The organism is Acinetobacter sp. AG3, from assembly GCF_022343575.1.
Taxonomy (GTDB): domain Bacteria; phylum Pseudomonadota; class Gammaproteobacteria; order Pseudomonadales; family Moraxellaceae; genus Acinetobacter; species Acinetobacter guillouiae.
In genome coordinates this window covers 2,824,778-2,882,448 of sequence record NZ_JAKQZD010000001.1, presented here as the reverse complement: position 1 = coordinate 2,882,448, position 57,671 = coordinate 2,824,778, and the positions used below count along the sequence as shown (strand labels likewise).

Genomic DNA, 57,671 nt, shown 5'->3' with positions numbered 1-57,671 from the left:
TGGTGAAGCTATCCGCAGCATTTAAAGACAGTGAAATTTTAAATCATTTATATTTACCTGAAGCTGATTTAGCGATTCAGCAGCAAAGTAAGCAACTGATATTAGATGAAAATAAAAACTTAAATAGCTTGACCAAGCAAATGATTGTGCAGGTGTTACAAGAAGAAAATGGCAATATCGCAAGGACAGCGAAACGCTTAAACATTTCAAGAACAACGATATATAAATATATTGGCAATTAATTGTAATTTTCTATTCAGCCCTTTAGTTCATTTTTTGTAAAATTAGCTGAAAGAGAGCTTGAAAAATTCAAGACGCTCTATCCTTTACTTGTCGATGTAGGTTTTTTCTATTAATTAATAGTCTTATAATTAATAGAATGAAAAGGACTAAAGTTATTAATAGGTATATATTTCCATGAAAGATATGAGCCCTATAACCTTCAAAAATGAATTTAAAAAGCAATTCTTGTTGAGTGTAACCAATAAATGCTTTTCCAAAAAAGTAGCTTAAAATTAAAGAATATAGACCAGTAAAGACAAAAAAAGAGAGTACTTTATTAATTTTATCTTTTATAAAAATATTAGAATTTAAGCTTAAAGATATAATTAATATTGAAAAAACAGCAGAATAAACGTTAATCCAGTATTCATAATTTTCCACGACTTCACCATACTAAAGCTTTTTTTATAAATTCAGTTGAAAGAGAGCCTGAAAAACTCAAGATGCTCTATCCTTTACTTGTCCATGCGTGGTTTTCTATTAGTTAGTAATCTTATAATTAAAATAATGAAAATTACTAAAGTAATTAATAAATATGTATTTCCTTGGAATATATGAGAATTATATCCTTTATAAATAAACGTTGGTAAAAGTTCTTGTTGTGTATAACCAATTGAAGATTTTTCAAAAAAGTAACTTAAAATTAAAGAATATAGACCTGTAAATACAAAAAAAGAGAGTACTTTATTAATTTTATCTTTTATAAAAAAAATAGAATTTAAGCTTAAAGATATAATTAATATTGAAAAAACAGCAGAATAAACGTTAACCCAGTATTCATAATTTTCCACGACTTCACCCCCCCTAAAGCTTTTTTTATAAATTCAGCTGAAAGACGACCTTCTCTGCGTGTTTTAGCAATGACTTTACCATTATTATAAATTATTCGTGTCTCATGTCGATAATCTTGTTTAGACATATCCTTTGTTCCACCTCTATTGGGGCTAGCAAAATCCGCATGCCCAATTACAACACTTCTTTTTTTACCAACTTTGGACAAAGCAATTGATATTAAAGAACTAAGAGTGTCTAGCTCTCCATCAAATGCACTATTACAACCATGTATTTCTATTTTTGATTCATTTGTAAAAACTTTAAAATTTATATCTGAGATATCAAATAAATTTTTCCAATTAGAGTTTCCAAACAACCGCCATTGCTCCCTTTTTGTAGTCCAATTTCGATATAAGTTTGAAGCAAGATTTTTTGAGTCAATTTCATCGATAGTTAGGGATTTTTGCAATGAAGCACCAATCACACTATAAAGACCTAGATCAGAACCATGGCTAAAAACATCTAAAGATTGAATGGAATTTTCAGGTTGAACATTTATTAGATCAATAAACTGCCTCATTCCATTTGAAATAAAATAAGATTTCACAGGTAGATCATTTTTATAATCAGCAATCACATTTTTAGAGGCATGAAAAAAAGCCCCATTATCTCCAAGAGATCGGGCACCACCGTATAGGACGAGGCGGGTAGGTGATTTTAATTTTACAATTTCTACTTTTGCAATTTTGGTTGTTGTAGTCTGATGCTGATCTACCATGAATCAGCCTCAAAAAGTTTAATTTCAATATCTTCTGCTTTTTCTGTAAATTCTAGTTTTTCTGTCATGCCATTTTCATCAGTGACACCTTCAATAGTACGACCATCAGCATAGGTAACAATGTATTTTACATTGCTATAGGGTTGATTATTTGAATTATTTACTAACTGATATTGACCTGAATATAGAGTTAAGCCTTGAGCTAAAAAGCTTGATGAGTTTGTATTCTTACTATAGTTTTCCCCTTGACTTGTTCCAACAACATGATCTTGTTTAGGTAAAATTTTAGCTCCACAAGTCAATAAGTCATCAACATAAGCAACAGCTTTGCCATCCATAATAATATGATCATGGCTTTTAACAATTTCAGACCAACATTTGCACTTAGGGCAAAAGTGACCATCTCCAGCACGTAGAAATAGGTTTCCCATTTGCGATGTTCGTTGTTGTGTTGCTTGAATGATTCCTCCATGATTTGTCATAGAGTTATGAATTGCAAAACCTTTAGCCATGATTAACACCTTCTTGGTACAAAAAGCCTTCAGGGGCCTTATTACCGATAAAGATATTTATAGCTACAGAGTTGTTAGGGCTATCGACAATCTCATCACCATTCTCTAAGTAGCTTCCTACCAATGCACTCGCTTTAACTAATCCACCTTTTTTGCTTTTAGCTCTATTTACCGCAAGGTAATAGATCTTTTTCGGCCTATGTCTAAAATAAAGCTGTTCTGCTTTTATTGTTTGCTTTATGTCTTGTTGAGACATTTGTCTTAACTGTTCAATTGGTAATTTATGTAAAAATTTAGGTTTCGTCATACTTAGTCCAATTATTGTTATTGAATGAAGAACATAGAGATTAAAACATAAAACCAAATATTAAGACAAATTTAATGGAATTGTTAATTATATTTAATAATTTAAATTTATTTACTCAAAGTAATGACAGTCTTTTTATAGCTTTCATGTTCTGATCGTACGATTTATTAAAATAGTAAATTTAAGAATTAGTCATATGTGTTTTTTAATAACTTATATTTTAATTTTTGTCTTACTAACATAATTTTGCTTTATCGTTCACGACCAGTTCAACAAGCGCCATATTTAATTGTTTAGAAGATATTTCATCTACTCGTCAACATCGCTAACCCTCATCCTTGTTTTAGGCTCTCAGTGATTGTCCATTGATTGGACAGTGTATTCTCAATGCTGTCCATTTATTGGACATTGGAAATGTAACCTTGTTTTAAGTCTATGATTATTAATTATAAAAATATTGGCACGCTAACTGCAAATATTCTATGGCTCATATTTGATTAAAACAAATCTATCAAACGATTTATCAAGTGTAGATGGTCAATTCGTCATGGATAAATCGATTGATTTTTGATTCAAAATTTAAACAAGTGCAATGAGTAGTGAAAAGGATGCTTGAAACTAAAGGGAATAGATGATGCGTTTTAGCAATAAAAATAGCCTGCTTCTTATGTTGAGTGGCATGTTTGTACAGTATAGCCATGCGATTGACGTAAACGTGGGGGATTATACAGCATTGCCAAAAGGGACCAATGCAGGTGTGTTCTATTATCAACATAGTCAAATGGAGGGTTATTACCAAAATGGTGAAAAAACCAGAGCTGAATCTAAATCGGATATCGCTATCGCGCGCTTAATTCATTACACCGACATCGCTGGTTTACGTGCAACACCTCAAATAATTTTACCATTTGGAACAATACGGCATACGCAAATTGGCGATACTGATTTGAACAATGCCTCAGGTTTTGCAGATCCAGTGATTGCTTCTGCTTTTTGGTTGATTAATCAACCTGAACAAGGTTCATCGGGTCGTTATCTGGCATTTACCCCATTTATTTATCTGCCACTTGGGCAATATGATCGAAATGATGCGGTGAATTTAGGCGAAAATCGATTTAAGTATGATCTTCAACTGGCATGGGTACAACCGCTATATGGCAAGCTTGCTTTTGAACTTTATCAAGATGTGATTTGGTATGGAGACAACGATGAAGCGGGAAAGGGCGATCAAACACTTTCACAAGCGACCAGCTATCAAACTCAATTTAACTTACGTTACGACTTGAATTCTAAACAGAGAATCGCCCTCGGTTATGCCGCAAATTATGGGGGTGAACAACAATTGGATGGAATCAAATTGGATCAGAACATGGAAAAGCAACAAGCGCGATTGGAGTTTCAGCAAATGCTGAATGCAAAAACTCAATTAAGTGCGCAGTTGCTTTCAGACACACGAACAGAAAGCGGATTTAAGAAGGATTACGGTTTGAATTTTCGTGTTTTTTACATTTTTTAATTTAAAGCAGGTGTAACACATTGATTGCGTCATTTTTTTACAAAGATGCAGTTGGAACAGTAAAGCAATTGTCTAAATAAATTTTGAAGAGGTCATCATGTCTATATTCACAAAAGAAGTTTTGGATAAAAAATTATTTAACGGTTCATGGCAGTCAGCCCAAGACACCTACAGTGTGATTGAGGTTGCAACAGGTCAAGTGCTTGGTGAAATCGGTTATGCCACTGCCACTGATGTGGTGAGTGCTGCACAACAAGCCAAAGCCGCTCAACAACAGTGGTGGGCTTTAAATTATCAAGAGCGTCAGGCAGTGTTTGAGCGAGCTGCTGCTTTACTGACAGAAAATCAAGCGGAAGTGATTGAGTGGCTGGTTAAGGAAAGTGGCTCGTTACAACTGAAAGCAGGCTTTGAAGTGAGTATTGCGATTCAAGTGCTTAAACATTGTATTGCTTCACCTGCAACTGAACAGGGCACATTATTACCTACGCAAAATGGCAAATTAAGTATGGCGAAACGCTTGCCCTTAGGTGTTGTTGGGGTCATTTCTCCATTTAACTTTCCACTGTACTTAGCTTTACGTGCTGTGGCACCTGCTTTGGCCTTTGGCAATGCGGTGGTGTTAAAACCTGATGAGCGTACAGCAGTGTGCAGTGGCTATGCGATTGCACGGATTTTTGAACTTGCAGGATTGCCAAAGGGGCTGCTGCATGTATTGCCAGGTGGGGCCGAAGTTGGTGAAGCACTGACTTTGGATAAAAATATTGCCAGTATCCAATTTACGGGATCAACTCAAGTTGGACGGATTGTGGGGGCGAATGCGGCAAAGACCTTAAAGAAAGTCTCTCTAGAACTGGGTGGGAAAAACTCACTGATTATTCTGGATGATGCGGATATTGAGTTGGCAGCAGAAAATATTGCATGGGGTGCATTTTTACATTCTGGGCAGATTTGTATGACCTCTGGTAAGATTTTGATTCACCAAAAAATTTATCAACAGGTCAAACAGCGTGTCATTGAAAAAGTGCAGAATTTTGTGGTGGGCAATCCTTGTGACAAGAATGTCACCATTGGGCCATTGATCAATGCCAAACAAGCGCAACGTGTAGAACAATTAGTCAGCGCTGCGGTTAATGAAGGCGCAACATTGGAAATCGGTGGACATGCTGATGGGGTGTTTTTTCAACCGACTGTACTGACCGATGTGACTGCAAACAATTCGATTTTTAGTGAGGAGATTTTTGGTCCTGTTGCGGTATTGATCCCGTTTAGCTCAGATGAACAGGCCATTGAACTAGCCAATGATGGCGATTATGGGCTTTCAGCAGGCATTATTACCTCCAATGTGGGACGTGGTATGCAACTCGGTGCGCAGCTTAAAGTGGGCTTGCTACATATCAACGATCAGACCGTAAATGATGAAACGGTCAATCCATTTGGTGGTTTTGGTTCATCAGGTAATGGTACGCGTATTGGCGGCCCTGCCAATGCCGATGAATTTACCCAATGGCAATGGATTACTGTACAGGCTCAAGCGCCACATTATCCTTTTTAAACAATTAAATAAATCATTACAGGACGTTATACCATGAGTGAATTAAAAGATATTATTGCCGCAGTGACCCCATGTAAAGGTGCTGACTTTGAGCTGCAAACTTTAAAAATACGTCAGCCGCAAGGTGATGAAGTATTGGTAAAAGTGGTTGCTACAGGAATGTGCCACACCGATTTGATTGTACGTGATCAATATTATCCGGTTCCGCTGCCTGCTGTTCTTGGACATGAAGGGTCAGGAATTATCGAGGCGATTGGTCCTAATGTAACTGAGCTTCAAGTGGGCGATCATGTGGTCTTAAGTTACGGGTATTGTGGAAAATGCACCCAATGCAATACTGGAAATCCTGCCTATTGTTCAGAGTTTTTTGGACGAAATTTTAGTGGGGCAGACTCAGAAGGACAACATGCACTTTGTACCCATGATCATGGCGTGGTTAATGATCATTTTTTTGCCCAATCCTCCTTTGCAACCTATGCTTTAAGTCGTGAAAATAACACGGTTAAAGTGACCAAAGACGTACCAATTGAACTATTAGGACCATTAGGTTGTGGTATTCAAACAGGTGCTGGTGCATGTATAAATGCTTTAAAAGTGACACCTGCCAGTAGTTTTGTGACTTGGGGTGCTGGCGCTGTTGGTCTGAGTGCTTTACTTGCGGCAAAAGTGTGTGGTGCTTCGATCATTATTGCTGTTGATATTGTTGAATCTCGTTTGGAGCTGGCAAAACAACTGGGTGCAACTCATGTGATCAATAGTCAAACTCAAGATCCTGTGGCAGTGATTAAAGAGATTACCGATGGTGGAGCCAACTTTGCATTGGAATCTACTGGGCGACCTGAGATATTAAAACAAGGTGTTGATGCACTGGGGATTTTAGGCAAAATCGCCGTGGTAGGTGCACCTCAATTAGGCACAACTGCACAATTTGATGTAAATGATCTGTTATTGGGTGGGAAAACTATTTTAGGTGTCGTTGAGGGGAGTGGTTCGCCCAAGAAATTTATCCCTGAGTTAGTCCGCTTATATCAACAAGGGAAATTTCCATTTGACCAACTTGTAAAATTCTATGCATTTGATGAAATCAATCAAGCTGCGATAGATAGTCACAAGGGTATTACACTCAAACCGATTATTAAAATTGCATAATCTTGCATGGCATGCTCATTGATGAGCATGCCATTTCTTTGATTTTAAGCGTTTTGGGGTTTAAATTTTTGGTTGAGTTTTTTAAGGTGACAGGATGAGTTTAGAGCTTTCTTCGCTTTTCCAGTAATTTTCCAAACAATAAACCCAGCTCAAACAATAACCACATTGGGATCGCAAGCATAATCATGGAAATTGCATCAGGTGGTGTTACAAACATAGCGATAAAAAAACAGCCCACTATAATAAAGCGGCGTTTTGCAATTAAACTCTCAGTGCTAACCACACCAATCAAAATCAATAAAAGTGTGATCATTGGAATTTCAAAAGTTACCCCAAACACCAAAAATAACTTTAAACAAAAGCTGAGATAACTATTGATATCGGTCATGGGTGCGACGGTTTCGGGAGAGACGCTAATGAAAAAGTGCAGAATAGCAGGCAGTACAATAAAGTAAGCAAAGGCAATCCCTGCGTAAAATAATAGGATGCTACCCAACAGTAAGGGAAGTGCCAGTGATCTTTCTTTTTCATAAAGTGCGGGTTTAATAAAACTCCAGAGCTGATAAATAATAAAAGGCATTGCCAGCAGAATCGCCACAAAAAAGTTAAGCTTAAAGGGTGCCATAAATGTTGCGGTGACATCTGTTGCGATCATGGATGAATTGGCAGGAAGCTGTGCTCTTAACGGTTCTGAGAGTAGTTGATACGTTCGATTGGCAAAAGGCAATAAACAAAAAAATAGTGCGAATAGAACCCCTACCGTTTTAAACAAATGTTGACGAAGCGCCACCAAATGTTCAATCAGTGGCATTTGCTGTAGTTCTTCAGACGGTAGGTCTTTTGCAATCACAGCGGGTGATGAAGATTGAGGGAGCTGTGTATTCATGCGATCACCTTTAATTTTACCGGAGATGAGGCTTTAGGCTCTGTCTGATGATCATCAGATGCTTGTTGATGCTGTAAATAGTTTTGTAAATAATAGGGTGTAAATACTGAGTAATACGCTTGATTACTCAACAAATCACAATAAATCAAACTGTTAAAATTTGCTTTTTTTTCATTAGCGCTACTCTGTAGCTGTTGTTTAGCGTCGCTTGCCTCTGTTTGCTGCCGAAGTTCAGCAAGTTGAGATTGCATTTTTTGTTCAAGCTCGGCCATACGCTGCATTTCTTGTTGGACTTGCGCACGCAGTTCGGATAACCCGAGTTCACGGTCAATATCTTGTTTGGCATTGTTCACAAAATGCATGAGTTTGGCATACCATTTCCCCGCGAAACGAGCGGCTTCTGGCAGTTTTTCTGGTCCAAGCACCAGAAGAGCGATAATGCCAAACACAAAAAGTTCAGACATTCCAACATTAAACATCTATATCATCCCTAAACTTAGCTGTTAATGGTTGAGTCGGATGGTTTCTTAGTCTCCTCATGTTCAAGCGTGTTAGTCTCTTTTAATACGATGTTTTCTTCCTCACGCATCGATTTTTTAAAGTCTTTGACTGCGCCGCCAACATCTTTACCAATATTTTTAAGCTTAGATGTCCCGAATAATAAAATAACCACAATTGCAAAAATGATCACATGCCAAATTGATAAACCAGCCATAGTCTTCTCCCTTGTTATTCCTGTCCATGAGAATTGATTTTTACTGTATTGAGATCAACATCCATTGATTCAATTCATTGTTTTAAATAACCTAATCATTTAGGGTCTTACATTTAAAAGCAGTGCATTTAATAGGTTTTGAGCGAGTAGGTTATAAGTTAAGTTTTTAAAAGAGAAAATTTCAATAAATTCACAAGAATTTTTTCTCTTTCAGCATCCTTTTCACTTTGTTTGTCCAGTCAATTAAATTCCGTTTAATCCTTGGGATATTCTTGTTTAAATCGTCTTTTAATATCGAAATAGCGTTGAAAATAATCATTGCTATGTTTCAGTGGTTGTTTTAGTCATCTCTCCTGTAATGGATAAATTAAGCAGATGAGGCTTGAGTTGCTTTGGGCTATTCGGCTTGATTAAACAACAAGCCGCTCAACTGGATTGCTGATCCACTATATCTGTACCATACCCCATAATCTGATTCTGTTCCAATGCTTGAATAAGATCATCTTCCTTTATTTTCGAGTTAGGCCCAAGCTTAATAGATCGGATTGAGCGTGTTGATTTTAAATACAGGTATAGCCAGCATCTGCTGTAATGATTGAACCTGTGATTAGACTTGAGGCATCTGAAGCCAGAAATTGCACAATAGACGCAATTTCATGCGCTTGCCCCATACGTTTAGCTGGTGTCATATCCAGCCATTGATTGACTAAGTGATCTTGGTTTTCAAGGTTTTTTAATAACGGTGTTTCAATATAGGTGGGGGCAACAGCATTCACTCGAATATGACGTTGAGCCCATTCAACTGCAAGAGATTTCGTTAAATGATGCACGCCTGCTTTTGAGGCATTGTAGTGACATTGCGGTTGTGGCACGTTGACAATCTGTCCTGACATTGAACCAATATTGATAATCGATCCTCGCCCAGCATCCAGCATTTGACGGGCAAAGCCACGACAAGTCTTAAAGATGCCAGTCAAGTTGATGTTGATGACATTATCCCACTCCTCATCTGTCATGTGCTCAGCTGGGGTGTTTGTCACAATGCCCGCATTACATACCAATATATCCAGCGCTGGTAATGCTTGAGCAAGCGCGTTAATCGCTGCACTATCCGTGACATCTAAGCTTTCCGCACGTGCAAGATAGCCCTTGGCCTTCAACGCTTGTGCAGTTGTTGTTGCACGATCCAGTAAGATGTCGGTACAAATAACTTCGGCGCCTGTCGCAGCAAGTGCTTCAGCAATTGCTGCACCTATGCCTTGACCTGCACCTGTGACCAGTGCCAGTTTATTGCTTAAGTCCATTTTCTTGCGATAATCCATATCTTTTCTCTTTGTCTTTTCCATTTTATGTGATGAGTGGGCATCGTAACGGTTCACCACGTAAACTGCGTAATGCTTCTTCAGCGGCTAAGCGCTGTAAGGTATCTACCGATGTATCAGAAAAAAACGCTGCATGTGGTGACATGATTAAATGAGGTGCTGTACGTAAAGGCGAGTCTGCTGGTAATGGCTCTTGTGCAAAGACATCGAGTCCTGCGCCTGAGATTTGTCCACTGAGCAAGGCTGTGGCTAATGCTGATTCATCAATCAGTCCACCTCTTGAGCAATTGATAATGATTGAACCTTGAGGCATTTTTGCCATCGCCTCAGCATCAATCAAATGACGTGTTGCTGGGGTCAGTGGAACATGTAGCGATAAAACATGGGCAGAAGAAATCACTTGATCCTGTGACATCAGGTGAACGCCTAGTGTTTTTGCTTGCGCTTCAGTGACATATGGGTCAAAGCCAATCATATGACAACCAAAGGCTGCGAGGCGTGAGGCATAAGCTTTCGCAATACGTCCCAGCCCGATTAAACCTACAGTGGTATTACGCAACGAACGAATACCTGTAACCATCTGGTCGATCTTCCATTCACCTGCGCGGATACCTTGGTCATACTGATTGAGTTTACGAGCCATCATCAAGGTCATGGCAGCCGCATGATCAGCGACTTCCTCAATACCATAATCTGGCACATTACATACCTGTATCCCAAGTTGTTTTGCGGCGACGAGATCAACATTATCGACACCAACGCCATAACGTACAATGGTTGCACCAGTTGCCATGGCCTGCATCACACGATGGGTCATTGGTGCAAAGTTGTTGAGTACTACATTTGCTCCTGCAACGGCTTGTACTGTTTCTGCTTCACTACGGCATTGAAATGCTGCAAAACTTGCCCCGGCAACTTGCGCAGCTGCTTGCTCATGTCGTGTATTGCCAAAGGCTTGATCAGTGACCACTAATTTCATTAGAGCACTCCTCGTTTTACTAAATTACGCATCAGTGCACGGGTTCCATAAGTCCATGGTTGTGCTTGATCAGCATAAACAACAGTGTTACGTAATGTGCCTAAAAGCGGAGTCGAGATTTCGACCACGTCACCTGGTTTATGGGTAAAGCCAGAACCTTGACCTTCTCGATCTTGTGTTGGCGCAAACATTGTGCCTAAAAATAACATAAAGCCATCTGGGTACTGATGCGAGTCATTGTAGGTTTGTGCGACCAGATGCGCGGGTTTACGACTGATTTCCGCCATATTGGAGTGTCCCGACATGCTGAAACCATCTTCTACACCAGTTACAGACATGTGAAGCGTGGCATTCTCAATATCGCTAAGGGTGAAATCTGAGTCAAATAGACGAATAAACGGGCCAATTGAACATGATGCGTTATTGTCTTTTGCCTTGCCGAGTAATAGCGCTGAACGACCTTCAACATCGCGTAGATTGACATCATTGCCCAGCGTCGCACCACGAATATTGCCTTGGCTATCCACCGCCAACACTATTTCTGGCTCAGGGTTGTTCCATGCTGAAATCCGATTAATTCCCACTTGTGCACCATAACCTACAGCAGACATGGGTTGTGACTTGGTGAATACTTCGGCATCTGGCCCAATCCCGACTTCGAGATATTGTGACCATAAACCTTCGGCGATCAAGGTCGCTTTAACTTCGGCTGCTTGCTCAGAACCCGCTTGAATATTCGATAAACTGCCGCCGATTAGTGTACCTATACGTTGACGTAATGCTTCGGCACGAGCAGGATCACCCGAGGTTCGTTCATCGATGACACGTTCAACCATACTTTTGGCAAAAGTAACCCCACATGCTTTTAAGGATTGAAAGTCACAGGGTGCAAGTAAGCAAGGACGATCTGCGTGGTAACCCATTTCGGTAGGATCAAGCACCAAATCTTCAACTCTTCCAAGTACTTCACCTGTGAGTTGGTCAAAACGACCAGCAGGATCATGGTCAAGAAAATCAGCCATTGAGATGACCGACTCGGTGACATCAATCATTATGTTGTCACGTAAGATGACAACCGATGGCCCTTTGTGAGGAAGCCAAACACGTCCAACCAATTTGGCGCTGTTGAGTGATGTGGGTAACATGGAGAATCCTTCCTTTGTTTATCATTTGCTCTATCTAGTAATACTACTTTTTAATTTTAGCTTTGGTCAAGTAGTGTATTGAGTATATGCAGAGATTATTCGCTTATATTAATAAATTATGTATTTACATAATTGTTTTTTAATTATAAATTATTTTATTTTTATTGTTGATTTTGATGTTTTTCCAAAGGGTTTTTAGATAATTTATAAATTATTCTTGCATAAAAATAGTATTACTATATATTTTAACAATGAATAACAAGATTACTCGCATAGGAAGGCGTGAAGTAAATGATGAAAAATAATGCTTTAGCTGAATCAATCGCTGTACTCGACAGTACTTTATATATCGACGGAAAATTTTCTAAAGGCAAAGGGTCTCGCTTGCCTGTGCTAAACCCTGCAACGGGTGAGGTGATTGGTCATATTGCTGCAGCAACAACGGATGAGATTGATGCGGCTGTTTCTGCTGCACGTCATGCATTTGCTTCATGGTCTAAGCTTGTGCCAAAAACGCGTGCGATCGCTTTGCATCGTTTAGGTGACCTTATTGCTGCGGATGCCTTAAATATGGCAATGATCATGACAGCGGAGCAAGGCAAACCTGTTAATGAAGCAAAAGGTGAAATTCTAAAACTCGCTGAAGCATGTCATTTTTATGCTGAAGAAGCCACGCGAGTGCATGGTGAAATTATTCCCAATGATCAACAAGGATTTCAAAGTTTAGTGGTACGTGAACCGATTGGAGTGGTTGCTGCAATTACACCGTGGAACTATCCCGCTGAGTTGGTGGGATGGAAATTATGTGCCAGCCTTGCTGCTGGATGTAGCATCGTTATTAAACCTGCTGAATTGACGCCATTTACTGCTTTGGCAATTGCACAAAAATGTCATGCAGCAGGTATTCCTGCAGGTGTAGTCAATGTATTGACAGGTAAAGGCTCACAAGTGGGGCAGGCACTGGTCGAGCATCCGCAAGTGGATAAAATTGCATTTACGGGCTCAAGTGCAGTGGGTTTACATATTCAACAAAGCTGCCCACAAGTGAAACGTCTGTCTTTAGAGTTGGGTGGCAATTGCCCAATGATTGTCACTGCGAGTGCCGATCTTGATGCAGCGGTCAAAGGTGCAGCACGTCGTAGCTTCCGTAATTGTGGACAAATCTGTATTGCGATTAATCGCATCTATGTGCATCGCGCAGTATATGAGGAGTTTGTTACTCAACTTGCAGCGGCAGCTGATGCATTGAGTGTCGATAATGGCTTGGAAAATCCAGCTGCTGATCTCGGCGCAATGGCATCTGCTGAACCTTTGGATAAAACGCGTATCCATCTCCAAGATGCTTTGGCTAAAGGCGCACGGTTAGTGGCTGGTGGTAAAGCACCAGAGGGGACTCAATATGCCAAAGGACATTTTTTTCGTCCAACTGTGATCGCGGATTGTAAGCATAGTATGCAAGTCATGAGCGAAGAAACGTTTGGTCCTTTGGTTGGGGTTGCGCCTTTTGATGATTTGGATGAGGCAATCAGCTATGCCAATGATACGCCTTATGGTTTAGCGGCTTATTGTTATGCTCAAAATTTGACAGAAATTCATCGGGTTTCAGCGGGTCTTGACTATGGCAATGTTGCGATCAATAACGTTGATGCTGGAATAATGAATGCTGCTTATGGTGGTCGTAAGCAGAGTGGTGTTGGCTACGAACATGGTCGTGAAGGATTGCTTGAATATTTTAATTTCAAACATATTCGTTTACACCACGGCGTGGAGAATTGATTTATGCAAGTACTTCTAGGGATAGATATAGGAACTTCAGGATGTAAGGCTTTATTGATCGATATTGAAGGAAAAGTTGTTTCAGCCGATATCGCAACTTATCCATTGTCTAGACATCGACCAGGTTGGACAGAGCAAGATCCTGAATTGTGGGTGGAGGGTGCACGTCAGGCTGTCGTAGGGGCATTGGCCAAAGCGCCTCCAGTGCAAATATTGTGTATTGGCTTGTCTGGGCAGATGCATGGTTTGGTTCCACTTGATGCTTCACAGCAAGTTTTACGCCCAGCCATTTTATGGAATGATCAACGTAATCAAGCTGAATGTGATGATATTGTCGTGGCTGCTGGTGGCTTAGATGGATTGCTTGCAGCAACCAATAACAGAATGTTGGTGGGCTATACCGGTGGCAAAATTCTTTGGATGCAACGCCATGAGCCTGAACTGTTTGCGCGTATGCGTAGCATGCTGAACCCGAAAGATTATTTGCGTTTACGTCTGACTGGGGTGATTGCCACTGAAGTTTCTGATGCTTCTGGCACAGGCTTGTTTGATGTGCGTGCACGACAATGGGCGATGGGCTTGATTGAAAAGATAGGAATTAACCCTGCAATACTCCCACCGGTATTTGAATCACAGGTGATTTCAGGACGCGTCTCAGCAGCAGGCGCAGCACTCTTCGGTCTTCCAGAAGGATTGCCTGTTGCGGGTGGGGGTGGAGATTCGGTAATTCAGACTTTTGGTTCTGGGGTGATTGAGCCGGGTGAATTGCAAACCACACTTGGTACAGGTGGGATCCTCGCTGCTGCCTTAGATACAGCACAAGAAAACCCGAAAGGTCGTTTGCAGGTTTTCTGCAATGTGGCTGCTGATAAATGGCATTGTATGGGTGTCTCCCTCAATGCTGGCAGTGCAATGAATTGGTTTCGTGAGAATTTTTGTCATATTGCTGACGGGCAACATCTTTCATTTGAACAAATTGTTGCCAAAGCAACAGCGAGTACGGCGGGTGCAAAGGGCTTATTGTTTTTACCTTATCTGTATGGCGAGCGTTGCCCACATGCCGACCCTAAAGCGCGTGGTGCACTTATCGGTCTCACTGCACGACATGACTGTGGTGATGTTGCTCGGTCTGTGATGGAAGGGGTGGTGCATGCCTTGGCGGATATGTATTCCTTAATGCAGCCATTAGGGATTGAAAAGCATGTGATTAAAGCTTCTGGGGGCGGCGCAAAGTCTACCCTTTGGCGACAAATCCAGGCCGATGTATTTGGTTGTGAGGTGGTGACGACCGATGGTGCTGCTGAAGGTGCCGCCTTTGGTGCTGCATTGGTTGCTGGCTTGGCAATGGGGGTTTGGCCCGATGCACAGAGTGCGATCAAAAACTTTCGGGCAATTTCTAGAGAACAGCCAAATTTGGCAGTCACTGAGGTGTATGCACAAGCGCATGAAATGTATCGCAGTCTCTATCCCGTATTGGGGCAAACGCTTACCGCGTTAAGTTCTCCAATTTTTGACCAATAATTCTCAGGAGTTTTTTATGACTGCTTATTCTGCATTTATCTTTGATTTAGATGGCACGCTGATTGATAGTGCGCCTGATATTGCGGAGGCTTTAAATATTGGCTTTGCTCAAAATGGTTGGCCCAAGCTTGAGGCGCATTTTGTTGAAAAATTTCTTGGCAATGGCCCACGTCGGCTGATTATCGATATTTTAGATGAATTGGATGTTGCCTATGACGAAGTAACATTACAGCAAACTCTACAATGTTACCAACAGGCGTATCTGGCCAATCCTGCGGGGCATACCCGAATTTTTCCACACGTACGTGAAGATCTTGAGGCGTTAAAATCGGCTGGGATAAAATTGGGCATTTGTACCAACAAAACCCATGCAATCACTGCTAAAGTGTTGCAGCAATTGGGCTTGTCTGAATTATTTGATGTGGCCTTGGGTGCGGATGCGGTACCTGCCTGTAAACCAGATCCAAAACATTTGTTGGCTGTGGCGGACGCGATGAATTTGGTTTCTGGTGGCTGGGCATATGTGGGCGATACACCCATTGATCAACAAGCTGCAGTGGGTGCCGATGTGCCTTTTTTTGTTGTACCTTGGGGCGGTGGCCCAGAAGTAGAAATTTCTGCCAAGCAACGTTTAAGTCGTTTGGCGGATTTATTACAAGTTTGATTTGATGTGCTGTCAAGTGGCGGCTAGGAGTGTAGTGGTATGACCGTCAGTTTGTTACAGCGGATTCTTCAAGAAAGTGAAAATATGCATCGTGCTGAACGACGTGTGGCTGATTTTGTGGTGACATCACCATCTGAAGTGATCCAGATGAGTATGGCGAGTCTGTCTGAAGTCTGTTCTGTCAGTGATCCAACCATTATGCGCTTTTGCCGCCGTTTTGGTTTTGAGGGTTATCAGGATTTAAAACTTCAGTTGGCGCAGAGCTTAGTGCCATCTGCACCATTTGCTTATGAGCAAATTATTCCCAATGACAGTATTGAAAATATTGTGCGGAAAACCTGTCGTAATTCACTGAATGCAATTCAGCGCTTGGCTGAAGATTTAGTGCCAGAGCAAATCACGGCTGGAGCAGGTTGCCTACAAGCGGCAAATTGGGTTGGCATTTATGCCACAGGAATGTCTGAAATTAATGCTGTGGATGCAGAACATAAATTTCAACGACTGGGTATCCGCTGTCAGGCCTTGCTTGGCACAAAGCACCAACGTATTCATGCCGATAGCGCCAGACCTGAAGAAGTTATTTTGATTTATTCGCAGTCTGGACATACACGTAAAATGGTTGAGATTGCAAGCATTGCCCGTAAACGTGGTGCAAAAGTGGTTTCGATTACGGCACATGATAGTCCATTGGCACAGATTTCAGATGTGCTGATTGCCGTGCAGCCTTATGAGCATACCGAGCTTATGACGCCGTTGGCTTCACGTCTGAACCATCATCTGGTGACCAATATGTTAGTCACTGCCATTGCAATCGCAAGTGGTAGTCAATTTCCTGATCAATTGCCGGCGCTTGATTTATGGCACACGGACAAGATTTGATCGATTAAAAAACAGCAGTGAAGCTGCGTAAGTAACAGGAGTACTGAATGAGTAATCAACAGGATGAGGCAAAAAAAGTAGCAGGACGCCGAGTAATTCAGGATTTTATCCATGATGGTATGAAATTGGGCTTAGGTTCTGGAACGACATCGCATTTTTTTGTTCGAGAGTTGGGTGCACACATCCGAGAACATGGATTAACCCTGACGTGTACCACCACTTCTCGTTCAACCATTGAGGTGGCACAACAGGTAGGGATTGAAATCACGGATCCCAATGAGATCGGTGAAATTGATCTGACCATTGATGGTCCAGATGAAGTTGATCACCAGTTTAATATGATCAAAGGCGGTGGTGCTTGTTTGCTTTGGGAGAAGATCATCGCACATGCTTCTAAACAAATGATCTGTATTTGTGATGAAACAAAGATTGTTGATTGTTTGGGTGGCTTTCCGCTTCCAGTTGAGGTGGTGCAATTTGCATGGAAGCAAACCTTAGCAATGGTTGAACGTGTACTTGCACAACATGGTATTGACAATATACGGATTGAACGTCGAATGCGTGATGGGCAACCCGTCGTGACAGACAGTGGTCATTTTATTCTAGACTGCCATTGTGGGCCAATAATCAAAGATCCATCACCATTAGAGATTGAGCTCAATCGAATTCCGGGTGTGGTCGAAAATGGTCTGTTTACCCGTGAAGCGGTGGGGATGGTGGTGGCGTGTTTTGATGGAACCTCTTACGTCAAAATGCGATAATATAGTAAAACTATATTTTGTTGTTATAAAACTAAAATCGATTTACCAGAATAAAATGGTTGATATTTCTCTTAAATATCCGTGTTTATTATATATTTAAGCTTTTATTGTTTAATTTTAAGTATCTATTTATTGTATCTAAAGATTATTTTTTAAATATTCTGTATGGGATGTTATTGACAGTTTAATTAAAAATGTAGTATTACTAGATTTAATAAATAAGGAATAAAGGAGATATTCCAATGACAAAATCAAATCAGGGCGGAATAACCCGCCGTAATCTATTTAAAAACGCAGTTGCAGCAGGTATAGGACTGAGTTTTGGGGGAGGGCTGATAGGATGTAGTCGTTCTACATCAACCGTAACTCGTCTTTCAATTCCATATTCCAATAAAAGTCTTGATTACTACTTTTTTGTGATTCAGGAAGAAGCGGTTAAACGTGCGGTGCAAGCTAACTCAGGCGAGTTTCAAGCCACCAATGCAAACTTTGACAGTACCCGTCAGCTTGAGCAGTGGCAGAGCTTACTCTTATCAAAACCATCGGCGATTATTTCAGATTCAATAGACAGTCAGGCGATTGTTTCTGCCATCCAGCGCTATAACCAGCAAAAAATTCCTGTCGGTATCATCGATACGCCTGCGGATGGTGGTGATGTCGCAATTACTGTGAGTTTTGATAATTTTCAAGGCGGTGTCATTGCTGCAGAGGAGATTGTAAGTCGTCTGGTCAAAAAGTACGGAAAGCCAAAAGGTAAAGTCTTGAATTGTTTTGGTGCTTTGGCTTCTGTGGCATGGCGTTTACGTAAAGAAGGCATGGATTCAGTTTTTGCGAAATACCCAGAAATTACCTATTTGTCTCGACCGACTGAAGGGCAACTGGAAAAAATGCTGGCTGTGACCTTATCTACATTATCTGAGCATCCTGATCTAGATGCTGTACATGCACCTTCAGATTCTCCTGCACGCGGTATTGCGACTGCATTGCAACAAAGAAATCGTTGGAAGAAGGTCGGTGAGGAAGGCCATGTTATTTTCGTGACGATTGATGGTGAGCCAATTGCTTTGAAATGGATTCAGGAAGGCTATATGGATGCATGTGTATCTCAAGACCCAATTGCTTATGGTGAGATTGCGGTTGAAATGCTAACCAAGCATTCATTGAAAAATGCAGAAGTGCCTTTGGGTGAATACCACAACACCAAGTATTTTTGGGAAAAAGGCGTCATCGTAAAAGGTAAAACAGGACCAACACTGATTATTCCTGCTTTTGTCATCAATAAGGATAATGCCAGTGATACAAGACATTGGGGGGCCGTGGCTGAGAAGGATTGGGGCATTCCCTATGCTTAATTCGTATTGAGTAAAGCAGACTTGTTCCAGTGATGACAAATAAGCAATGTTGAGAGAAAAAATGGGATTACATGAACGGAATATTGATAAGGCAATTAATGAGAAGATCCTAAGCATTGACAACGTGACCAAAAGTTATGGTGTGGTTCAAGCACTACGTGGTGTCACGGTTGAGATTTGTAAAGGTTCTATTCATGGCTTGCTGGGTGAAAACGGTGCAGGTAAATCCACATTGGTTGGCATCATTTCGGGACAAGTCACCCCCACATCTGGGCGAATTATTTTAAATGGTCGTGTACTTGAGCATGTTGATGTCAAAGCAATGGAAGCCGCTGGGGTTTTCTTGGTGACACAAGAGCCAATGATCATTGACAACATGACCGCAGAAGAAAACCTGATGCTGGGCATTTGGCCGAATAAAAAAGGCTTTATTGATTGGAAAACTTTGCGTGGCAATGCAAGTCGCATGCTTGAAGGAACCAATATCGATGCCAAAGCGCTAGCAGGGCATTTAAATGCGGTGGCACGACGTAAGTTAAATATTCTACGGGCGATGTTCTCTGGTGGTCGGGTGATTATTTTAGATGAGCCAACAGCGGCATTAACCGTTGCTGATCGCCGTCAGTTATTCGATTTTATGCATAAATTAAAAGCTACGGGGGTAACGTTTATCTTTATCTCACACTACAACGATGAAATTCTTGAAATTTGTGATGCGGTGACTGTATTACGTGATGGCAGTTTGGCAGGTGGTTCTGACAATGTGAGTAACATGAGTTCTGAACAACTGACTGAGTTGGTGATCGGGAGAGATCTTGCGCTTTTTCAACGGGAGCGATGTGATTACACCGGTCAAATCCCTGCTGTTTGTTTAAAAAATATATATGGCAAAGATTTGGCCTTGCAACAACTGAACATTGGTCCAGGCGAAGTGATTGGATTTACAGGTTTGCCTGGCGCAGGTGCCAAAGAAATTGCTCGGGCAATCTTTGGATTGCATCCTGCAAAAGGCTCAATCTCAATGCATGGCGAAGATGCGCAACCTTTAGCAACATCTCCACATGAAGCCTTTGATATGGGAATTGCTTATCTTTCTGATGATCGTCGTCATGATGGGGCGGTTGGACAGATGTCAATTGGATCGAATATTGCGCTTTCTTCTTTATCACAACGCTCAAAATTGGGATTTATAGATCAACAGGCAGAACATTCGGTGATTCAGCATTATTTTAACGCAATGGGGGTGAAAGCACCCAATGCTGAATATGCAGTGGATACATTGAGTGGTGGTAATCAACAAAAAGTGTGCTTGGGACGAGTGTTGGCAGCAAAGCCACGATTGCTGATGGTGGATGAACCTACACGTGGAATTGATATTGGGGTGAAACAAGATGTATTGCGCATCATTGATGAACTTAGTCGTGCTGGTGTTGCGGTCATCATTGTTTCAACTGATATGGACGAATTGGTCCGTGTGGTCGACCGGGTGTGTATTTTTGATCAAGGGACTGTAAAAGAAACATTGACGGGGCAGGAGATTACCGTCGACCGTCTACGTGCATCCGTTCAGGCGTGATGTCACGAGACAATAATAAGGATAGATGCAATGAGTAAGGAGAGATGCAATGGGTAATGAAATAGCAGCAGACAATAAGATCACCAACATTACAGCAAAGAAAAATACCCGCGAAATTTTAGGTTGGGTGCTCCACAACGTGGTCTGGATTTGGTTGATCGCTTTGGTCATCATTTTTGGTGCATTTAATGAATACTTTCTTACCGTGTTTAATTTGCAAAATATCATGGTGCAGGCAACCGTTTTAGGGCTTTTGGGTTTGGCTGTTGCATTGCCATTGTTGATTGCTGAAATCGATCTTTCAATTCCAGCAAATGCAGGTTTTCCGCTGCTGTGGGTGCACTTGCTTATTCTGATTGGGGATTACCTTGGTTTGCCGCGATTTTACTGGGCTTATTGGTCGGTACTTTTATTGGGTTCTTTAATGGTTGGTGTATCACCCAATTAAAAATGGTTGCGTTGATCCAGACCCTAGCAATGATGATCATCCTTCAAGGTGCACTTTTGGCCTTAACACAAGGCAAAACACTGAATAATTTTGCAGAAGCCTATACCTGGATTGGGCAAGCAACCCTCGGGACTTGGCCATTAATGCCAGTGGTATTTCTGATCATGTTGTTGATTATTGGTGTGATGTTGAAACATACCGTTTTAGGTCGTTCAATCTATGCTGTAGGTGGAAATCCTGCTGCTTCACTCTCTGCGGGAATCCGAGTGAAGCGTATCAAGATTATGACCTATACCATTTCTGGGTTTCTTGCTGCTCTTGCGGGATTCTTACTGGCTTCATGGCAAATGGCGATTACATCAAATCAAGGCTCAAGCTATCTACTCTATGCGATTGCGGCACCGATTATTGGTGGTGTCAGTGTATTTGGTGGGCGTGGCAATGTGAAAGGTGTATTGGGTGGTGTATTGCTACTCACGATCATTCAGGTCGGACTTGCAATTATCAATGTGCCTTCTTTTTATGTCGGAATGATTGGAGGAATCATGATTTTTATTGCAGTACTGATTGATGCTTTCCGTGTCCGTTATTTTGGTTAATTTACTCAACTTGATCGAGGAAAAAGCACAATGTCTTTTCAACCACATGGTCAGCACTTAATCGCAGGGAAGTGGATTGCGACTGATCAGACTTTTACCAATAACCCGATTGATGGTTCAGTATCTCGTTTTTCTGTCGGTCATCGTGAACTTGTCAATCAAGCGTGCCAAGCCGCAGAAGATGCTTTTTGCACTTATGGTTACTCAACGCTTGAGCAGCGCGCGACTTTTCTCAATGTCATTGCTGATGAAATCGAAGCTCGAGCAGATGCGATTACCCAGATTGGAACCCAAGAAACAGGGTTGCCCAAGGCTCGACTGGAAGGAGAACGTGGGCGTACTGTGGGGCAGCTGCGACTTTTTGCTGCACATATCTTGAAAGGTGAGTTTTTGGATCGCCGGCATGATGTTGCACTTGCGGATCGAAAGCCACTGCCACGTCCAGATATTCGTTTGATGCAACGCCCAATCGGTCCAGTTGCAGTATTTGGTGCATCAAATTTTCCGCTGGCATTTTCAACAGCAGGCGGGGATACAGCATCGGCATTGGCCGCAGGGTGTCCAGTTGTGGTTAAAGGGCATGAGGCACATCCAGGTACAGCGGAGATTGTTGCTGAAGCGATTCATGCTGCGATTGAAAAATGTGGACTGCACGCTGGAATATTTAGTTTAGTCCACGGTGGAGCATTAGATGTTGGTCAAAGCTTAGTACAACATCCGTTGATTAAAGCGGTTGGATTTACAGGTTCATTGCGTGGTGGACGTGCTTTATATGATCTTTGTGTTGCACGTCCAGAACCGATCCCGTTCTTTGGTGAACTGGGTTCTGTCAATCCAATGTTTATTTTGCCCAATGCGATTGCCAATCGTGGTGCTGAAATTGCCAAAGGCTGGGCTGAATCATTGACATTAGGCGCAGGTCAATTCTGCACCAATCCTGGGGTCGCCGTGTTGATCGAAGGTTTAGCAGCAGATGCATATATTCAAACTGTTGTAAAAACACTTGAATCTGTTCCAGCACAGGTTATGTTAACCGATGCGATTGCCGAGGCTTATCGTGAAGGGCAACAACGTTTGGCAAATACAGCAGATGTAAGTGAAGTCTTTAGTTCAAGCAGTGATTTGCGTAATGCGAGTCCTTATCTGTTTGTTACAACAGGCAAAGCATGGCTGGAGAATAAGACCTTAGAACAAGAAGTATTTGGACCACTGGGTTTAGTGGTTATTGTTAAAAATATCGATGAATTGATGCACGTGGCGAAGTCCCTTGAGGGGCAGATTACCTGTACGCTTCATCTTGATCAAGCAGATCATCACGTTGCAAGTCAATTACTGCCTGTGCTGGAACGTAAAGCAGGTCGTATTCTTGCAAATAGTTTCCCAACTGGGGTTGAGGTATGTGATGCCATGGTTCATGGCGGACCCTATCCAGCTTCAACAAACTTTGGTGCAAGCTCTGTAGGCACGCTGGCGATTCGTCGCTTTATGCGTCCTGTGTGTTATCAAAATATTGCGGAAGACTTACTTCCTGTGGATTTACGTTAAGTAAAAATTAAGCCTAATGTGCTTGAAAATAAAGGCAATGAGATGAATTAAAGGAGATGATTTTATCTCATTATTAAACTCTAAATCGAATTGAAATAAATATAACTTTAACGAGTGCGCTCTTTACTCCATCCAACTGAATGAATCAGAGGGATAAGGCAAACTCATGCTTAAAAAAGGAATTTAACATGAAAACAAACTTATGGATTGTTGGAACAGCGGTTTTTTTATTGTCGCAAATTGCATCTGCGATCGAATTTGGCGGCTATTTCCGTACGGGAATCGGTGCAACTGAAAATGGCAAAACACAAGAGTGTTTTCGACTCACGGGGGCGCCGACCAAGTATCGTCTTGGCAATGAATGTGAACAATACGGTGAGTTTTTTGCCCAACAAAACCTGATCAAATTAAAAGATAATTCCGAACTGAACATCAAAGGAATGCTTCAGTTCTATAACCAATATGGGCAAACATTAAGTTTTAATGACGACAATGGTTTTACCCGAATGAATCAAATTTATTTGGATTGGAGAAATATTTCCTATCTGAATGGGGCAAATCTCTGGGCAGGTAGGCGATTTTATCAACGTAATGACATTCACATGACTGATTTCTTTTATTGGAATCAGAGTGCTACTGGCTTCGGTATTGATGATTATAAAATCAATGACTTGTCCTTAAGTTATGTGTTTTCCCGAAAAGACAATGTATTTCAGGAAAAATATATCAATCGACATGATGTGACAGTCAAAGGGATTCCAATCGGATCTAAAAATACAATCAATACAGGTTTGTCATTGATTGATGCAGATGAGATGGGCTGGGCATTAACCGTGCAAAATGTCACGGCTGAGGTATTGAATGGTAAAAATACCGTGGCGCTACAATATGGTCAAGGCGCTGGAATCGGACTGAGTTATACCGGTAACCCTGAGTTGGATCGTGATACTTCTTCACTGCGCTTTCTTGAAATCTTGGATTGGAGCTCAGACAGTAAGAAATTCAATGGACAAGCTCAATTTATTTACCAAAAAGACCAACTAAAGAATCAACAAGATCGTGATTGGATTTCAGTAGGCTCTCGGGTGGCATATGTGGTTCAAGATCATTTTAAAATTTCCACAGAAATTGGCTATGACCAAATTAAGGCCAATGACCAAACCCGTAATCTGACCAAATTGACACTTGCACCAACCTGGTCGATAAAGGGCACAGGCTATTATGATCGCCCAGAACTGCGTCTTTATTATACCTATGCATTTTGGAACGATAATGAGCAAAAAATGCGTGATTTGGTGATGCCGAATAACAATTTTCAAAATGTGAATCGTGGTTCAAACTTTGGTGCTCAATTGGAATATTGGTGGTAAGGCTTTAATTGATTATTCAAAAATGAGTGGTCTTATAAGGTCGCTCATTTTAAAAAATGCGACTCAATTGAAAATATAACTCAATTAAAAATGACATCAACCATTGCAACACAACCCAGTGGAATAAGTCAGCAGCAGAAAGTCAAAAAAACCAACAACGGAAAACAACACCCAAGGAAGCAATCACAATGAAAGCATTGGTACTGGAAGAAAGAGACAAACTGCAAATTCGTGATATTGAGATCAATGAATATCTAAGCGCAACTGATGTACGCATTAAAATTGCCAAAGTGGGTATTTGTGGCAGTGACGTGCATTATTATCAGCATGGTCGAATTGGTGATTTTATTGTCAATGCACCAATGATTCTGGGTCATGAAGCGAGTGGGATCATTGTTGAAGTAGGTTCGGCAGTTCAACATTTAAGAATAGGCGATCGTGTATGTATGGAGCCTGGGGTTTTTGAGCCAAATTCTCCAGAAGCGATGCAGGGTTTGTATCATCTTGATCCGAATATTCAGTTTTGGGCAACACCGCCTGTACATGGTGTATTGCGTGAGTCTGTAGTTCATCCTGCAAACTTAACCTTTAAGGTACCAGATCATGTCAGCCTTGAAGAAGCGGTGTTGGTTGAACCTTTGGCCTCAGGTGTACATGTGGCTCGCAAAGTGGGTATTTCACCTGGAGATACTGCCGTGGTTACTGGTGCAGGGACGATTGGTGCTTTAATGGCATTGGCATTACTCGCATCAGGTTGTAGTCGAGTTATCATTACGGATGTAAAACAGCAAAAGTTGGATTTTTTAGTCCAGCATTATGGTGAGCGTTTAATTGTATGTAATGTCGCACATGAAGATTTAAAGTGCTTTGTGCAAAGGCACTTTGTTGGTGGTGTCGACCTATTTGTTGAGTGTAGTGGTCATGCAAGCGCAATTGCAGTAGCGCCAGATTGTCTAAAACCTGCGGGCAAGCTGGTTTTTGTTGGAATGCCACAACACGCTGTGCCGATGGATATTGTTGCCATGCAGGTCAAAGAGATTGAGACAATTTCAATTTTCCGTTATGCAAATGATTATGAGCGTTCTATTGCGCTGATCGCTTCTGGTCAAATTAATGTGAAGCCGTTAATTTCAAAAAAAATTCATTTTAATCAAAGTATTCAAGCATTTGAGTTGGCGGCATCGGCACATCCAGATGTGATTAAAATTATTATTGATTTTGATCTGTAATTTATTAATTATTAGTCACTTAGATATGTGAGGTGGGATATTTATATTTAAAAATGAAGCATTTAAAAATATGTACTCCCAGCCAACAGCGACATCCATGCCGCCCTATGGTAGGACAACCTATGATTCAAAAGTACAAAAAACGAATTAATAACCAATAGTTTCTAAAAGTTTATACAAAAATATATGCTTTATTTATGATCAATGACTAGATATAAATCACTTGTATGAATAATGCGTTGGTTTGACTATATTTATTACATTAATCAAATGAAAATTAAATAATAACCTTGGATGATACGATTTTAATTTTGTATTTATACCCTGACTTTTTTCATCATCATAAATAATAATTAAGCATTTAAGATAATGATTTTTTATTATTCAAGTGATTTTTATTTGTATGTTTAATTCAATTGAATTTACTAAAACCCTAAAAGAAAATACTTTATACATATCGGTCTTTATATTTGTCGTAATTTGTCAATGAATTCGTGGTGAAATGTCAATACGCATATTTCTAAATTTTATACTTTAACACTGTGTTGTGAATATTTATCAATAAAATTCCACAACTTTTATAACTTTAAGAAATGATTTAAATCAATACCAATCGATAAGACAGCACGAAGGATTTGTGAATCTTGGTATGTATTTTAGTTTGAGACGACGATATAGACCATGACAAGAAAATTTTTATAAATTGGAGTACGTATGCAAGATTTTACTTTATCCAAGTGGGCATTTTTAATTTCAACAGTAGTTTATTCAAGCTATTCTTTTGCGGGTTTTAATGTAAATCCAATTGTAGACAGCTATGAAAATAAAAATAGTCCTCAACCAATTGTGCTTGTACATGGCTTAGCTGGGGCAGAACATGTAAAGTTTTTAGGAAAATTTTCTATTTATGACTACTGGGGTTCAACATTAACTCAATTGGCTGAACAGTCCACACCAGCCATAGCAGTTTCTATAAGTCCTTTAAATAGCAATGAATATCGTGGTGAAGAATTAATCAAGCATTTACAGTATATTCAAACGACTTACTATCGTGATGACGTTAAATTTAATTTAGTAGGACATAGTCAAGGTGGACCGACATCCCGTTATGCGCTTGGGGTTAAACCTGAGTTGGTGTCCTCCATCGCGACTGTTGGTTCTCCACATCGGGGAAGTCCATTTGCTGATCAAAATATCCAAGAATATGAAGCAACTGGAAAATTAGATATTAGCAGTATGTTGCCTTATTCTTCGCTACAGTCTGTGTTGAATTTTTTGCAAAATATCATTTATAGACATGATTTTTTAAGTGCACTTCATAAAATTATAATTGATGGCAGATTAGATGAAAATGATATTAAAACCTTTAATGCCAACACCTCGTTCTGGGTGTGGGGCGGTGAGGGTGTTAGAAAATTACCAGATGAAGATTATCGTCGTAACAGTCTAAATTATATTAATTTGCTTGAAGGGATCCGAGCCAATAGTGCCAAAAGTATGCAAGATTTTAATACTTTATTCCCTGAAGGTATTCCCATTTCTGCTCAATGTCTAAAACAGACAGCTAATCCAAGCGATTATAATCTACCCAATACACCTGATCGATATTTTATCAAAGGATCCGATGGAAATTCCTATCCTATTTATATGACATCATGGACGGGAAAAATTGATGAAGTGGTAAATTTATTTCCCAACCAAGCACATGATGGTACGGTCTCGGTATGTAGTAGTCGTCTAGGAAACTTAAAAGGAATTTATAACTGGAAACATAGAGAACAGTCAGGAACATTTAGTAAATACGATGAATCATTCTCAGTTTCAGGCTGGCCTTGGAATTGGGGTTGGGTTCAAACACCGACGAAATGGGCAACAATTCCAAACCCAATTGATGTTTTAAAAGATCATGCAAATTATTTAAAGAAAAATAATATGTGATTGACTTTGGGCTATATTGATCTATAAAGAATAAATATAGCTTGATTTTATTTAAAACAAAAAATCAGGGATTTTAAATGAAAAAAAGTATTTTAGTTTCATCTTTTTTTCTAGTGGTTATTGTTTGTTTTCTATGGCTTGTGTTTAAGCCAATAGATAAACAGACAAATAACCAGGAGGATTTAAAGCCAGATCAAGCGACCGCTTTAAATATAGGTGATATAAAACCAAGCAGTGGTTTTATACCGATTGCGGTTGATGCGTTTGGAGGGAATATTTACTGTGAATTAAGTTTTGATGCAAATCAAACTTTTGTTTTAGACAATATGACCAAGGATTGTTTTGATAAGTTGTTAAAAATTAATCCAACTGAATCTGATCCTACCAATTTTGGTTTAAATTTTTTCAATAAGCTGTTGGTTGATCCGACTCAAAGTATCGTAAAGGATTTATGGATTAGGTATGTCAAATATACCGATCAGGTCATTTTAACCCATAAGGCACATTCGAAAAATCAAGTGAATTATATAAATGCGAAAAGACTGCTAGATGCGATTCGATCTATCCGAGCAAGATTTTTCACTCCCTTTGAGATAAAGGCATTATTTGGTGCAAGTGACAAAATTGAAGATTATGAGTTGGTTGTATTAAAAATAAATCAATCTACAGGGATGACAGATGATGAAATCGAACAGGAACTCAATACAGCGATAAGCAACCTGCCCGAAAAATCGAGAAAGGCCATAAAGTTTAATAAAGACTTTAACGATGTATCTCGTAAAGTTCAGGAAATAAAAAATAGAGGAGGTTCACAGGAAGAGATACGCAAGGAGCGGTTAAAAGTGTTTGGCCCTGAAGTGACCGAGCGGATGGAATCTGTTGATCAATCAAGAGCGCAATTTAAAAACCAAGCAGAAATATATATGCAAAAGCGAGGTGAAATTTTGCAGCGTGATTTAAATATGCTTGATCAGGAAAAATCAATTGAAGCGCTTAGAAAAGAAATTTTTAGTGACAGATATGATAAGCGGAGAATTATCAGTTTGGAAAAAATTTATGATACGGAAAAATCGCTAGATATTCTCAATTAATGCATGTGTATTCAATGAATCAATCTAGTTAATGGGACCGTAGAGAATAAATAAAGTTAGGTCTTATTTAGTATTTGTAATCTAGCCATAGTTTAAGGAGTAAAGTATGACAGCCAAAATTACACGACGAGAACTTATTCAAAAAAGCCTATTCGGTTTTGGTGCACTGTCTTTATCTGCGGGTTTTACGGGATGTAATGACAGTTCAGATCGAGAATCAACAACACTACAAGTCAATTTTGAACATGGAGTTGCCAGTGGAGACCCTTTACAAGATCGCGTGATTTTATGGACACGCTTAACGCCCAATGATAGCAGCGCACGTTTGCAAGTGACTTGGGAAATTGCTTTAGATGATCAATTCAAGCAAATCATTAAAACAGACAAAGTCACCACAGCAAAAGCACAAGACTTCACGGTGAAAGTTGATGCTACAAACTTAAAACCAGATCAACGCTATTTCTATCGTTTTAGCTTTGGCAATAAATTTTCACCAGTTGGACAAACCAAAACACTACCAATCAATCCGACCAAGGTCAGTTTTGCGGTATGTTCTTGCGCGAATTATCCAGCAGGGTATTTCTATGTTTATCGTGAAATGGCCAAGCAAGATGTTGATGTGGTAATTCATTTGGGTGACTATATTTATGAATATGGTCAAGGTGGTTATGCAACAGAAGATGCTGTGAAGTTAGGACGCACTTTGGCTGCGGACAATAATCAAGAAATTATCAAGTTAGATGATTATCGCAAACGCTATGCGTTATATCGTAAAGACAAAGATTTACAAACATTGCATCACCGTCACCCATTTATTGTGATTTGGGATGATCATGAGTTGGCAAATGATACATGGCGAGATGGTGCTGAAAATCACCAAGCCAATGAAGGGTCTTTCCTCGATCGTAAACTTGCAGCATTACAAGCGTACTTTGAATGGATGCCGATTCGTCCTATTTCCGCAAATGATCATCTCAATATTTATCGCCAGTTTGACTTTGGTACACTGGTGCAATTGACCATGTTAGATACCCGTATCCTTGCCAGAGATAAGCAACTGGAATATACCGATTATATCACCGCTTCTGGTATGGATTTTCAACGTTTTCAGACTGACTTAACCAATCAGAATCGAACCTTGATGGGGTATACCCAACGTGAATGGTTACAGCAAAAGTTGGCTCAATCCAAGGCAACGTGGAATGTATTGGGTCAGCAAGTGTTGATGGGTAAGATATTAATCCCTGCTGAATTACTGGTACCGTTGAGTGCAGTTCTGAGTGGAAACGCAACTCAAGAGGTTTTAAATCAAATCAATACGATGATCATGGAGTTAGTGCAACTGAAAATGCGTGTGCTACAGGGCGATCCAACATTGACCGCAATTGAAAAGGCACGTTTAACTACTGTCGCACCTTATAATTTAGATGCTTGGGATGGTTATTATGTTGAACGTGAAATTCTGTATAACACTTTAAAAGCATTGAACAAGAAGGTCGTAGTGCTGGCAGGGGATACCCATAATGCATGGTCATCAGAGTTGTATAGTCAGGCGGGTGATTTTGTCGGTGTCGAGCTGGCGACAAGTTCAGTGTCATCGCCGGGAATTGAAAAGTATCTCAATATTCCAGTGGAACAGTTACAGCAGTTTGAAATGGCGTTTACCACACTGATTGATGAGTTGGATTATACCAATCTAAATCAACGTGGTTATCTAAATGTCAGCTTTACTGCAACGCAGGTTCAAGCGGACTGGATCTATGTCGATACCATTAAAGAGCCGCAATATACTGTGGATACAAAACGTGGGCATCAAGTGGTGTTGAATAATCAATTGGTCAATACCCGTTTGATTAAGAAAACTGCTTAATAAAAGCCTATTTAATTTTATATCGCCTGACTACTGAAGAAGATTTAGATGCTATTGCTATCGCGTCATTTCTTCAGTAGTGCAGGGTTTAGCTGTCTTTGTACACATAATGAAATAACACAAGAATATCAGGAGTAAAAAACCATGGCTGGATTATCGATTTGGCACGTACTTATTTTTGCAATTGTGGTGATCTTACTTTTTGGCACATCTAAATTAAAAAATTTAGGTAAAGATGTCGGCGGTGCGGTGAAGGATTTTAAAAAATCAATTCAAGATGATGAAACAACCGTTGCTGCACTGAATGAACCAAGAACACAGGAACATCAAAATAGTAATACTGATGTGAACTCTACGGTAAAGTACTAAAACTGGAGAACTAACACATGCTTGATGTCGGATTTTCTGAATTATTGGTTTTTGGGATTATTGCGCTGTTGGTGTTAGGGCCAGATAAACTCCCTGAAGCTGCGCGTTTTGTTGCGAAATGGTACAGTAAATTGAAACGTCTCATCAGCAATGTTCAGAACGACATTGACCGTGAATTACGCTTATCCGAATTGCGCGAACAGATGCAGAATGAGATGCAGCGCATTCAAGAATTAGAGCAAAAAATGCAGGCGCAGATGCATGAGCTACAGCAATTATCGGCTATGCCTGGAGATGCTACACAACAAGAGCAAGCGCTAGCGCTATTAAAGAAACAGCAATTAGATAAACAGCAATTAGAACAACCGCAATTAAAAGAACAGCAAATAGCCCAGCTGAGGGTGAAGCAGATTTATCAACCTGTCTCACGTGATATTCCTACTGTCTATTTGCCAAGTATTTGGCTAAAACAGGCTAAATCTAATGATGACAAACTCAGCATTGTTCCTGTTCATTCCAAATCAATATCGCAATTGAAGGTGGCCGTATGACGTCAATGATACCGCAGCTGCAAGAGCAAGCTTCTGAAGAAGCGACTCAGCTTGAAGCAATGCCGATCACCCGACATTTGATGCTGTTGCGCCAGCATCTGTTTAAAATTATTGGGGTATTAATTGTGCTTTTTTTCTGTTTGTTGCCATTTGCAAACAGAACTTATTCAATGCTATCTGAACCACTACGTGCCCAATTACCTGCCAGTTCGACTATGATTGCTACAGATGTAACTGCAACATTTATGGCACCTTTTAAACTGAATTTCTTTATTGCGCTAATGCTGGCGATGCCTTTTATTATTTATCAGATTTGGGCATTTATTAAACCTGCGTTGTATGAAAAAGAAAAGAATCTGGCATTCCCATTGTTATTGAGCAGTATTTGCTTGTTTTATTCAGGAATTGCCTTTGCCTATTTTATTGCCTTACCTTCGATTCTGCATTTTTTTATCAGTGTTTCACCTGATACCGTTGCGCCAATGACGGACATTAACAGTTACTTAAGTTTTTGTTTAAAACTCTTTTTGGTGTTTGGGGTCACTTTTGAAATTCCAATTATTACACTGGTACTGATTTTAATCGGTTTGGTCAGCACGCAAACGCTGGTGGAAAAAAGACGCTTTATTATTGTGGGCTGTTTTTTTATTGCGATGTTTGTCACGCCACCAGATGCTATTTCGATGATCATGCTGGCAATTCCAATGTGGATGTTGTTTGAATTGGGATTGGTATTTGGCAAGATGATTGAAAAACGTAAACGTGTATAAGCACTGATTTTTAGCGAAAGTGGTTAAGTGTTGCTTTGTTCTATTCAACCTTTCTTTTTTAAAGCAGGCAAATTTATATTAAAGTGTATAAATTCGCCATATCTCTAGATTTTAACCCATCTTTGTCTCATGGGTGAGTACGTAATACTGTTCTAAACCCCACATGCGTTGCAGCCAAATCAAACTCTTGCGGATAACGACTACTATTTCGATAACGAGAGCAATAACTAGAAGCACATAAGAAAGAACCACCTTTAATCACATATTGGGTTGCTGCGATGCTTTGCTGACGCAGATCCGTATAATTTCCCATATGTTGATCATGCGCACCTTGATATACAGAAGAGGTCCATTCCCAAACATTACCAATCATATCGAACAATTGGAACGCATTGGCAGGGTAGCAGCCGACAGGTGCCACATCTGCAAAATGGTCTTCAACAGAATTATGCAATGGAAATTCGCCTTGCCAGTAATTGGCTTGTGGATGTTGATGGGCATCCTGAGGCGCTTGATGCAGTGGCGTATCGATTTTTGAGCCCGCCTTTGCAGCATATTCCCATTCTGGTTCGGTAGGTAAATCTCGTCCTAACCAAACTGCATAATGTTCAGCATCATTTTTGGTCACATAGCGAACAGGTTCAGCAGGGCGTGGAGCTTGACCCGAAGCGCCATTAGGCGTTTTCCAAGTGTAATCAGATTTGAGTTGCCACCACTGATTAGGCTGATTGGCATCTGGTGAAAATACAGCCGCCTGTTTCTGTTGCTCTGCATCGGTTATATAGCCTGTGGCTTTTACAAAACTGCTAAATTGCGCCACAGTCACTTCGGTTTGATCGATCCAGAAACCCTCAACTTGACGTTGTTTTTGCCCAAAATTAAGTTCATCGGGATAGGCTTTATCGGAGCCGAGCTGAAATGAGCCTTTGGCAATCCAAACCATCCCCGCTGTTGGCTTTTTTTGCCATGCATCAGGTAAACCTGAATAGTGTTCGCATTGCTGCAATGAACCAAGCGGTGTAGAAGCTTTGCTGGTTTGTTTGGGAGAATGATGCGAGTCGGTCGTAACCTTATTGCAGCCTGTTACAAGGAACAGGCTACACAGTGCAATTAAAAGAGGGCTAAACTTCATTGAATGTTGTATTCCTTGACTCCATTTTGTTGGGTGTATTTGTTATATACATCAAGCAGTTCTTGTAGTTTTGCTGGGTTATTTTGTGCAAGGTTTTGGGTTTCACCACGGTCATTTTTTAAGTTATATAATTCCCAAGTTCCCGTTCCTAGCTCTGCTTTACCTTGTAAAGCAATTTTCCATTCGCCTTGACGCGCATATTTACTGCCATGCAATTCATCAGCAAAACTAAAGTTTACAGGGCGAATCGTCTGCGCTTTATTTTCAAGCACCGATTTCCAAGAGTAGCCACTTGGGGTATTAATCTGACGGCCTTTATATTGACCTTGTGGGACGGCAATATTGGCATAATCTAAAACGGTTGGGAAAACATCGAGCACTGAAGCAAAACCATGATAGGTTGCTTGCGCTTTGTTTTGATGAGGAAGTTTAACAATGGCTGGTGCTGTGGTTGCACCTTCACCTGCAGTATCTTTCCATAAATGGAAAGGCGCAGCACTGACTTCAGCCCAACGCGGACCGACATAGTGATAAGAACTGGATGTACCGACATTACTCACCCGATTATCAAAACCTGATTCGGCTCCATAATTACCACGGATAAAGCCTTCAGCCCCATTATCTGAAACAAAGAAAATTAAAGTATTGTCGTATAAGTTATTGCGTTTTAAATACTCAATCACGCGTCCAATATTGGCATCAAGGTTTTCAACCATTCCCGCATAGATTTCCATTCTGCGTGCTTCTAATACTTTTTGCTCAGGGGAAAGTTCATTCCATTTGCCATATTTTTGTGGTGCATTTTGTGTCGCAATCGGTTCGGCTGCAGTAAAGTTGGCTGGAATTAGACCAAGTTGTTTTTGGCGGGCAATACGACCATTACGAATCACATCATAACCAGCATCGTACACGCCACGATAACGGTCACGATATTCAGCTGGGGCTTGTAATGGCCAATGAGGTGCTGTGTAGGCAGCATAGGCAAAGAATGGTTTGCCTGAATTTTTTCCTGACTCTAAATAGCTAATTAATTTATCGGTGAAATAATTGGTTGAGAAGAAATCATCGGGTAATGCTGAAATTGGAACAACTTTGCCATCCTCTGTATAGGTGGCATTACGTTTGTAGGCACTAGGCGCTTGTTTAAAGTGTAAATCTAAACCTTGTAATAGCGTAAATGAGTGATCGAAGCCTTTTACATGTGCGTTGGTTTCAGCGGTTAAACCGAGGTGCCATTTTCCGCTGATATAGGTTCGGTAGCCATTATCTTTAAGCACTTCTGCAATTGAGAGTGAGCGCTCATTTAAGTAGCCCTCATAACCCGGCTGGCCTTTTAAGTGAGCGGGGGTGAGCTCAGCCATAGCCCCAATGCCAGCTAAGTGATGGTCTGTCCCCGAAATTAATTGTGAACGCGTCGGTGAGCAGGTCGGGGCAGTATGGTAGTCCGTTAAAATCCGACCTTCTTTGGTCAGTGCGTCAATATTTGGGGTGTGTATTTCTCCACCAAAAGCGCCTAAATCCGAATAACCTAAATCATCTGCCATGATAAATAAAATGTTTGGTTGTTTCTTGGTTTCCACCACAGTATTTGAATGGTCGGAATCATTATTATTACATGCTGAAATTGAAAGGCTGAATAATGCAATGGAAAGTGTTGTAAGCAGATTTTTATGAGACATACGTGTCGACTTGGTTTTCTAAAAAATTAGGCTGAGTTTAGAGCGTTAATTTTTATGGTAAAAATAATTAAAATTTGATTGTTAATCTGAAAAAAAGAAAAGCCCTCAATATGCTTCCAAATAGATGTTGAAATCATTTAAAAGTAAGCATGTTGAGCTGTTTAATAAAACCAAAATACTTCTAGGCTTAAAAAAATGAGCACCATCAGCTTATAACAAGGCCTTGGATATGCTTTAGGCATATTCGGAAAGTTTTATATTCGCAATAGTTTAATACATGATATTCAAATACACCTTTGTAATATCATTGGTTTTAGCATAGCAACAATTTGAATCTATCCAGCTCTACAATTTAATCTGATTAAACTTTAAACGCCGATGTAAATAAACAAGTCACTTTGGTTGCGAATGAATGTTTTTTAAACAAAAATATACAGAACTGTCTGTTTTTATGTTGATGGTGTATTGATTAATTGAAGATTAATGTGATAAATTCTACAGAATTAGAGGGAGATCTTTTTTTAAAGATTCTTGATGCCTTGATCCTATTTCCTTTCCCCAAGGGAAATAGGAGTTTTTAAGGCTGAATAAAAAAGCAATGGATAAAGATATTTATAAAAGACAGAAAATATATTATCTCAATACGGACTCAGATAAATTTTATTAAATAATGCATTTGTATGAGCTGTATTTTAAGAGTAATAATACGAATCTATAGGTAAGTATTACGATGAAAATTTATGAAATGATATTTCATAAAGGCACTTATGAACAAACACGCTTATTTTATATTCAGAATAATAAAGCTTCACGTCAGCATTTTATTGAAAATATGCGCTTAGAACTTGAGCAAGAACTTAAGGATTTCAATCTCAGTTGTAAGTCTCAGTATAAGCATGATTTATTTGCTTTGTACAAAAAAGTCCAAAAAGAAAGCCACTTACATTTAGATGCGATGGAAGATGAATTTATACAAAATTCAAAAGCCATTTTTGATCAATGTATTTGTTTAATTGTTAAAAGCCATGAGGTTTTAAATGTTGTAAAACCGCTGATTTGAAAAAGTATCAGTCAAAATAAATAATCATTAAAAATCAACCTTATAAGTTAGTGAGTTGGTGGTTTTATTGTCTTCAATCATAGTGTAGCCAATTGCCGTTGCGCTAATTCATAGCCTTGATCTGCGGCTTTTTTCAGCCATGCTTTCGCTTTATTGATATCTTGAGGTAGGCCTGAATTTCCATCTAAGTATAGAGATCCCAATTTAAATTGTGCTGACACATCACCATTTTCAGCCGACTTAAGATACCAATAATTTGCAAGATCTTGATCTTTCTTTATATTTTTCCCATCTGCATATTCTTCAGCTAAATTGTATTGTGCCATGGCATTGTTCTGATTTGCAGATTTGGTCAGCCATTCAATACCTTTACGGGAATTTTTACTGATACCTGATCCCCATAAATAACTCATTGCTAAACTGAGTTGAGATTTTGCATCACCCGCTTCAGCGGCTTTTTTAAACCAAAAAACACCTTTTTCTTCATCAAAGGACACACCCTGATTGCCACTGCTATAAAGATAACCCACTTGGTATTGCGCTTTTACGTCCCCATTGTTGGCTTTTTCGAGTAGCGCTTCAAAACTTTCTGCAAATACAAGTGTGGTGGGGGAAAATGTAAGAATAATCAGAGGATACAGCAGTTTTTTAATTTTAAATTTCATCATTTTTTCAATCATTTGTATCTTTTAATCAATAAAATTAAAGTGCAAAATTAAGTTATAGTCAACTTAATTTGAGCCAAGACTTATTCTATTTTGCCTTTCAAGCTTAGCTCCCTTGGGAACTAAGCTTACCTAAATAATGAAAATGAAGAGCTTATATCACTCGACAAATTGGGGTAAAAGACGCTGTTAATACTACACAAAATTATCTAAACACTCGCATGTTTAGTGGTGAGCAGCATTAAAGCATCGTCCTAAGTATCCAGCTTACATATTTGGATAGTTAGGCCCACCACCACCTTCCGGTGTTACCCATGTGATATTCTGAGATGGATCTTTGATATCACAAGTCTTACAGTGAACACAGTTTGCAGCATTAATCTGGAAGCGCTTAGAACCATCATCATTTTCCATAATCTCGTAAACACCAGCAGGGCAGTAGCGTTGAGCAGGCTCATCCCATTTTGGTAAGTTGACATTGACTGGAATAGAAGCATCGGTCAGCTTTAAGTGAGCTGGCTGATTTTCTTCATGTACGGTATTCGATACAAATACAGAAGATAAACGATCAAAGGTTAATTTACCGTCTGGCTTTGGATAGGTCGGTTTAAATGTCGCAGCATCTACAGTTTTTAATGCACTAAAGTCAGGTGCAAGGTCATGTAGGGTAAATGGTACTTTAAAGATATTTTGATCGATAAAGTTAAATGCACCACCCATCCATAAACCGAATTTATGCATCGCTGGACCAAAGTTACGCGAACGATGTAGCTCTTCTTTTAACCAACTGTTGTTGAATTTGTCCGTATATGCAGTCAATTCTTTGGCAAAGAAATCTTCGCCTTCAGCGACACGCGCAACCGCTAAATCACCACCTTTCTCATGACCTGCTTGAATTGCTTCAAATACAGCTTCACCACACAACATACCCGATTTCATCGCAGTATGAGAGCCTTTGATTTTAGCAAAGTTTAAGAAACCTGCATCATCACCAATTAAGCAACCGCCTGGGAAAGTCAGTTTAGGTAGAGAGTTTAGACCACCTTTAACAACTGCACGTGCCCCATAAGAAATACGCTTACCACCTTCAAGATATTGCTTGATCAGTGGATGTGTTTTCCAACGTTGCATTTCAGCAAAAGGATACATGTGTGGATTTTCATAAGATAAATCAACAATCATCCCCAAGGTCACTTGGTTGTTTTCAGCGTGATATAACCACCAGCCGCCTGAAGAACCTGTTTCTGCCAAAGGCCAGCCTGAACCGTGCATCACTAAACCTGGTTTATGTTTAGCAGGGTCAATTTCCCAAAGTTCTTTGATCCCGATACCGTAATGTTGCGGATCAGCATCTTGATCTAAGTTGTATTTTGCAATCAGACGTTTACCAAGGTGTCCACGACAACCTTCTGCAAAAATTGTGTATTTTGCATGAAGCTCGTAGCCAGGAGTAAAGTTGTGAGTAGGTTCACCATCTTTACCAATACCCATATCACCAGTTTGGATGCCTTTTACAGAACCATCTTCATGATAAAGGATTTCTGAAGCAGCAAAGCCAGGGAAGATAGCAACTTCTAACTCTTCCGCTTTTTGACCTAACCAACGCACTACATTACCCAATGAAATAACATAGTTACCATCATTGTGCATGGTTTTAGGCACCATCCAGTGCGGCGCTTCTTGTGACTTTTCAGCAGACATGAGGAAATAAGTTTTGTCCTCAGTCACAGGTACATTTAAAGGTGCACCTTGTTCTTTCCAGTCAGGGAAAAGTTCATTGATTGCACGAGGTTCAAGTACAGCACCAGAAAGGATATGCGCACCAACTTCAGAGCCTTTTTCAACCACACAGACGGAAAGGTCTAGAAGATTGTTTTCAAGCGCTAATTGACGAATTTTAATCGCAGCAGAAAGACCCGCAGGGCCTGCGCCTACGATCACTACGTCAAACTCCATTGACTCTCGTTGTAAATCTTTCATAAAAAGAAATCCTATTTCGCTTAGCGGTATTTTAATTTATTGGGGTAAAAATATCAAATAAAAAAGCATCAAAAAAGGGCTGCTTGATGAGCAAATTCAAAATGATACCCACAAAAAAGCCAGCTAGATTTAGCTGGCTTTAAAATGGGATAACTGATTTTACAAGGTTACTTTTACGATTTTTGCGGATCGTAGAGTTTTTCCTTGATGAAGAGGGCAGGAATAACGCCGCAAATTAAATAAGCAGCTCCCATCACTACAAAACCTAAACCAATAGAACCACCCGATGCCAAGTAGCCAATCGTTGCAGGCGCAAGTGCTGCACCAAGACGGCCCACGTTATAGGCACCACCAATCGCTGTACCACGAATCGCTGTTGGGAAACTTTCCGTCATATAGGTGGCATTTACACCATAAGGAATACCGTATAAAAATCCGAAAGCGATCAGTAAATATAAAATGTTGCTGGGTGAGTTATAAAAAACAATCAGTGGTAGAAAAATAGCAGTCCCAATCGCACCAAAGGCATAAGTAAAGCGACGACCAAGTTTGTCAGCCATCATCCCCGCAAGGACTTTACCGAGGATCATGGCGGTATAGGTACCGACCATATATGCGGTCATTTCCTTAAACTTCATGCCTAATTCACTTTCTAGATATGAAGGCATCCAGTTATTTACCCCATAATAACCAAATTGCAAGAAGCCTGCTGTGAGCGCCCACAAGATAAACATATTGCGATTTCGTTTATCTTTAAAAATCAGTTTAAATGCTGAAGTTTCCTCAGAATTTTTATCAGGTGTTGGTTGTTGTAAACGAGACTGTTGCCATGCGAGTGGTTCTGGTACCAAAAGATGCATTAAAACAGCAATCAACACCGGTACAATGGCAACATAAAACAGCATACGCCAGCCATGATCTGGAATAATCCATCCAGCGAGTAGCGTTGCAACAATATAGCCAACCGTCCAACCTGCTTGTAAGGTACCCAATACCGTTGTACGGTAACGTGTAGGTACATATTCCGCCATCAAGGTATTGCAGGCAATATAAAGCGAGCCTAGTCCGAGAGAAGCAAAAAAGCGTAATAGCCCAAATTCAAGAAAGCTTTGGGTAAAGCCTAGTCCACATGTAAGTAGTGAGAAGGTGAGAATAGAAATAACCACGATCCGTACTCGACCAAATTTGTCACATGCCCATCCCCCAAATATCCCACCAACAGCCATACCCGCCAAGGTAAAACTACCCAGCATACCTGCCTGCACGGAACTTAAACCAAAATCTGCCTTAATACTGTTGAGACTATAAGACAGCAGCATCAGATCGGCACCATCCACCAACAAGGCTAAAAATGCAAAAATAAATGCAATTTTCCAAGTATGAGGCTGTATTGAAGAGAGATGTGTATTGTAGTTTGTCGCCATAATCCATTACCTACATTTGATTTACAGCACTTCAAATCGTTTTAAAGTGCCTAAAAATTAATTAAGACGCAGCACGAATCATATTTCGCGCAATAATCATTTGTTGAATTTGGGTGGTGCCTTCATAGAGACGGAATAAACGTACATCTCGGTAAAAACGTTCAATGGCATATTCACTGATATAGCCAGAGCCACCATGAATCTGTACGCAGCGATCGGCCACGCGACCACACATTTCAGTGGCAAACATTTTTGCGCATGATGCTTCTGTGCTGACGTTGTGCCCAGCATCACGTTGTCTTGCCGCATCTAAAACCATACATTGCGCTGCATAAATTTCTGCTTTGGAGTCAGCAAGCATGGCTTGAATCAGTTGAAATTCAGCAATCGCTTGTCCAAATTGCTTACGCTCAAGGGCGAACTTTAAAGTATCGTCTAACATACGTATGGCAGCACCGACACTGATTGCGGCGATATGTAAACGACCTTTATCCAAGACTTTCATTGCGGTTTTAAATCCTACACCTTCGACACCACCAATCAGTGCTGAGGCAGGAACCCGACAGTTTTCAAAAATCACATCGCAGGTATGCGCACCTTTTTGCCCCATTTTTTTATCTGTTTTACCTAGAGAGATTCCTGCGGTTTTGCGATCTACAATAAAAGCAGAAATTCCACCAGCACCTTTAATGTCTGGACTGGTTCGTGCCATCACCGTAAATACCCCTGCATGAGGTGCATTGGTAATAAAGCGTTTGGTGCCATTTAAAATATAAAACTCACCTTCTTTTACTGCGCTGGTTTTCAAAGAGGCAGCATCTGAGCCTGCATCTGGTTCAGTTAGGCAAAAAGAACTGATCACTTCACCACGTGCTAAACGGGGCAAGAAAAATGATTTTTGAGTTTCGGTACCATCAATAATCAGGCCACTCGAACCGATTCCATTATTGGTGCCGATCAGTGAACGAAAGGCAGGCGAAGTACGTCCAAGTTCAAAAGCGATAGACACCTCTTCTTCCATGGTCAAGCCAAGACCTTCATATTCTTCTGGAATCGTCAGTCCAAACAAACCCAAAGCTTTCATTTGCTCAATGATGGCTTGAGGGATTTGATCTGTTTCTGCGACTTCATTCTCATGAGGAATAAGGACACCATCTACAAACTGTCGAATCATATCTACCAGTTGTTTGAGTGTTTCCTGATCTCGAATCATAGTCTTGTCCTTTGTACAACATGTTGAAAACATCGAGGAGATGTTGCTAAAACCCTGCATATTGATGCGATAGTAATCAAAGGATCAGTAGAAAACAATATATTTTGAAAATTAATTTCGCAATGCGGTATGTTGTGCTTGTTTTTCAGTTGGCTAATTATTTGATTTAATTAATCTATATTTGTTGAATAAAAATCATCACTTTTGATGAAAAAATTAAGTTTTATTTTTTAAGTTTTCTGTGTATATTAAAAATATATATCGCTATGCGAAATTTATATTAAATAAATTTTCCTGTAGGAAATTAATCAAAGGTTAGTGGAATAAACATGGGTGCTTTAAATGGAATTCGTGTACTTGACTTAAGTCGAGTACTGGCTGGACCGTGGTGTGGACAGATTCTTGCCGATTTAGGCGCAGAAGTGATTAAGGTTGAAAGACCGAAACTAGGTGATGATACGCGTTCTTGGGGACCACCTTGGATGAAAGATGATGCCGGACAAGAGACACGAGAAGCCGCTTATTATCAGTCGACCAATCGCAATAAACTTTCTGTTGCAATAGATATTGCAAATCCTGAAGGGCAGGCACTCATCAAAGCACTTATTCAAGATACCGATGTGGTCATTGAAAACTACAAAGCTGGTTCTTTGAAAAAATATGGCTTGGATTATGCTTCTTTATCAGAAATTAATCCTAAACTGGTTTATTGCTCGATTACGGGTTTTGGTCAAAATGGACCGAGAGCAGAAGAACCTGGCTATGATTTTATCATTCAGGGAATGGGTGGACTGATGTCCATCACGGGTGAAAAAGATGATTTGCCTGGTGGTGGTCCGCAAAAAGTAGGTGTCGCATTTTCAGACTTATCAACGGGACTATATTCAACCATTGCCATACAAGCTGCTTTGCTCAATCGTCATGTAACAGGTTTAGGGCAACATATTGATATGGCTTTACTTGATGTGCAAATTGCCACAATGGCAAATCAAGGAATGAATTATCTTTCATCTGGTAAAGTGCCGGTACGTTATGGCAATGCACATGCCAATATTGTGCCTTATCAATTGTTTAAAGCCGCTGACCGAGAGTTTATCATTGCTTGTGGTAATGACACCCAGTTTATCCAACTGTGTAGAAGTATTGGTTTGCCAGAGTTACCCAATGATGTTCGATTTACCCGTAATGCAGATCGTGTTAAGCATCGTGATGAAGTGATCGAAATTTTATCAACGCATTTTTTAAGCAAGACTGCCGATGAGTGGGTGAGTGCGATTTATGCTGCTAAAGTGCCTGTTGGTGTGATTAATAATCTAGAACAAGCTTTTAATGAACCTCAAGTGATTGCGCGAGAGATGCTGGTAGAAATGCAACATCCCCAACGTGAAAAACTTACTGTGGTGGGTTCTCCGATTAAGCTTTCACGTACACCTGTAGAGTATAGAAATGCGCCTCCTTTATTAGGCGAACATACTCAAACAATCTTAGGCCGTATTATCTCTCCAGCAAAACTTGATGAGTTAAAAGCCAAAGGCGTGATAGGATAGTTTTTAAATAGATGATGTGAGCAGTCTAAAGCCATTTTTTTCAATAAAAGAAGCAAATTTAGACTTTTCACATCGAGATGGATGCATCGTTTTATTTTCAAAGTGAATCAGATGATTGCTTTTTGCTATTTATAGAAAAAATAGATTATAATTTTCGCAGTGCGAAACAAATATGTGAATTGGTATAACCATGAATGATGCCGTAGATGCAGAACAAACAGAAAAATTATTAGCGCCTTTGAGGCATGAGTTATTGCATCCGATTGAAGATATGCAAGATGAAAATGATCGTCAATTTATTACAGCTTTAGGACGTGGTTTAGAACTCTTACGTTGCTTTACCCCAAAACATCAGCATTTGGGTAATCAAGAGTTATCACAAATGACGGGTTTGCCTAAACCGACCATTACCCGTTTAACGCACACATTGTCACGTTTGGGCTATATCAAGCAGGTCCCAAATTCAAGCAAATTTCAACTTTCAGTTGGGGTTTTGGCGTTTGGTTACTCCATGCTTTCTAATGTGTCTATCCGTAATATTGCACATCCCTATATGAAAAACTTAGCGGATTATGCGGGTGCTGCTGTGGCAATGGCAACGCGTGATCGTCTAAATATGATTTATTTGGATGTGGTACAAGGCAAGGGCAATATGACCATGCGTCGCCAAGTCGGTACTTATTTACCGATTCATTTAAGTTCAATGGGACGCGCATGTCTGGCTGCAATGCCTGAAGATGAAAGAGAGTTTTTACTTGATGCAATCCGTAGCAAACATAAAGACGATTGGATCAAGATTAACCGTGATTTAGACAAAGCATTTAAAGATTATCAAGATTTTGGCTATTGTTTTTCAATTGGTGAATGGCATAAAGATGTCAATTCAGTGGCAGTCCCCTTGATTCATGAACAACATGGTCTACTGGTATTTAACTGCGGCGGACCAAGCTTTATTATGAACCGCGAAAAACTTGAAGAGGATATTGCACCGCGTCTTCTCCACATGGTGAATAATATCCGCACTGAAATTAGCTAATTTTATTGCTTTAAAACTGAAAGGCCAGCAACGATCTACATTGTTGGCCTTTTTAATAAGATGCATGTTAATAAGATGCATGTTAATTAGTTTGCTTACGAAAAATGGGTGTTATTTTTTTCATCAATGCACTCAGTGCTTGTTTAAATTCGTCACCTTGCAAACAAAGTGAGAATACAGTGGACTCATGATCGATCAGATTTAATAAATCATCGATAAGCATAGGATGCTAAGAAATGAGCCTCTAAATATAAAATAGTGAGTGGAAAGAATATGAAAACCAAAATTACAGAATTATTTGAAATTGAACATCCGATTATTCAAGGCGGTATGCATTATGTCGGTTTTGCCGAGCTGGCTGCTGCAGTTTCAAATGCGGGTGGGTTAGGCATTATTACCAGTTTAACCCAGCGAACACCTGAAAATCTAGCAAAAGAAATTGCCCGATGTCGAGAAATGACCGATAAGCCTTTTGGTGTCAATCTAACTTTCTTACCCACAGTCAATACACCTGATTATCCGGGTTTTGTCGAGGCAATTATTAAAGGTGGGGTAAAGGTTGTAGAAACAGCGGGTCGTAATCCTGAACAGGTCATGCCTTATTTAAAGGCCGCTGGAATTAAAGTGATTCATAAATGTACTTCGGTTCGGCATAGTCTAAAAGCTCAAAAAATTGGATGTGATGCTGTTTCTGTCGATGGTTTTGAGTGTGGTGGGCACCCCGGTGAAGATGATGTACCGAATATGATTTTATTGCCTTTAGCTGCCGATACCTTAGAAATTCCTTTTGTTGCATCAGGTGGTATGGCTGATGGACGCTCACTTGCTGCCGCTTTAGCGATGGGGGCGGATGGCATTAATATGGGAACGCGTTTTATTGCAACTCAAGAAGCGCCAGTGCATGCAAATGTGAAACAGGCGATCCTGAATGCTACGGAAAGAGATACCCGTTTAATTATGCGTGCTTTGCGTAATACTGAGCGTGTTATGAATAATGCGGCTGTAGAAAAAATTGTAGCTAAAGAAAAAGCACTTGGTGACCAGATTAAATTTGAAGATATCATTGAAGAAGTTGCAGGTGTTTATCCTAAAGTGATGATCGATGGTGATGTCAATGCTGGGGCGTGGTCATGTGGTTTGGTTGCCAGTCTGATCCATGACATTCCGACATGTGATGAACTGGTCAACCGTATTGTAAAAGATGCAGAAGACATTATTCGTGGGCGTTTATTCGGGCTTTTATAAATATCTATTTGAGTTCAGCTTTATCTCGATGATGAAAGACTGCTTTTAAAGATCAGCACAACACTATGAATTGTGCTGATTTTTAGCATCTGCAAGACAATAATATAAACACAGCAGGGCAAAAACTAAGCCCAAGATACATACACCTGTCCAGCCAAAATGTTTCCATGCATAGCTTCCACCCGTGGTCCCTAAAGCACCGCCAGCGAAATAACCTGTCATATAAATCGCATTGAAACGTGAACGTAATTGTTGGTTAAGCTTAAAGACAATACTTTGATTGGTGACATGAACAGCCGAGAGTGAGGCGTAAAGGATAAGTAAGGCAATGATATAAAAGATAAAATGATAAGGGAGCAACAAAAACAATAGCCAACTTAAGATCAGACCGATACCACAACATATCGAAATTTTATGAATATAGCCTTGATCAATAAATTTACCTGAAAAATTGGCAACGAATGTCCCTAAAACACCGACAAATCCAAATAAGCCAATCGTAAAATCACTGAAAAAATAAGGTGCGGGAGCTAAGAGTAAAGACATGGTGGTAAAGGTTAAACTTACACAGGCAAAGGTTAATCCACCAATATAGGTTCTGATTCTTAGGCGACGATTTTGAATAAAGATTTGCGGCAGTGAGTGAATTGTTTTGAGATAATTTTCAGATTTGGTTGGAGGAAATAAGCCAATATTACGGTACAAAATAATCGCAATGAGCAATAATAAAAAACCGCTGAGTAGATAAATAACATTCCAAGCAAAAAGCGTCGACATCATCCCTGATAATGAGCGTGCCAATAAGACACCCATCATTAACCCACTCAATAAAAAACCAACAACACGACCACTATGTTGAATTGGAACCAGACTGGCAGCCAGTGGTAACAACAGTTGGGCTGAACTAGAAAATAATCCTGTAATGATGGTACCGAGCATTAACAGATAAATATTGTGGGAAAAACCACTAATAATTAGCCCAATTGAGGCAAGCAGCATAAATATAAATAACAACTTACGCTTTTCGAGAATATCGCCTAAAGGCATTAAAAATAGCAGACCTGCTGCATAGGTGATTTGCGCTAAAGTAGGCACCCATGCTGTGGTGGTATCTGCTAAATTTAAACTTAGACTAATGGAATGAATCAGTGGTTGGCTAAAATAATTCCCACCAGTACAGATGCCTGCTGCAACTGCCATTAAAATAATGGTTGGGGTATAGAGAGTGTTTTTCATCATGCCTATGGTTTGTCATTATGAAATCGGAACTTTTAATCCACACAACCATGTATCTGCTGATTTTAAGCATCTGATTTTAAAAATGGTTGTTAAGGCGTTTCACTCAAAGCATCTTGAATGTTGTGCACCATATGGATTAAACGGGGTCCAATTTCACCTTCAAGTTTTTCAGGGTTTAAATGAAAACTTGGTGCACCGCAGTTAAACACATAAAGACCATGTTTGGAGCTGACTAAAGGTACAGCAACAGAGTTTACTTCTTTATGCCATTCACCTAAAGAAAGGCAATATCCGTAATCTTGATAATCTCGGAAAGCTCGTTCTAAAGAACGTTTAATTGCAGGCCAGTTTTCAGCATTTTTTTGTTTAAGCGCATCCAGTAAAAAATTACGCTCACGTTCAGGTGTAGCCGCCAAGCAAGCTCGCCCCATGGAACTGCTGTGAATGGGTAGGGTTGAGCCGATGGGACGGCGCATATTTAAAGCAGTTTCGATCTGAACCACGTCGATATAGACCATGTTTAAACGATCACGAGTTGCCATCGCAACAGGTGCTTGTACATATTGGCTCATTTCTTCCATATAGCGATGTGCAATATTACGGATAGAAATATTGGACAAGGCTGCATAGCCTAAAGATAAAACACCGATATCCAAGGTATATTTGGTGGAATTAGGTAGTTGTTTTAAATAGCCTAATGACACTAAGGTATTGGTTATCCGCGCAATGGTTGGTTTTGGTAAACCTGTCATTTTTGCCAGTTCTTGGTTACCCAAGACTTGATTGTTGGCAGAAAAACAACGTAATAGCTCTAAACCACGTGCTAAAGAAGCGATAAATTGGGGGTTATTTTCCCGATGAATATGTGAAATAGGATCAAGACGTATCTCATCAAAATTTATAGGTTGTTCAGTTTCTGAATTCTGAGACATTCAATACTCAAATATAATAAAGCAACAGTTTGGCTATTATATTTCGCTCTGCAAAATAAATCCATTCATCACTGCGCTGTTGTGATGAATGGATACTCGGTTAGTGATTAAACAGTCAATGTTATGACACGTTTTCAATCACCATGGCTAAGCCTTGTCCTACGCCGATGCATAAGCTAACGACAGCATATTTCTTATTACGGCGAATCAGCTCACGCGAAACTGTCAGTGCAAGACGTGCACCAGAAGCCCCAAGTGGGTGGCCAATGGCAATTGCACCACCATTTGGGTTGACACGCGGATCATTAAAATCAACATCTAAACCTTTTAAGCAAGATAATACTTGTGAAGCAAAAGCTTCATTGATTTCAATGATATCCATATCATCTAAAGTTAGCCCTGCACGTGCAACGGCTTTTTTGATTGCTTCGATTGGGCCAGCACCCATAATACGAGGTTCAATACCTGCTGCCGCTGCTGACAAGATTTTTGCCATTGGCTTTAAGCCATATTTTTGTCCCGCTGCTTCGGAACCGATGAGTAGTGCAGCAGCACCATCGTTAATACCCGACGCATTTCCAGCAGTGACGACACCACCTTCAAATAATGGTTTTAATTTGGTTAAGGCTTCAACCGTTGAGCTTGGGCGAGGATGTTCATCTTCAGAAACCAGTTTTGGTGGTAACTTTTTGCCTTGAAAGACTTCAATTGGGGTAATTTCACCAGTAAAAAAGCCGTCTTGTTTGGCTGTTTGATACTTTGCTTGTGATTGGGCAGCAAATAAATCTGCCTGTTCACGGGTAATGCCAAACTCAACTGCGACATTGTCACCAGTTTCAGGCATTGAGTGACCACCGTATTGCGCTATCAGCTTTTTGTTTGGAAAGCGTGAGCCAATTGTGGTGTCGTAAATTTTGGCCTCACGGCTATAGGCAGTTTCAGCTTTACCCATCACAAATGGAGCACGTGACATGCTTTCTACACCACCCGCAATATACAAGTCGCCTTCGCCACAGGTGATGGCGCGTGCAGAGTCAATCACAGCACCCAAACCACTTGCACATAAACGGTTTACAGTTTGGCCGGGAACAGTCACAGGTAAGCCCGCGATTAATAGGGCATTTCTGGCAACGTTACGGCTATCTTCACCACCTTGGTTGGTATCGCCTAAAATAACATCTTCAATCGCTGCGCCCGGAACCCCAGTTTTTTCAAGGAGCTTTTGTAAAACTGCCGCAGCTAAATCATCTGGACGTACTGAAGCGAGCTCGCCTGCATGACGACCAATCGGGCTACGTAAACCATCATAAATATAGGCATTTAACATTGAGAAGTTCCTTTTCAAAATCCAGAATTAAAAGTAAGCGGTAAATTTAATGCGACACGACGTTGTAACCATGGGCTAGGGCGATAGCGTGGGTCATAGGTCAGTGTTGAGATACGATTGAGAATGAGTAAGATTTTTTGGCTACCGATATGATCACCCCATTCAATAGGGCCAAAGGGATAGCCTAAACCTAAACGGACTGCGGCATTGATATCATCGACACTGGCAATATTTTGTTGTGCAATATCACAACCTAAATTAATCACCATGGCTAAAACACGTTGTGCCACAAAGCCAATACTTTCAGCGATCATGCTGACCATAGCACCATCTAAATTAAACATAGAGTGGGCTGCTTGACGATACTCAGTGCTTGTCGCCAGTGACGGCATTAACGTTCTATGTTTGCTTATGCCGTATAGCATATCTATGGCAACAGCTTGTTGTGGATTGACTTTTAAACGTGTCGCTGCTTGGGTGGTATCTTCACCATAGCAAGCGAGTAAACATAAACTCTCAGCTAGTGGTTCTAAACCTGTATCTAAGACAATATTTTGTTGGATTAAATAATCTTCCAGTTGTTGTTTATCTTCAGCAAAATCAGCTGCAATCCAAACTGTTGGATAGTCTGTTAAACGCTCAACAAACTGTGCGGGTTTTTCACCTGTTTTTGTGCCTGTTTCATAGTGGTAAAAGCCTTGATTGACTTTACGCCCAAGTTGTTTGGCTTCAAGCATTTGTTTGGTCAATGGATTGGGCTTGTAACGGGCTTCTTCATAGTATTGATGATAAATCGACTCCATTACAGGATGTGATACATCCAGTCCTGTTAAATCCATGAGTTCGAATGGTCCCATTCTAAAACCAACACCATCTCTTAAAATGCGGTCAATTTCACTGATGTCACAGACGTTTTCATTTAAGATTTTTAACGCTTCGGTGCCATAGGCGCGCCCCGCATGATTAATAATAAATCCTGGGGTATCTTTGGCAACAACAGGTCGATGACCAAATGCACGTGACAACTCATTTAATGCATCTACAATACGTGGATCCGTTTTTAATCCTTGGATCACTTCCACAACTTTCATCAGGGGTACCGGATTAAAGAAATGGAAACCGACTACACGTTGTGGTTTTTTACAGTTTGCTGCAATGGCTGTGATTGAAAGCGATGAAGTGTTTGAGGCTAAAATAGTGGTGTCTGAAACGATCTCTTCGAGTTGTTGCATCAACGCTTGTTTGATATCTAAACGCTCAACAATCGCTTCCACAATCAAGTCACAGGCTTTTAAATCTTCAAGTTGCGCGGCAACGATCAAATGTTTGTTGGCATTTTCCGCCTGTTCAGCGCTGATTTTATTTTTATCGACCAGCTTTTGAAATGTTGCTGCCAGCTTTTCTTTGGCCTGTAGCGCAGCACCTTCTTTGGTGTCATATAAATAAGTGGTATGACCTGATTGTGCAGCAATTTGAGCAATACCGCTGCCCATAATACCAACACCAATTACAGCCATGCTTTGAATATCATAAGTCATGTCGATCATCCTGATAACTGATCCAGATTAAACGAAAAATTAGAGATGGAAAAAATAGAAACGAAAGAAACCAGTACAGTCTGGTGGGTTAACTCAGACATTGTTTATCACCATCAATCGGTAAAATTTGTCCAGAAATAGAGCAACCGCTTTCCGAGGCTAAAAATATACACAAATCGGCAATATGCTTTGGATTGACAAAATATTTGAGCGATTGATTTTTAAGTGCATTTTGCGTAACGGCATCCAAGGATGTTTGCGCGACATCTGCACGCGCTTGTAACACCCGTTGAACTCGTTCCCCATCCACTGCACCTGGAAGTATGGCATTGACTCGAATATTGTCTGCACCAAGTTCCATCGACAATGTTTTGGTAAAACCAATTAATCCCCATTTAGAGGTCGCGTAAGCCAAACGATATGGATAGCCCAAACGTCCAGCGATCGATGACATATTGATAATGACACCTGCTTCCGACTGTTTTAAAAAGGGGATGGCGAGTTGGGTGATAGCAAAGGTACTATTTAAATTAAGGTTTAATACCGCACTCCAATCGGCAAAACTCAGTTCTTCTGCTGCAATGGTTGGGCCAGAAATCCCTGTATTATTGACCAGAACATCAATATGCCCCAGTTTGCTGATGGCATCACTAAACATAGATTTGATTTCATCATGGTTAGATAAATCACATGCATAAATATGTAGTGCAGGATAGGCCTTTTGGAATTGCGCTAAGCTTTCTGCATTGATATCACAAACGAAAACTTCATCGTGATGCGCTAAGAATGCTTCTGCAATACATCGTCCAATTCCTGAACCGCCTGCACTAATCAATACTTTTCTAGCCATTTCTATTCCATTGTTGTTATCGATTAAACTTATTTGCCTTGATATGATGGTTTACGCTTTTCAATAAACGCTTGAATGCCTTCATTTTTATCTTCGGTCGAAAACAACAATTGAAATGATTTACGCTCCAATGCCAAACCTGCATTTAATGGAACATCTTCGCTCATTAATGCAACTTCTTTGATTTGTTGTAAGGCAATCGGTGGCATTTTTGCCAGATTTTTCGCCATTTGAATAGCGGTTGAGATAGTCTGGTCATCTTCAGTAACTTGGGAAACCAGTCCAATGCTATATGCTTCTTCTGCTTTGACCATTACACCTGTCATGATCATACGCATCGCGTGGAATTTACCCACTGCACGAAAGAGACGTTGGGTTCCACCAGCGCCAGGCATTAAACCGACTTTAATTTCAGGTTGACCAAAAGTTGCCCCTTTACCCGCAATAATAATGTCGCTATGCATGGCAAGTTCACAACCACCACCCAGTGCATAACCATTTACAGCAGCAATCACGGGTTTAGGACATTGCGCAATTGCATTCCAATAACGTTCTGTATGACGTAGCAACATTTCTGTGGAGGTCGCGCTTGCCATTTCTTTTAAGTCTGCCCCTGCGGCAAAAACTTCTTCACCACCTGTGAGCACAATGGCATTGATCTGGTCATTAAAACTTAACTCAGTAAACACTTGAGCCAGTTGCTGACGTACCTGTGTATTTAAGGCATTTTTAGCCTCTGGACGATTAATCTTCACGATCGCTACTTTCTGAACAGAATAGTCAACTTCAATGAAACTGTTCCCTGTTATTTCACTCATTTTTTGATTCCTTGTTTCGCAGATCAAAACTATGTTTCTTTAATAATGCGTGTTTTGAAATTTATTTCAAGTATTTTTTATTCCTCTCGGCACTTTATCGTCAGCATATTTTTATAAGTGATTGATATTTAATATTGGTAGAGTATAAAATTTCGCTTAATGAAATTAATTTTCAAAAAAGCTTGAAATTTGTGTTTTCAATCTCGTACTATGAAACACATTCGCAGTAAACAAGATTTAAAACAGGGTATCCATTACCCAGCTGGAATAGCTGATGGGTGCAATGAAGCTACAAAAGAAGGGAGATCATAGATGATCCGTGATGAAGGAATGTTGCAACAGTTGCTCACAACAATTCGTGACTTTGTAAAAAATGAATTGATTCCACGTGAGCATGAGGTTGCCGAGCAGGACAAAATTCCTGAGGATATCGTGCAACAAATGCGTGAGTTGGGTTTGTTTGGGTTAACCATTCCAGAAGAATATGGTGGATTGGGAATTACCATGGAAGAGGAGGTGAATGTTGCATTTGAACTTGGACAAACTTCTCCGGCATTCCGTTCACTGATTGGTACCAACAATGGTATTGGTTCAAGTGCGATTTTGATTGATGGCACAGAAGAGCAAAAACAAAAATATCTTCCTCGTTATGCCAGCGGTGAAATTATTGGTTCATTTTGCTTAACCGAACCTGAGGCTGGTTCAGATGCCGCCTCTTTAAAAACCAGTGCGGTCAAAGATGGTGATTTTTACGTTTTAAACGGCACTAAACGCTTTATTACCAATGCACCACATGCTGCTACTTTTACCGTGATGGCACGGACCAATCCTGATATTAAAGGTGCAAGTGGTATTTCTGCATTTTTAGTTGAAGCCAATACGCCTGGGATTAGTTTGGGGAAAATCGATCAGAAGATGGGACAAAAGGGTTCTCATACTTGTGATGTGATTTTTGAAAACTGCCGCGTTCCAGCATCAGCACTGATTGGTGGGATTGAAGGTATTGGTTTTAAAACAGCCATGAAGGTTTTAGATAAAGGTCGTTTACATATTGGTGCATATAGCGTCGGTGTGGCTGAACGGATGTTAAATGACGCACTTCACTATGCCATTGAGCGCAAACAATTTGGTCAGCCGATTGCTAATTTTCAATTGATCCAAGCCATGCTTGCAGACTCAAAAGCTGAGATTTACGCGGCAAAATGTATGGTGCTCGATGCTGCGCGTCGTCGTGATAATGGCGAAAACATTAGTACAGAAGCATCTTGTTCAAAAATGTTTGCCACTGAAATGTGTGGTCGGGTCGCAGATCGTTGCGTACAAATTCACGGTGGTGCTGGCTATATCAGTGAATATGCCATTGAACGTTTTTATCGTGATGTGCGTTTGTTCCGTTTATATGAAGGAACCACGCAAGTTCAACAATTGATTATCGCAAAAAACATGATTAGGGACGCTACAGCCTAATAACAATTAGATGCCATGAGGCAGGGGATGCCTCATATTCCTTCTGAGGATATGGACATGACAACGGAAACAGTTACACAAAATAATAGCGGTAATAATGGTGCTGGAGAGGTGATTCAGACACCCAAAAAGATTTGGATTACGGCCTTTATCTTTGCATTTTTTACTTTGCTTTGTGATGGCGCAGATTTAGGCTTTTTAGCGTTAAGTTTGACCAGTTTAAAGGCTGAGTTTCATCTGAGCGGTGTACAAGCAGGAACTTTGGGCAGTTTGACACTGTTAGGTTCCGCCGTGGGTGGTTTAGTTGGTGGATGGGCTTGTGATCGCTTTGGCCGAGTGCGCGTGATTGTATTCTTTATTGCTTTTTCTTCTGTTCTGACCTGTGCATTGGGTTTTACCCATTCATATATGCAATTTGCGATTTTAAGAACAGTCGGTGCAATGGGCTTAGGCGCACTTTATATTGCCTGTAATATTTTAATGTCTGAAATGGTACCGACCAAACATCGTTCTACAGTGTTGGCAACACTGATGACGGGCTATACCTTGGGGTCTTTACTTGCGACTTTATTGGCAGGTCATATTATTCCTGAACATGGCTGGCGTTTCCTGTATTGGCTTGCAATTACCCCGATTATTTTATCAGTACTGATGCATTTTATCGTACCTGAGCCTGAGTCATGGAAAAAAGCACGCCAATTAAAAGTCATTGCAACGCCACAAAATGCACAGCCTGTTAAACGTCAGAATCCGTATTGGGAAATTTTGAAAGATAAGAAACATGGCACCATGTTTGTGTTGTGGATTTTGAGTACCGGTGCTTTGCAATTTGGTTATTACGGGGTGAGTAACTGGCTGCCGGCTTATTTGGAATCTGATCTAGGAATCAAGTTTAAAGAAATGGCGATGTATATGGTCGGCACTTTCTTAATCATGATGTTTGCCAAAATTATTGCTGGGATTATTGCGGATAAATTGGGTCGTCGCGCTGTATTTGCATTCGGCACAATTGGCACAGCTTTATTTATTCCCGTGATTGTTTACCTTAACACGCCTGCCAATATTTTATGGCTCATGTTGTTCTTTGGTTTTCTATACGGCATACCGTATGCAATCAATGCCACGTATATGACTGAAAGTTTTCCAACCTCAATTCGAGGCTCGGCGGTTGGCGGTGCATATAACATCGGTAAAGTACTTTCAATTTTCTCTCCATTAACCATCGGTTATTTATCACAACATGGTTCGATTGGTTTAGGACTGTTGGTGATGGCTGGAGCGTACTTTATATGCGGTGTAATTCCACTGTTATTTATTAAAGACCGACTATTTAACCCGCAAAAGGCAGAGTGACAATTTGACCTGTCACGTCAATTTAAGGATGAAAAGGGACAAGCGAAATGATAAATAAAATCACCAGTGACATTGAACCGATTTTAAAGGCAATTCCTGATGGCGCAACCATCATGACCAGTGGTTTTGGTGTGACAGGTCAGCCTGCGGAACTGATTGAAGCCTTAATCGATTTAGGTAAAAAAGAGCTGACCATTGTCAATAACAATGCTGCCTCTGGTGATCGTGGTTTGACCAAGCTGATCATTGCAGGTTGTGTCAGAAAAATGATCAGTTCATTTCCAAAGTCAGCGGGTTCGACCGTATTTCAAGACTTATATCGTGCAGGAAAGATTGAGTTAGAACTGGTTCCACAGGGCAACTTAGCCTGTCGTATTCAAGCGGCAGGTGCAGGTCTAGGTGCAATATTTACACCGACAGGCTATGGCACAAAAGTCGCAGAAGGCAAAGAAACCAGAACCATTAACGGTCGAAACTATGTACTTGAGTATCCGCTTGAAGCTGACTTTGCTTTGATTTATGCCGATCAAGCCGATCGTTGGGGGAATTTGACCTATCGTAAGGCAGCACGGAACTTTGGTCCGATTATGGCAAAAGCGGCAAAAACAACCATTGTTCAAGTGAATCATACGGTAGATCTAGGAAGCCTTGATCCTGAGTGCATTATCACACCTGGGATTTTTGTACAGCATGTTGTCAAAGTAGGAGATATCTAATGTCAGTTCAAAAACGTTCTCGTGAAGATATCGCTCAGTTGATTGCTCAGGATATTCCCGAAGGAGCTTATGTCAATTTAGGTATTGGTTTACCCACCAACGTTGCGAAGTATTTACCTCAAGACAAAGAAATCTTTCTACACTCAGAAAATGGGGTTTTGGCCTTTGGCCCACCACCCAAAGCAGGTGAAGAAGATGAGGACTTGGTCAATGCTGGAAAGGAGTTAGTGACTTTACTGGATGGTGGTTGCTTTATGCATCACGGAGATTCATTTGACATTATGCGTGGTGGGCATCTGGATATCTGCGTGATTGGTGCTTTTCAGGTCGCAGTGAATGGCGATTTAGCCAATTGGCATACTGGCAAAGCTGATGATGTCCCCGCTGTAGGTGGTGCAATGGATTTAGCGGTGGGAGCCAAGTCAATTTATGTCTATATGGAGCATGTCACCAAAAAGGGTGAAGCTAAAATTGTCGATGTACTGAGTTATCCCATTACAGGGGAGCAGTGTGTAGATCGTATTTATACCGATTTATGCATTATTGAATTAAAAGATCACAAAGCCTATGTCACTGAAATGGTTTCGGGACTAAGTTTTGATGAATTACAGGCAGTAACGGGCTGCCCGTTGATAGATGCACGAGACGCTTAGTTTATAAGCGTAGGAAAAAAAGCTTCTTTAAGGATTAAAAGATGAAAAAATTAATTTTAGCTACAGCTTGCGCTGTGGCTTCAGGGACTATTTTTGCAAATTCACCAGTGACAGCAGAACAACGGATTAATCTGTTAGAGACAGAGCTGCAAAAACTCAAAGCAGAACTTGAAGCTCAAAAGCTGTCACAAAATAATTTGCAGGTCAAACAAGCAAAAATTGAAGAAAATGTAGAAAAAAATAAAGCACTTGAAACCGCGAAACCAATTGCACCTTCGTGGGTGACTTGGACAGACAATGTTAAAGTCTATGGAATTGCCCGACTTGATGCTGCAGTTGATTTTAAGTCCTCACCAGATTCGGGAGGAAGAACCACCAATAGCTTAAACCGGACTCCGTTTGAAAGTGACAAGCGTTCCGATCATGCCCGCTCAGATGCCATGATCAATGCCAGTCGAATCGGGGTGTATTTCAACAGTCCAGATAAGGCTGTAACAGGAAATATTGAAGCCGATTTCTTTGACAGTGCCAACATGGGTACAGGCGATGGTAAATTCCGTATTCGTCATGCTTTCTTTACTTATAAAGATTGGACTTTCGGTCAAACATGGTCTTTGATGTCCAATATGGAAACACGCACAGAGTCCGTTGATTATACTCAGTTTATGGGAACCTCTTATACCCGTACACCTCAAGTACGCTATGACTGGAAGATAAATAGCAAGAGTGATTTAAAAGTTGCATTGGAATACACTGGATCACGGGTTTCAGCATTCCCGACATTGACAGGTCGATATACTGTAAAAGAAGGTGCCTTAACGGCTTTGGCTCAAGGTTTTGTCAATGAAAAATCAGTAGATGTTGCGAAAGATACGGTTAAAAAGGTCAGTTGGGGCGCGGGTGCTGGTTTAAAATACCAACTAAGCCCAGCGCAATCTGTACAGGCGAATTATCAATATATTGTGGGTGATCAAAAATTCATGCCATATACCACACAAACTGGCCTGATAAATGCAACAAGTTTAAATGCGGCAGGTGATTTTTCGTTAAATGCGCAAAAAACAGATTTAGAGATGAATAAACTCAATAGCTTAAATATTGGGTATTCATATAAATTTAATCCGCAATGGCGTGCAAATTTATCTGCATCGATTTTTGATTTTGATGATGATTCAGCCTATGCAAAACTCAATCCTGACGCAAACAAGCGTTTAACGGATTATGCTGCCAATCTGTTTTATTCACCTGCTGAGCAAATTGATATTGGTATGGAATATCATCAAGGTAAGCGTGAAGTGTTTGATGGAAGAACAGCAGATGTCTCTCGCATTAACTTTGTGTCGATGTACAAATTCTAAAATAAGGTGAGCTGCGCAATGGAAAAAATAGTTCAACCTGACACAACGCATATCTTGTCAAAAAGCTTTATTTTCATCATGGCAATGGCATGTGGGATTTGTGCGGGTTCGAACTATTATAACCAGCCTTTGATTTATTCTATTGCAGAAGCCTTACAGGTCAATGCAGAAAAAGTCGCTTTAACAATTGTGATCGGCCAACTCTCTTATGCA

At 40.3% G+C, this 57,671-nt stretch carries 53 protein-coding genes and 1 pseudogene (2 of these 54 running past the window's edge); 32 read left to right on the top strand and 22 right to left on the bottom strand.

Annotated features, from left to right (window positions below; all coding sequences use genetic code 11):
* Positions 1 to 242: the final stretch of a sigma 54-interacting transcriptional regulator gene (locus tag L3V46_RS13460; protein WP_239045974.1), read on the top strand. It extends 1,555 nt beyond the left edge of the window; 242 of the gene's 1,797 nt are visible here — the last part of the coding sequence; its start codon lies beyond the left edge, outside the window; it ends in the stop codon at positions 240 to 242.
* Positions 243 to 1,018: 776 nt separating this feature from the next.
* On the opposite strand, the gene L3V46_RS13455 is transcribed toward L3V46_RS13460, so the two are convergent.
* Genes L3V46_RS13455 through L3V46_RS13445 form a run of 3 tightly spaced genes read right to left on the bottom strand, consistent with a single transcriptional unit; the run spans position 1,019 to position 2,653 of the window.
* On the bottom strand, positions 1,019 to 1,834 hold the full coding sequence (locus tag L3V46_RS13455; RefSeq protein WP_239045973.1) for a hypothetical protein: 816 nt from the start codon (positions 1,832 to 1,834) through the stop codon (positions 1,019 to 1,021).
* Positions 1,828 to 2,346: a PAAR domain-containing protein gene (locus L3V46_RS13450; RefSeq protein WP_239045972.1), complete on the bottom strand. Its 519-nt coding sequence runs from the start codon at positions 2,344 to 2,346 to the stop codon at positions 1,828 to 1,830. The genes L3V46_RS13455 and L3V46_RS13450 overlap by 7 nt, the downstream gene beginning before the upstream one ends.
* Entirely contained in the window at positions 2,339 to 2,653 is a 315-nt protein-coding gene (locus L3V46_RS13445; protein ID WP_239045971.1) for a hypothetical protein, read from the bottom strand. Before L3V46_RS13445 ends, L3V46_RS13450 begins: the two co-directional genes overlap by 8 nt.
* A gap of 634 nt (positions 2,654 to 3,287) precedes the next feature.
* On the opposite strand from L3V46_RS13445, the gene L3V46_RS13440 reads away from it, so the two are divergent.
* From L3V46_RS13440 to L3V46_RS13430, 3 genes are all read left to right on the top strand, one after another.
* The gene (locus L3V46_RS13440) at positions 3,288 to 4,169 is read left to right on the top strand and encodes a transporter (protein ID WP_239045970.1); all 882 of its coding nucleotides are present in this window, start codon (positions 3,288 to 3,290) and stop codon (positions 4,167 to 4,169) included.
* Between the two features lie 97 nt (positions 4,170 to 4,266).
* Positions 4,267 to 5,721: a benzaldehyde dehydrogenase gene (locus L3V46_RS13435; protein WP_239045969.1), complete on the top strand. Its 1,455-nt coding sequence runs from the start codon at positions 4,267 to 4,269 to the stop codon at positions 5,719 to 5,721.
* Between the two features lie 33 nt (positions 5,722 to 5,754).
* On the top strand, positions 5,755 to 6,870 hold the full coding sequence (locus L3V46_RS13430; protein ID WP_239045968.1) for an NAD(P)-dependent alcohol dehydrogenase: 1,116 nt from the start codon (positions 5,755 to 5,757) through the stop codon (positions 6,868 to 6,870).
* A 100-nt stretch (positions 6,871 to 6,970) separates the two neighbouring features.
* Here L3V46_RS13430 and tatC (L3V46_RS13425) read toward each other — a convergent pair whose 3' ends face one another.
* The 6 genes from tatC (L3V46_RS13425) to L3V46_RS13400 all read right to left on the bottom strand — a co-directional run bounded on the left by tatC (L3V46_RS13425) (position 6,971) and on the right by L3V46_RS13400 (position 11,917).
* Positions 6,971 to 7,756: a twin-arginine translocase subunit TatC gene (gene tatC / locus L3V46_RS13425; protein WP_239045967.1), complete on the bottom strand. Its 786-nt coding sequence runs from the start codon at positions 7,754 to 7,756 to the stop codon at positions 6,971 to 6,973.
* On the bottom strand, positions 7,753 to 8,235 hold the full coding sequence (tatB, locus tag L3V46_RS13420) for a Sec-independent protein translocase protein TatB (protein ID WP_239045966.1): 483 nt from the start codon (positions 8,233 to 8,235) through the stop codon (positions 7,753 to 7,755). Before tatB (L3V46_RS13420) ends, tatC (L3V46_RS13425) begins: the two co-directional genes overlap by 4 nt.
* A 17-nt stretch (positions 8,236 to 8,252) precedes the next feature.
* The gene (gene tatA, locus L3V46_RS13415) at positions 8,253 to 8,471 is read right to left on the bottom strand and encodes a Sec-independent protein translocase subunit TatA (RefSeq protein WP_239045965.1); all 219 of its coding nucleotides are present in this window, start codon (positions 8,469 to 8,471) and stop codon (positions 8,253 to 8,255) included.
* Between the two features lie 560 nt (positions 8,472 to 9,031).
* The gene (locus L3V46_RS13410; protein ID WP_239045964.1) at positions 9,032 to 9,793 is read right to left on the bottom strand and encodes an SDR family NAD(P)-dependent oxidoreductase; all 762 of its coding nucleotides are present in this window, start codon (positions 9,791 to 9,793) and stop codon (positions 9,032 to 9,034) included.
* Between the two features lie 25 nt (positions 9,794 to 9,818).
* Positions 9,819 to 10,772 carry a C-terminal binding protein gene (locus L3V46_RS13405; RefSeq protein ID WP_239045963.1) on the bottom strand — a complete coding sequence of 318 codons (954 nt, stop codon included), beginning with the start codon at positions 10,770 to 10,772 and terminating at the stop codon, positions 9,819 to 9,821.
* Positions 10,772 to 11,917, bottom strand: coding sequence for a fumarylacetoacetate hydrolase family protein (locus L3V46_RS13400; protein ID WP_239045962.1), 1,146 nt, complete (start codon positions 11,915 to 11,917; stop codon positions 10,772 to 10,774). Before L3V46_RS13400 ends, L3V46_RS13405 begins: the two co-directional genes overlap by 1 nt.
* Positions 11,918 to 12,208: 291 nt before the next feature.
* On the opposite strand from L3V46_RS13400, the gene L3V46_RS13395 reads away from it, so the two are divergent.
* From L3V46_RS13395 to tatC (L3V46_RS13310), 18 genes are all read left to right on the top strand, one after another.
* A complete protein-coding gene (locus tag L3V46_RS13395; protein WP_239045961.1) occupies positions 12,209 to 13,693 on the top strand; it encodes an NAD-dependent succinate-semialdehyde dehydrogenase in 1,485 nt (494 codons plus the stop codon).
* 3 nt (positions 13,694 to 13,696) lie between these two features.
* Positions 13,697 to 15,214 carry a xylulokinase gene (gene xylB, locus L3V46_RS13390; protein WP_239045960.1) on the top strand — a complete coding sequence of 506 codons (1,518 nt, stop codon included), beginning with the start codon at positions 13,697 to 13,699 and terminating at the stop codon, positions 15,212 to 15,214.
* Positions 15,215 to 15,230: 16 nt separating this feature from the next.
* Positions 15,231 to 15,878 carry an HAD-IA family hydrolase gene (locus L3V46_RS13385; RefSeq protein WP_004721514.1) on the top strand — a complete coding sequence of 216 codons (648 nt, stop codon included), beginning with the start codon at positions 15,231 to 15,233 and terminating at the stop codon, positions 15,876 to 15,878.
* A gap of 39 nt (positions 15,879 to 15,917) precedes the next feature.
* A complete protein-coding gene (locus L3V46_RS13380) occupies positions 15,918 to 16,757 on the top strand; it encodes a MurR/RpiR family transcriptional regulator (RefSeq protein ID WP_004721513.1) in 840 nt (279 codons plus the stop codon).
* Between the two features lie 47 nt (positions 16,758 to 16,804).
* Positions 16,805 to 17,518: a ribose 5-phosphate isomerase A gene (rpiA, locus tag L3V46_RS13375; protein ID WP_239045959.1), complete on the top strand. Its 714-nt coding sequence runs from the start codon at positions 16,805 to 16,807 to the stop codon at positions 17,516 to 17,518.
* 242 nt (positions 17,519 to 17,760) lie between these two features.
* The gene (locus L3V46_RS13370) at positions 17,761 to 18,870 is read left to right on the top strand and encodes a sugar ABC transporter substrate-binding protein (RefSeq protein WP_239045958.1); all 1,110 of its coding nucleotides are present in this window, start codon (positions 17,761 to 17,763) and stop codon (positions 18,868 to 18,870) included.
* 46 nt (positions 18,871 to 18,916) lie between these two features.
* The gene (locus tag L3V46_RS13365; protein ID WP_239045957.1) at positions 18,917 to 20,446 is read left to right on the top strand and encodes a sugar ABC transporter ATP-binding protein; all 1,530 of its coding nucleotides are present in this window, start codon (positions 18,917 to 18,919) and stop codon (positions 20,444 to 20,446) included.
* A 49-nt stretch (positions 20,447 to 20,495) separates the two neighbouring features.
* Complete coding sequence (locus L3V46_RS13360; protein ID WP_239045956.1) at positions 20,496 to 20,894, top strand: hypothetical protein; 399 nt, start codon at positions 20,496 to 20,498, stop codon at positions 20,892 to 20,894.
* On the top strand, positions 20,780 to 21,493 hold the full coding sequence (locus L3V46_RS13355) for an ABC transporter permease (RefSeq protein WP_239045955.1): 714 nt from the start codon (positions 20,780 to 20,782) through the stop codon (positions 21,491 to 21,493). The genes L3V46_RS13360 and L3V46_RS13355 overlap by 115 nt, the downstream gene beginning before the upstream one ends.
* Positions 21,494 to 21,523: 30 nt before the next feature.
* Complete coding sequence (locus L3V46_RS13350) at positions 21,524 to 23,038, top strand: aldehyde dehydrogenase (NADP(+)) (protein ID WP_239045954.1); 1,515 nt, start codon at positions 21,524 to 21,526, stop codon at positions 23,036 to 23,038.
* Between the two features lie 188 nt (positions 23,039 to 23,226).
* Positions 23,227 to 24,408 carry a carbohydrate porin gene (locus L3V46_RS13345; protein WP_239045953.1) on the top strand — a complete coding sequence of 394 codons (1,182 nt, stop codon included), beginning with the start codon at positions 23,227 to 23,229 and terminating at the stop codon, positions 24,406 to 24,408.
* Positions 24,409 to 24,596: 188 nt separating this feature from the next.
* Positions 24,597 to 25,637: an NAD(P)-dependent alcohol dehydrogenase gene (locus tag L3V46_RS13340; RefSeq protein ID WP_239045952.1), complete on the top strand. Its 1,041-nt coding sequence runs from the start codon at positions 24,597 to 24,599 to the stop codon at positions 25,635 to 25,637.
* A gap of 714 nt (positions 25,638 to 26,351) precedes the next feature.
* Positions 26,352 to 27,575 (top strand): alpha/beta fold hydrolase, encoded by a 1,224-nt coding sequence (locus tag L3V46_RS13335; RefSeq protein WP_151803371.1) that lies wholly within the window; start codon positions 26,352 to 26,354, stop codon positions 27,573 to 27,575.
* 77 nt (positions 27,576 to 27,652) lie between these two features.
* Entirely contained in the window at positions 27,653 to 28,666 is a 1,014-nt protein-coding gene (locus tag L3V46_RS13330; RefSeq protein WP_239045951.1) for a lipase secretion chaperone, read from the top strand.
* A gap of 106 nt (positions 28,667 to 28,772) precedes the next feature.
* The gene (locus L3V46_RS13325; protein ID WP_239045950.1) at positions 28,773 to 30,536 is read left to right on the top strand and encodes an alkaline phosphatase D family protein; all 1,764 of its coding nucleotides are present in this window, start codon (positions 28,773 to 28,775) and stop codon (positions 30,534 to 30,536) included.
* 144 nt (positions 30,537 to 30,680) lie between these two features.
* On the top strand, positions 30,681 to 30,905 hold the full coding sequence (gene tatA, locus L3V46_RS13320; RefSeq protein WP_239045949.1) for a Sec-independent protein translocase subunit TatA: 225 nt from the start codon (positions 30,681 to 30,683) through the stop codon (positions 30,903 to 30,905).
* 17 nt (positions 30,906 to 30,922) lie between these two features.
* Positions 30,923 to 31,456 (top strand): Sec-independent protein translocase protein TatB, encoded by a 534-nt coding sequence (tatB, locus tag L3V46_RS13315; RefSeq protein WP_239045948.1) that lies wholly within the window; start codon positions 30,923 to 30,925, stop codon positions 31,454 to 31,456.
* Positions 31,453 to 32,226, top strand: a complete 774-nt coding sequence (gene tatC / locus L3V46_RS13310; RefSeq protein ID WP_239045947.1) for a twin-arginine translocase subunit TatC — start codon at positions 31,453 to 31,455, stop codon at positions 32,224 to 32,226. Before tatB (L3V46_RS13315) ends, tatC (L3V46_RS13310) begins: the two co-directional genes overlap by 4 nt.
* A gap of 127 nt (positions 32,227 to 32,353) precedes the next feature.
* On the opposite strand, the gene L3V46_RS13305 is transcribed toward tatC (L3V46_RS13310), so the two are convergent.
* The gene (locus tag L3V46_RS13305) at positions 32,354 to 33,358 is read right to left on the bottom strand and encodes an SUMF1/EgtB/PvdO family nonheme iron enzyme (RefSeq protein ID WP_239045946.1); all 1,005 of its coding nucleotides are present in this window, start codon (positions 33,356 to 33,358) and stop codon (positions 32,354 to 32,356) included.
* Complete coding sequence (locus tag L3V46_RS13300; protein WP_239045945.1) at positions 33,355 to 35,037, bottom strand: arylsulfatase; 1,683 nt, start codon at positions 35,035 to 35,037, stop codon at positions 33,355 to 33,357. The genes L3V46_RS13305 and L3V46_RS13300 overlap by 4 nt, the downstream gene beginning before the upstream one ends.
* A gap of 730 nt (positions 35,038 to 35,767) precedes the next feature.
* Here L3V46_RS13300 and L3V46_RS13295 point away from each other — a divergent pair.
* Positions 35,768 to 36,097, top strand: coding sequence for a hypothetical protein (locus tag L3V46_RS13295; RefSeq protein ID WP_004721480.1), 330 nt, complete (start codon positions 35,768 to 35,770; stop codon positions 36,095 to 36,097).
* 77 nt (positions 36,098 to 36,174) lie between these two features.
* Here the strand turns inward: L3V46_RS13295 and L3V46_RS13290 are convergent, their stop codons facing one another.
* The 4 genes from L3V46_RS13290 to L3V46_RS13275 all read right to left on the bottom strand — a co-directional run bounded on the left by L3V46_RS13290 (position 36,175) and on the right by L3V46_RS13275 (position 41,379).
* On the bottom strand, positions 36,175 to 36,762 hold the full coding sequence (locus L3V46_RS13290) for a tetratricopeptide repeat protein (protein ID WP_239045944.1): 588 nt from the start codon (positions 36,760 to 36,762) through the stop codon (positions 36,175 to 36,177).
* Positions 36,763 to 37,029: 267 nt separating this feature from the next.
* Positions 37,030 to 38,742, bottom strand: a complete 1,713-nt coding sequence (locus L3V46_RS13285; RefSeq protein WP_239045943.1) for an electron transfer flavoprotein-ubiquinone oxidoreductase — start codon at positions 38,740 to 38,742, stop codon at positions 37,030 to 37,032.
* 173 nt (positions 38,743 to 38,915) lie between these two features.
* Positions 38,916 to 40,166, bottom strand: coding sequence for an MFS transporter (locus L3V46_RS13280; RefSeq protein WP_239045942.1), 1,251 nt, complete (start codon positions 40,164 to 40,166; stop codon positions 38,916 to 38,918).
* Positions 40,167 to 40,227: 61 nt separating this feature from the next.
* Positions 40,228 to 41,379: an acyl-CoA dehydrogenase family protein gene (locus tag L3V46_RS13275; RefSeq protein WP_239045941.1), complete on the bottom strand. Its 1,152-nt coding sequence runs from the start codon at positions 41,377 to 41,379 to the stop codon at positions 40,228 to 40,230.
* Between the two features lie 329 nt (positions 41,380 to 41,708).
* Between L3V46_RS13275 and L3V46_RS13270 the strand changes: the two genes are divergently transcribed.
* Together L3V46_RS13270 and L3V46_RS13265 are read left to right on the top strand one after the other, a co-directional pair.
* On the top strand, positions 41,709 to 42,926 hold the full coding sequence (locus L3V46_RS13270; protein ID WP_004820522.1) for a CaiB/BaiF CoA-transferase family protein: 1,218 nt from the start codon (positions 41,709 to 41,711) through the stop codon (positions 42,924 to 42,926).
* Between the two features lie 190 nt (positions 42,927 to 43,116).
* Positions 43,117 to 43,962, top strand: coding sequence for an IclR family transcriptional regulator (locus L3V46_RS13265; protein ID WP_004721467.1), 846 nt, complete (start codon positions 43,117 to 43,119; stop codon positions 43,960 to 43,962).
* Between the two features lie 82 nt (positions 43,963 to 44,044).
* Here the strand turns inward: L3V46_RS13265 and L3V46_RS13260 are convergent.
* A pseudogene (locus tag L3V46_RS13260) lies at positions 44,045 to 44,185 on the bottom strand (enoyl-CoA hydratase); the annotation flags it as partial.
* Between the two features lie 50 nt (positions 44,186 to 44,235).
* Between L3V46_RS13260 and L3V46_RS13255 the strand changes: the two are divergent.
* Entirely contained in the window at positions 44,236 to 45,207 is a 972-nt protein-coding gene (locus L3V46_RS13255) for a nitronate monooxygenase family protein (RefSeq protein WP_239045940.1), read from the top strand.
* A 63-nt stretch (positions 45,208 to 45,270) separates the two neighbouring features.
* On the opposite strand, the gene L3V46_RS13250 is transcribed toward L3V46_RS13255, so the two are convergent.
* The 6 genes from L3V46_RS13250 to L3V46_RS13225 form a co-directional block, all read right to left on the bottom strand.
* Entirely contained in the window at positions 45,271 to 46,446 is a 1,176-nt protein-coding gene (locus L3V46_RS13250; protein WP_239045939.1) for an MFS transporter, read from the bottom strand.
* Positions 46,447 to 46,535: 89 nt separating this feature from the next.
* On the bottom strand, positions 46,536 to 47,378 hold the full coding sequence (locus tag L3V46_RS13245; RefSeq protein ID WP_004721464.1) for an IclR family transcriptional regulator: 843 nt from the start codon (positions 47,376 to 47,378) through the stop codon (positions 46,536 to 46,538).
* A 121-nt stretch (positions 47,379 to 47,499) separates the two neighbouring features.
* Entirely contained in the window at positions 47,500 to 48,705 is a 1,206-nt protein-coding gene (locus L3V46_RS13240; protein WP_056512953.1) for a 3-oxoadipyl-CoA thiolase, read from the bottom strand.
* Between the two features lie 14 nt (positions 48,706 to 48,719).
* Positions 48,720 to 50,243 carry a 3-hydroxyacyl-CoA dehydrogenase gene (locus L3V46_RS13235; RefSeq protein WP_239045938.1) on the bottom strand — a complete coding sequence of 508 codons (1,524 nt, stop codon included), beginning with the start codon at positions 50,241 to 50,243 and terminating at the stop codon, positions 48,720 to 48,722.
* 88 nt (positions 50,244 to 50,331) lie between these two features.
* Positions 50,332 to 51,093 carry an SDR family oxidoreductase gene (locus tag L3V46_RS13230; RefSeq protein WP_004721461.1) on the bottom strand — a complete coding sequence of 254 codons (762 nt, stop codon included), beginning with the start codon at positions 51,091 to 51,093 and terminating at the stop codon, positions 50,332 to 50,334.
* Positions 51,094 to 51,122: 29 nt separating this feature from the next.
* Positions 51,123 to 51,911 carry an enoyl-CoA hydratase gene (locus L3V46_RS13225; RefSeq protein WP_239045937.1) on the bottom strand — a complete coding sequence of 263 codons (789 nt, stop codon included), beginning with the start codon at positions 51,909 to 51,911 and terminating at the stop codon, positions 51,123 to 51,125.
* Positions 51,912 to 52,223: 312 nt separating this feature from the next.
* On the opposite strand from L3V46_RS13225, the gene L3V46_RS13220 reads away from it, so the two are divergent.
* The 6 genes in view from L3V46_RS13220 to L3V46_RS13195 are tightly spaced (at most 57 nt apart) and all read left to right on the top strand, a layout consistent with a single transcriptional unit that may run on beyond the window.
* Complete coding sequence (locus L3V46_RS13220) at positions 52,224 to 53,378, top strand: acyl-CoA dehydrogenase family protein (RefSeq protein WP_004721459.1); 1,155 nt, start codon at positions 52,224 to 52,226, stop codon at positions 53,376 to 53,378.
* A gap of 57 nt (positions 53,379 to 53,435) precedes the next feature.
* The gene (locus L3V46_RS13215) at positions 53,436 to 54,731 is read left to right on the top strand and encodes an MFS transporter (protein WP_016539715.1); all 1,296 of its coding nucleotides are present in this window, start codon (positions 53,436 to 53,438) and stop codon (positions 54,729 to 54,731) included.
* 47 nt (positions 54,732 to 54,778) lie between these two features.
* Positions 54,779 to 55,447, top strand: coding sequence for a 3-oxoacid CoA-transferase subunit A (locus L3V46_RS13210; protein ID WP_004721455.1), 669 nt, complete (start codon positions 54,779 to 54,781; stop codon positions 55,445 to 55,447).
* Entirely contained in the window at positions 55,447 to 56,100 is a 654-nt protein-coding gene (locus tag L3V46_RS13205) for a 3-oxoacid CoA-transferase subunit B (protein WP_004820535.1), read from the top strand. The genes L3V46_RS13210 and L3V46_RS13205 overlap by 1 nt, the downstream gene beginning before the upstream one ends.
* Positions 56,101 to 56,141: 41 nt before the next feature.
* A complete protein-coding gene (dcaP, locus tag L3V46_RS13200) occupies positions 56,142 to 57,458 on the top strand; it encodes an outer membrane trimeric porin-like protein DcaP (RefSeq protein ID WP_239045936.1) in 1,317 nt (438 codons plus the stop codon).
* An 18-nt stretch (positions 57,459 to 57,476) separates the two neighbouring features.
* Positions 57,477 to 57,671: the start of an MFS transporter gene (locus tag L3V46_RS13195; protein WP_239045935.1), read on the top strand. Its footprint extends 1,014 nt past the window's final position; 195 of the gene's 1,209 nt are visible here — the first part of the coding sequence; the start codon lies at positions 57,477 to 57,479; its stop codon lies beyond the right edge, outside the window.

What these genes read in the sequence shown, in the direction of transcription:
- L3V46_RS13210 (WP_004721455.1), top strand. Translation starts at nt 54,779, where the DNA reads ATGATAAATAAAATCACCAGTGACATTGAACCGATTTTAAAGGCAATT.
- L3V46_RS13270 (WP_004820522.1), top strand. Translation starts at nt 41,709, where the DNA reads ATGGGTGCTTTAAATGGAATTCGTGTACTTGACTTAAGTCGAGTACTG.
- L3V46_RS13395 (WP_239045961.1), top strand. Translation starts at nt 12,209, where the DNA reads ATGATGAAAAATAATGCTTTAGCTGAATCAATCGCTGTACTCGACAGT.
- L3V46_RS13385 (WP_004721514.1), top strand. Translation starts at nt 15,231, where the DNA reads ATGACTGCTTATTCTGCATTTATCTTTGATTTAGATGGCACGCTGATT.
- xylB (WP_239045960.1), top strand. Translation starts at nt 13,697, where the DNA reads ATGCAAGTACTTCTAGGGATAGATATAGGAACTTCAGGATGTAAGGCT.
- dcaP (WP_239045936.1), top strand. Translation starts at nt 56,142, where the DNA reads ATGAAAAAATTAATTTTAGCTACAGCTTGCGCTGTGGCTTCAGGGACT.
- L3V46_RS13220 (WP_004721459.1), top strand. Translation starts at nt 52,224, where the DNA reads ATGATCCGTGATGAAGGAATGTTGCAACAGTTGCTCACAACAATTCGT.
- tatB (WP_239045966.1), bottom strand. Translation starts at nt 8,235, where the DNA reads ATGTTTAATGTTGGAATGTCTGAACTTTTTGTGTTTGGCATTATCGCT.
- L3V46_RS13245 (WP_004721464.1), bottom strand. Translation starts at nt 47,378, where the DNA reads ATGTCTCAGAATTCAGAAACTGAACAACCTATAAATTTTGATGAGATA.
- L3V46_RS13365 (WP_239045957.1), top strand. Translation starts at nt 18,917, where the DNA reads ATGTTGAGAGAAAAAATGGGATTACATGAACGGAATATTGATAAGGCA.
- L3V46_RS13345 (WP_239045953.1), top strand. Translation starts at nt 23,227, where the DNA reads ATGAAAACAAACTTATGGATTGTTGGAACAGCGGTTTTTTTATTGTCG.
- L3V46_RS13445 (WP_239045971.1), bottom strand. Translation starts at nt 2,653, where the DNA reads ATGACGAAACCTAAATTTTTACATAAATTACCAATTGAACAGTTAAGA.
- L3V46_RS13380 (WP_004721513.1), top strand. Translation starts at nt 15,918, where the DNA reads ATGACCGTCAGTTTGTTACAGCGGATTCTTCAAGAAAGTGAAAATATG.
- tatB (WP_239045948.1), top strand. Translation starts at nt 30,923, where the DNA reads ATGCTTGATGTCGGATTTTCTGAATTATTGGTTTTTGGGATTATTGCG.
- L3V46_RS13280 (WP_239045942.1), bottom strand. Translation starts at nt 40,166, where the DNA reads ATGGCGACAAACTACAATACACATCTCTCTTCAATACAGCCTCATACT.
- L3V46_RS13435 (WP_239045969.1), top strand. Translation starts at nt 4,267, where the DNA reads ATGTCTATATTCACAAAAGAAGTTTTGGATAAAAAATTATTTAACGGT.
- L3V46_RS13285 (WP_239045943.1), bottom strand. Translation starts at nt 38,742, where the DNA reads ATGAAAGATTTACAACGAGAGTCAATGGAGTTTGACGTAGTGATCGTA.
- L3V46_RS13235 (WP_239045938.1), bottom strand. Translation starts at nt 50,243, where the DNA reads ATGACTTATGATATTCAAAGCATGGCTGTAATTGGTGTTGGTATTATG.
- L3V46_RS13455 (WP_239045973.1), bottom strand. Translation starts at nt 1,834, where the DNA reads ATGGTAGATCAGCATCAGACTACAACAACCAAAATTGCAAAAGTAGAA.
- L3V46_RS13440 (WP_239045970.1), top strand. Translation starts at nt 3,288, where the DNA reads ATGCGTTTTAGCAATAAAAATAGCCTGCTTCTTATGTTGAGTGGCATG.
- L3V46_RS13250 (WP_239045939.1), bottom strand. Translation starts at nt 46,446, where the DNA reads ATGATGAAAAACACTCTCTATACCCCAACCATTATTTTAATGGCAGTT.
- L3V46_RS13450 (WP_239045972.1), bottom strand. Translation starts at nt 2,346, where the DNA reads ATGGCTAAAGGTTTTGCAATTCATAACTCTATGACAAATCATGGAGGA.
- L3V46_RS13330 (WP_239045951.1), top strand. Translation starts at nt 27,653, where the DNA reads ATGAAAAAAAGTATTTTAGTTTCATCTTTTTTTCTAGTGGTTATTGTT.
- L3V46_RS13325 (WP_239045950.1), top strand. Translation starts at nt 28,773, where the DNA reads ATGACAGCCAAAATTACACGACGAGAACTTATTCAAAAAAGCCTATTC.
- L3V46_RS13360 (WP_239045956.1), top strand. Translation starts at nt 20,496, where the DNA reads ATGGGTAATGAAATAGCAGCAGACAATAAGATCACCAACATTACAGCA.
- L3V46_RS13400 (WP_239045962.1), bottom strand. Translation starts at nt 11,917, where the DNA reads ATGTTACCCACATCACTCAACAGCGCCAAATTGGTTGGACGTGTTTGG.
- L3V46_RS13370 (WP_239045958.1), top strand. Translation starts at nt 17,761, where the DNA reads ATGACAAAATCAAATCAGGGCGGAATAACCCGCCGTAATCTATTTAAA.
- L3V46_RS13335 (WP_151803371.1), top strand. Translation starts at nt 26,352, where the DNA reads ATGCAAGATTTTACTTTATCCAAGTGGGCATTTTTAATTTCAACAGTA.
- L3V46_RS13290 (WP_239045944.1), bottom strand. Translation starts at nt 36,762, where the DNA reads ATGAAATTTAAAATTAAAAAACTGCTGTATCCTCTGATTATTCTTACA.
- L3V46_RS13240 (WP_056512953.1), bottom strand. Translation starts at nt 48,705, where the DNA reads ATGTTAAATGCCTATATTTATGATGGTTTACGTAGCCCGATTGGTCGT.
- L3V46_RS13255 (WP_239045940.1), top strand. Translation starts at nt 44,236, where the DNA reads ATGAAAACCAAAATTACAGAATTATTTGAAATTGAACATCCGATTATT.
- tatA (WP_239045965.1), bottom strand. Translation starts at nt 8,471, where the DNA reads ATGGCTGGTTTATCAATTTGGCATGTGATCATTTTTGCAATTGTGGTT.
- L3V46_RS13350 (WP_239045954.1), top strand. Translation starts at nt 21,524, where the DNA reads ATGTCTTTTCAACCACATGGTCAGCACTTAATCGCAGGGAAGTGGATT.
- rpiA (WP_239045959.1), top strand. Translation starts at nt 16,805, where the DNA reads ATGAGTAATCAACAGGATGAGGCAAAAAAAGTAGCAGGACGCCGAGTA.
- tatC (WP_239045947.1), top strand. Translation starts at nt 31,453, where the DNA reads ATGACGTCAATGATACCGCAGCTGCAAGAGCAAGCTTCTGAAGAAGCG.
- tatC (WP_239045967.1), bottom strand. Translation starts at nt 7,756, where the DNA reads ATGAATACACAGCTCCCTCAATCTTCATCACCCGCTGTGATTGCAAAA.
- L3V46_RS13230 (WP_004721461.1), bottom strand. Translation starts at nt 51,093, where the DNA reads ATGGCTAGAAAAGTATTGATTAGTGCAGGCGGTTCAGGAATTGGACGA.
- L3V46_RS13275 (WP_239045941.1), bottom strand. Translation starts at nt 41,379, where the DNA reads ATGATTCGAGATCAGGAAACACTCAAACAACTGGTAGATATGATTCGA.
- tatA (WP_239045949.1), top strand. Translation starts at nt 30,681, where the DNA reads ATGGCTGGATTATCGATTTGGCACGTACTTATTTTTGCAATTGTGGTG.
- L3V46_RS13295 (WP_004721480.1), top strand. Translation starts at nt 35,768, where the DNA reads ATGAAAATTTATGAAATGATATTTCATAAAGGCACTTATGAACAAACA.
- L3V46_RS13410 (WP_239045964.1), bottom strand. Translation starts at nt 9,793, where the DNA reads ATGGATTATCGCAAGAAAATGGACTTAAGCAATAAACTGGCACTGGTC.
- L3V46_RS13215 (WP_016539715.1), top strand. Translation starts at nt 53,436, where the DNA reads ATGACAACGGAAACAGTTACACAAAATAATAGCGGTAATAATGGTGCT.
- L3V46_RS13300 (WP_239045945.1), bottom strand. Translation starts at nt 35,037, where the DNA reads ATGTCTCATAAAAATCTGCTTACAACACTTTCCATTGCATTATTCAGC.
- L3V46_RS13340 (WP_239045952.1), top strand. Translation starts at nt 24,597, where the DNA reads ATGAAAGCATTGGTACTGGAAGAAAGAGACAAACTGCAAATTCGTGAT.
- L3V46_RS13305 (WP_239045946.1), bottom strand. Translation starts at nt 33,358, where the DNA reads ATGAAGTTTAGCCCTCTTTTAATTGCACTGTGTAGCCTGTTCCTTGTA.
- L3V46_RS13430 (WP_239045968.1), top strand. Translation starts at nt 5,755, where the DNA reads ATGAGTGAATTAAAAGATATTATTGCCGCAGTGACCCCATGTAAAGGT.
- L3V46_RS13405 (WP_239045963.1), bottom strand. Translation starts at nt 10,772, where the DNA reads ATGAAATTAGTGGTCACTGATCAAGCCTTTGGCAATACACGACATGAG.
- L3V46_RS13205 (WP_004820535.1), top strand. Translation starts at nt 55,447, where the DNA reads ATGTCAGTTCAAAAACGTTCTCGTGAAGATATCGCTCAGTTGATTGCT.
- L3V46_RS13265 (WP_004721467.1), top strand. Translation starts at nt 43,117, where the DNA reads ATGAATGATGCCGTAGATGCAGAACAAACAGAAAAATTATTAGCGCCT.
- L3V46_RS13225 (WP_239045937.1), bottom strand. Translation starts at nt 51,911, where the DNA reads ATGAGTGAAATAACAGGGAACAGTTTCATTGAAGTTGACTATTCTGTT.